The organism is Brevundimonas sp. KH_058 (assembly GCF_057838505.1).
Genome location: NZ_CM174469.1, coordinates 2,393,032 through 2,446,648 on the forward strand (window position 1 = coordinate 2,393,032; position 53,617 = coordinate 2,446,648).

Genomic DNA, 53,617 nt, shown 5'->3' on the forward strand with positions numbered 1-53,617 from the left:
GCCTTCGTCATCGGCGCCAACGACGTCACCAACCCCGCCGCCAAGACCGACCCTGCCAGCGCCATCTACGGCATGCCCATCCTGGACGTTGAAAAGGCCGGCACCGTCCTGTTCATCAAGCGCGGCATGGCGGCGGGCTACGCCGGCGTCGAGAACGAACTTTTCTTCCGCGACAACACCATGATGCTGTTCGCCGACGCCAAGAAGATGGTCGAGGGGATCGTGAAGGGGCTGTAGGGACCATGACCAGCACGCCTAAGACCGGCCCCACCGACGCTTCGGTTGCCGACTTCCTGTCCAGGATCGAAGACCCACGCCGACGGTCGGACGCTCAAGCCGTCGCTGCAATGATGGCGGAGATCACCGGCGAACCGGCCGTCCTGTGGGGACCGTCCATCGTCGGATTCGGCAATACAGGTGGACCGAAGGGCGGCTGGCCCCTCATCAGCTTTTCACCAAGAAAAGCCAATCTGGTCCTGTATGTGTCAGGCGATTTTCCTGAGCGGGCGCAGCTTATCCCCTGCCTCGGCAAGGTGAAGGCCGGCGTCGGCTGCCTCTACATCGCGCGCCTTGAGGATGTCGATCAGACGGTCCTGCGGGACCTTTGCGATCATGCTGTTCGAGCGCTCAAGGCTGGTTCTGACTGAAGTCTCACCAGCCCCCCTATCGCCCAACCTTGACCGGCGCTATCACGCGTCCGTGAACACATTGTCCGGACCCGTCCCCGTCGCCCATCGCCGTTTCGAGGCCTTGGACTCCCTGCGCGGGGTGTGCGCCATCCTGGTGGTGATGTTCCACATGCCGGTGGCAAGTCACTGGCGCGATTGGGGTTTCGTCCAGCATTCCTATCTGTTCGTCGATTATTTCTTCGTGCTGTCGGGCTTCGTCATCGCCCATGCCTATGCGAACCGGCTGAAGTCGGGGCGGGACGCCGGGCGGTTCATGGTGCGGCGGTTCGGGCGGATCTGGCCGCTGCATCTGCTGATGCTGGCGGCCTTCGTCGGGCTGGAGCTGGCGCGGCTGGTGTTCCACTTCGACAGCGCCCCGCCGTTCACGCGGGACCGGTCGATCGAGGCGATCTTCACCAACCTGGCGATGATCCAGGCCTGGCATGTCCATCCCTATCTGACCTGGAACGGGCCGGCCTGGACGCTCAGCGCCGAATGGGCCTGCTATCTGATCTTCGCCGGTCTGGTTCTGATTGCGCCGAAACGGTTTCGCTGGATCGGTCTGGTTCTGGCGATCATCGGGGGCGTACTGGTGGTCAGCTACGCCCGGCGCTGGATGAACACGACCTATGACTTCGCCGTGCCGCGCGCGGTCTATGGCTTCTTCCTGGGCTGTCTGCTGCAGGGGCTGTGGACGCGCATTCCTCGGCTCAAGGGCGGCGCCGCGACGTTGCTGGAGGTCTCGGCCATCGTCGCGGCCTGCGTCTTCATCGGCTATGCCCAGGGGCCGATCACAGTGGCCGTTACACTGGTCTTCGTGGTGCTGGTCTGGGTCTTCGCGGGCGAGGACGGCGCCCTGTCGCGCGTACTGGATCATCCGGCGCTGGTCACCCTGGGGCGGTGGTCGTTCGCTATCTACATGGTCCACATGTTCATCCTGACCGTGATGATGATCGTGGCCAGGAAGCTGGACTGGGTGCCTGTGCGACGCATCGATTTCGGCTCGGTCTGGCTGAACGACCTGTTCGCCGTCGCCATGTTCGGCTTCATCGTGGCGGTCGCGGTCGTCGCGCACCGACTGGTCGAACAGCCGGCGCAGCGGATGATCGACCGCTGGACCAAGCCGAAAGCGGCCTGAGCCTTTAGGCCGCCATCCGCCATTCCGAGGGCATGTCGCCTGCACGGCCTTCGTCCCACAGCATGTCCTCGTCCGAGTAGCGGCTGCTGGCGGCGGCCGAGATGACGTCCACCACCTGTTCCTCCAGCCGATCCCAGATCACGGCGAGGTCGGACGAGCCGTCGGCCTCGCACGGCACGATGATATAGCGGCTGGCGTTGATCGTCTGGGTAGGTTGGAAGCGAGCCATGATGTGATCTCCTGAAGCGACGGCCTCTTGTCGATGATTGGGTTATGGCGCAGTGTTGCGTCAGAAACGGACGTAGGTATAAGGATCGGCGGTGAGACACGACAAGGCGGCGATGGTGATCGAACTGGCGCGGCGTATGGCCGCCAGCGCCGAAGGTCTGTCCATCGACGAAATGGCGCGCGACATGCGGGTGGGCCGCCGCACCGCCGAGCGGATGCGCGACGCGGTGATGATGCTGTTCCCCCAGGTGGACGAGGTCTCGGACCCGCCGTCGAAACGCTGGCGTATCCGTGGCGGCCTGTCGGCCTTCGAACAGGCGCCGACGGCGACCGAAATGCTGGAACTGTCCAAGGCGGCATCGGCCCTGCGGGCCGCCGGCGAACCGGCGCGGGCGACGGCGCTGGAAGGGCTAGAGCGCAAGCTGAAGGCGGCGATGCGGTCCACCACCTTGAACCGGATGGCGCCGGATCTGGAGGCCCTGGTCCGGGCCGAGACCATCGCCGTCCAGGCCGGGCCGCGTCCGTCGGCGGACGAGGCCATGCTGACCGCCATTCGCGGCGCCGTGCTGGCGCAGCAGCCGCTGGGCTTCACCTATTCGCGGCCAGGCGCCGAGCCGCGTCGGCGCAGCGTCGCCCCGTGCGGCGTCATGTTCGGCCGCGCCAACTATCTGGTCGCCGCCGACCGAGAGACCGGCCGTATCCAGACCTTCCGCCTGGATCGGATGAGCCACGTCGCCCCGCAGGAGGGGCTGGCCGTCCCGCCCGCCGATTTCGACCTGGGCATCTTCGCCAGCCAGTCCTTCGGCATCTATCAGGACGAGATCGAGGATGTGGTGCTGCGGATCACGCCCCAGGGCGCGACCGAGGCGAAGAGCTGGCGCTGGCACCCGACACAGAGTTTCGAGGATCAGGCGGACGGCGCGGTCGTCGTGCGGTTCCGGGCCTCGGGCATGCGCGAACTGGCCTGGCATCTGTTCACCTGGGGCGAGCAGGCGCAGATCCTGGCGCCCGAGCGACTGAAGGCCGTCATGGCCGGAGAACTGGCGGCGGCGGGGCGCGCCCTGGAACGGGCCTCAGCCTGACGAAACCGTAAGCTGACGCGGTGCGTTCAGCACCGCTAGGCTTCGCGCCGACCATCCTTCAGGAGATCGCCCTTGCGCGTCCACGCCTTCGCTTCGTCCGCCATCGCAGCCGTTTTCCTGTTGGGCGGCGCCTGTGCGGCCGGCCCGGTCGTTTCGCGACAGGTCGTTCTGGAGGAAAGCGCACCTCAGGTGACCGTGACGCGCGATGGCGACCATCTGAACATCGACTATCGGTTCGGGCGCGACGTGCCGGTCTGGGCCTTCATGGATTCGGCGCTGGAGACGGATTCACGCCAGCCCTGGCGGCCTCGCCAGTGGACGGTGCAGACGCCGGGCATGGTGATGGAGCGACGCGGTCACTACGACATCATCCGCAGCACGAACGGCGGGCCCGTGCCGCGCGAGGTGCGGTTCCGCGTCAGGCCGCAGGCGGTGGACCTGGAGGCGGAGTATCCGACCCTGCTGTTCTCCAACGGCGCGGTCGCCCTGCCGACGCGGCAACTGGACGTCTTCGCCCTGCCGTCGGCCCAGGCGGCGGAGGCGGTGCCGGACGACCTGAACCGGGTGACGCTGGACGGCGGGTCGTCGCGCGTGACGTGGCGCGACGACAGTGGGCCGGTGCTGTTCAATGGCCGTCGGCATGACCAACTGACCACCATGGACGAGCGCAGCTACGTCTTGCTGGGCGAGGCGACCGTGACGCCGGGCGAGGGGCTGTCGACCGTGATCGACCCCAACCTGCCGCCCTGGATTGGCGAGGAGATTCGAGGGTTCGCCCCGCGCGTCGGCCAATATTACCGCGATCGGCTGGGCGCGCCCGGCTCGGGCGGCGACACCCCCATCGTCATGGTGGCCTGGAACGGCCCGACCGAACAGATGACCAGCATGGGCGGCAGCGTCCTGCCCGGCCTGATCGTCATGTCGTTCGAGGGGCGGGGCGTGACCACGGCCCAGCCCGACATCATGGAGCGGTCGCGCTGGTTCATCGGCCATGAGGCGGCGCATTTCTGGCTGGGCCAGACCGTCCGCTATCAGTTCGCCGACGAGGCCTGGATCACCGAGGGCGGGGCCGACCTGATGGCGGTGCGGGCGCTGAAGCGTCTGGACCCCACCTATGACGCCCGCAGCGAGCTTCAGTCCGAGATCGACGACTGTGTGAACCTGGCCAGGAAGCCGGTCGCGCAGGCGGGCGCGCGCGGCGAACACCGCGCCTATTATGCGTGCGGCGCCGTCTTCGCCATGACGGCCGAGGGCGCGCAGAAACAGCGGATGGGCGGCGACTGGCTCGACTTCCTGAAACCCCTGCTGCGTCAGCCGGACGGCGTGCTGAGCCGCGAGGAATGGCTGACGGCTCTGACGCGGACATCGCGCGATCCGTCGCTGCGCGGGGATGTGGAACGGTTGCTGGATCAGGGCGCGGCCGATCCGTCCGCCGTGATCGCGCGCCTGTTCCAACGAACCGGCGTGGCCTTCCGCTTAGACAATGGCCGCATCGTCCTGAGCTGAAACGAAAAATGGCGACCGGAGAAACCGGCCGCCGTCTCACGCTCCGCGCTGGGGGATGGTCAGCGCGGCGTCGTGGCCTCGGTGATCAGGACGCGCGCCTTGGCGACGGCTTCGGCTTCGGTGGTTTCGCCATCCGCGATCTGTTGCGCCAGGTCCATCAGCGGCGTGCCGGTGACCGATCCTGTCTCGCCGATCTCCTGCAGATGGATGCCGTCATGGGCGGCGATGGCGGCGTCCCAGGCGTCGCGCACGGCGGACCAGAAGCCTTGCGTCCTGGTCCAGTAGTCGTCGCCGGCCTGGGGCGAATAGCTGGTCGAGCGATCATAGGTGTTGATGACGTCTTCCTGGACGATGGCGATCGGCTCGCCGCCGGCCTTGCCCGACATCTTCATATTGTCCTGGATGTGGACCCACCCATCCGGCGTCAGGATGTGGCGGTTGGTCCCCAGATAACGGTCGTAGACCGGGTTGCGCACCGCATCGCGACGCGCCAGCGGCCGCCACGTGGCGTTCGAGGTCCAGGCCGACAGGCCGTTGTCATAGGTCCATCGGCCGACGCCGCCGTAGCGGGGCGAATCGTCGGTCTGCCACACCGTTTGTGACCAGGCGCCGGTGCGCTCGGCTTCTGGCACCGCCGTCAGGGTCCACTGGTTCGGCCCGGCATAGGTCAGGACCGTCTGGGGCTGATAGACCCAGTCGTGACGCCAGTGTTTGATGACCATGACCTGGCCCTCATGCTCCATGACCAAGATGTGCTGAAGGCTGATGCGGTCGCCCTTGTCATAGACGACGCGGACGATCTCGCTGCCGCCCGACAGTTTTTCCTCCAGCGGGTCGTAGTCGGCGCGGAAGCTGACGTTTTCGCGCATGTCGAAGTGGACGCGGTACTGGCCGGCCTGGCCCAGGATCGACTGGCGATCCCGTTCCAAGGCGCTGGCGGGCGCAGAGGCCTGTGCGGTCTGGGCGGCGGCGTCCGACGCCTGTGCGGTCGGGGCGGCGGCCGTCAGCAGGGCGGCGGCGATCAATATGGCGCGCATCGGGCGGCTCCTTGAAGCGTGGGAAAATTTCATGGTCGCTTACAGACGCAGGGTCAGCGAGACGCCGAAGTTGCGGCCCGGCTGCGTGTAGGCGTCCTTAATGGCCGACGAATTGGCGACACCTCGCACGTCGCTCCACCAGGCATACTTTTCGTCGAAGACGTTGAAGGCGCCGGCTCGAAGCGTGACGTTGTCGTTCACGTTCCAGTAGCCGGTCAGGTCGACGAGGGTGAAGCTGTCGCCGAGGTAGCAGGTCCTACCGCAGGTGACGCTGCCGGTGTAGTTTCCGGCGTCCTTGGCGTCCGACCAGGTCACGATGGCGGCCCCGCCGAAACGGCCCGCCGGTTCGGCGTAGTTCAGCCCGGCGACCAGCTTGATCGGATCGACGCTGGCCAATAGTCCCTTGGTTCCGTTGGTCGTTTGTTCGCCGTCGGCGAAAGCGGCCGACCCCTGAATGCTGACGCCGTTGTCCCAGCGGATCTCGCCACGCGCTTCCAGGCCCCAGATCTTCACATTGGTCAGATTGACATACTGGAAGACCGCAGGACTGGTCGGCGAGAAGTTGCCGGACACCTGAACCTGTTCGATGAAGTTCTCGTATTCTGAATGGAAGGCTGTCGCCGACAGCGACAGGGTACCGCCCAAGGCCTCGATATTGCGGAAGCGCATTCCGGCTTCCACGCTCTCGCTGGTTTCCGGCTCCAAGTCCGGGTTGGGGATCGAGGTGTAGTTCGCCAAGGAGTTGGCGAAGAAGTTGTTCACCTGCATCGGCGAGGGCGCCTTGAATCCAGCGGCGTAGTTGGCGAACAGGCTGAAGTGATCGTCCGCCTGCCACAACAGGCCCAGCTTGGGCGAGACGTGATCTTCGCTCTGTCCCCGCACCACGCCGGTGTAAAGCGGGTCGTTCTCGGGCGACAAATCATACCAGTCATAGCGGACGGCGGGGATGATGCTGAGACGGCCCAGTTGGATCTCGTCCTGAATATAGGCGCCGGCCAGAGCGTAGTCGGTATTCGGGAAGGCGCGAACGGGGAAGCTTTCCGAGCCGCTGAAGGCCGGCAGGCCGTCGCGAATTCCTTCCTGGCGCGTGTCGGAATAGTCGGCGCCGGCGGTGAGGCGATGGGTGGCGCCGGCGAACTCGACGCTGCGGGTGCCATAGGCGGTCACACCCCAGACCCTGTTGTCGAATGTCACCGTGCGCGACCGGTCGGCATTGGCTCCGGCCAACGTCCGACGCTGTTCGAAGGTGTATTGCCTGTTGGTCGCGTCCTGCCAGTAGCCCGCGATGGAGCCGTGATCGAGACCCATGAAGTCGTCGAAGCGCCAATCCAGGCTGACGCGGTCGCGCTGAGTTTCGTCGGTTGCGTCGATGGCCAGTATGCGAGGCGTCGCCGCCGTCGCGGTCGCCGTGCGGTTCGACAGAGACTGACCTTCCATGTCCAGGTCATAGTGGTCGTAGGCCAGACGCAAAACATGGCCTGGCGCGACATCCCATACCAACTTGCCGAGCACCGCGTTGGAAGCAAAATCCTGAGGATTGGGCAGGGTGCGCCTTGCGAAGGTGAGGCCGGCCTCTTCACCGGTGACCGTTCCTTGGTTCTCGGTCTCTTGGAAGTCGCGACGGGAATAGGACAGCAGGCCCGAGAAAGCGCCTGTGCGGCCGGCGAAGGCCACGCCTTCTGCCCAACCTTCGTCCGACGAGTTGTAGCCCACACGGGCTCGGACGCCGAAGTTGCGATCACCTTGGAGGATGTCGACGGGATCCTTGGTGGTGAAGCTGACTGCACCAGCGATTCCGTCTGAGCCATACAGTGCGGATGCGGGGCCACGCAGGATCTCGACCGACTTGATCAGATCCAGATCGCCGTAGCCGCCACGTCCCACGTTCTGACCGCCGAAGGAGAAGCCGTCAGGCACACGCACGCCGTCCGTTATGATCAGGACGCGGTTTCCGCCCATGCCGCGAATGGTGAACCCGGCGTTGACGTCCCGCCCTGCGCCACCAGTAGCGGAGAACCGCGACGGGGCGGACTGGACGCTGACGCCCGGTTCGAACCGGATCAGGTCTTTGATGTCCGTGGCCAGGGTCGCTTCGATCTGTTCATCGGTGATGACGGTCACGGTGGCGGGCACCGAGTCGGCTCGGCGCTCGGTACGGGTAGCGATGACGGTGACAGGATCGACATTGGTCGCCACGATTTGCGACTCTTCGGCACGCGCGGGCTGGACGATCAGGGCCGAACCGAAGGCGGCTGCGGCGGTGGAGAGGAGGAGAAGGTTACGCATGAATGGCCCCGCTTGATGACTGGCGGGCGTGTTACTGCGAACGACTATCAGAATCAACCGCAATGACTGTGCGGTTTTGAACCCGAACCTTGGCCGTGACGTTGTGGCGTGATGAAAACAGCCCTGTTCCCGATGGTGGCCGCCATCGCCGCCCTGGCCGCCTGCGGCGATCAGCAGGTCAATCCGCCCAACGAGCCTGCCGCGCCACTGCGCACGCCCGATGCGATGCAGCAGGTCGAGGCGAAGGGGCCGTCATCTCTGGCGTCGCGCGGGTCGCGTAGTTTCGTGGGGGTGTGGGCGGCCAATCCACAATGGTGCGCCCAGCCTCAGGGCGAGCGCAGCCCGATCACCCTGACGCCGTTGCGGTTCGACGCCTATGGGCACAACTGCGATATCGCCAGCATCGACGAGACGGGTTCGGGCTATGTCGCGGCCTTGAGATGCGCGACCCAGGGCCAGACCAGGACCGAGCGCGTGCATATGAGCACGACCGGCGACGTGATGAACCTGACCTACATCGACCGGGACATGACGACGGTGAAACTGGCGCGCTGCCCCGGCTCGCCGCGTGCGCCCGATCCCGCCAATCCGCTGGAAAAGATGATGAAGCCGGACGGGGCCGAGACCCCGCCCGTCGCGCCGCCTAGTTGAACAGGAAGTTCATCACGTCGCCGTCCTTGACGACATAGGTCTTGCCTTCGGCGCGAAGCTTGCCGGCTTCGCGCGCCTTGGCTTCACCTCGCAGGGAGACGAAGTCGTCGTAGGCGATGGTTTCGGCGCGGATGAAACCCTTCTCGAAGTCGGTGTGGATCACGCCGGCGGCCTGCGGGCCGGTGGCTCCGACCGGGATGGTCCAGGCGCGGGCTTCCTTGGGGCCGACCGTGAAATAGGTCTGCAGGCCCAGCAGCTTGTAGGCCTCGCGGATCAGGCGGTTCAGGCCGGGTTCTTCCAGACCCAGGGTTTCGAGGAACTCCTTCTGCTCCTCGTCGTCCAGCACGGCGATCTCGGATTCGATCTGGGCCGAGATGACGACCGAGTTGGCGTTGTCCTGGGCGGCGCGCGCCGCGACCTTGTCGGACAGGTCGTTGCCCTTGTCGGCCGAACCTTCCTCGACGTTGGAGACATAGAGGGCAGGCAGGGCGGTCAGCAGTTGCAGCATATGCCAGGCCTTGGCGTCGTCCTTGGACACCTCGGCGGTGCGGGCGGGCTTGCCGGCGTTCAGCTGGGCCAGGGCCAGATCGACCAGCTTCAGGGTCAGGCCGGATTCCTTGTCGCCGCCCTTGGCGCGCTTCTCAAGCTGGGGCCGACGGCGCTCCAGGCTCTCCATGTCGGCCAGCATCAGTTCGGTCTCGATGATCTCCAGATCGGCGATCGGATCGATGCGGTCCTCGACGTGGGTGATGTCGTCATCGACGAAGCAACGGGCCACGAAGGCCACGGCGTCGCAGTCGCGGATATTGGCCAGGAACTGGTTGCCCAGGCCCTCGCCCTTGGACGCGCCGCGCACCAGGCCCGCGATATCCACGAAAGTGATGCGCGAAGGGATGATCTCCTTGGACCCGGCGATCTCGGCCAAGGCGTCCAGACGCGGCTCCGGCACCGCCACGTCGCCGGTGTTCGGCTCGATGGTGCAGAACGGGTAGTTGGCCGCCTGGGCCGCCGCCGTCTTGGTCAGGGCGTTGAACAGGGTGGACTTGCCGACGTTGGGCAGGCCGACGATCGCGACTTTAAGGGCCATGGTATTCCTCGTGAGGCGCGAGCCTTTACCCGGTTCGAACCGGTTTGTCAGGCTCGCGCTTCAACTGGGGTCAATGTGCGCCGTGATCCATGCCCGCCATCTCCGGCTGACGCACCGCCGCCTGCACTGTGACGGCCGGCGCGGAGGCGAACAGAAGCGTCAACGGCACGGTCGCACCCTCCACCAGCTGCGCGGTCAGGCCGATCAGCATCAGGTGGTTGCCGCCCGGCGCCAAGGCCACAGCCTGACCGGCCGGCAGGGGCAGGCCCTGCGTCAGCTCGCCCATCTTCATCATGCCGTCCTGCATCGTCATCTCATGGACCTGCAGCGACCCTGCGGCGGGCGTCGAACCGCCCGTCAGGCGGTCGTTGGTCGTGGCCTTGAGGGTGACGTAGCAGCCGCCGGCCTTGGCGCCGTTCGGCGACGGGCGGCACCAGGCCCCGGTCGCGACGACGGATGCCGCCGCGACGGGACTTGCCGGATCCGCGGCGGGCGCCTTGGCCTGTTCAGGCGGGTTGCAGGCCCCCAGAGACAGGGCGATGGCGGCGAGGGCGAGTTTAATTTTCATGGCGTCGGGTCTTTCACAGGGGCAGATCGAGCAAACACGGCGAACAGGTCTGTTAAAGCTCGCCGCGCGCCGCTTGGCGCGGGCTGAATTTGGGGGCGGGGGCCAGGCGCAGGACTTCGCCCTGATAACGTTCGTCGTCGCCGGCGGCGGCGAAGGGCAGGGCGTCGGCGCAGGCCTGGAGCATCGCATCCAGCCACGGCTGCTCGGCCTTGTGGAAGTCGCCCAGAACGTGGGGCATGACCAGTTCCTTCTCGCCCGGATGGCCGATGCCCATGCGGGCGCGGCGGAAATCGGCGCCCAGGTGGCTGATCAGCGAACGGACGCCGTTCTGGCCGGCCGCGCCGCCGCCGGTCTTCATGCGAAACCGGCCGGGGGCCAGGTCGATCTCGTCGTGGAAGACGATGATCTCGGACGGCTTGATCTTGTAGAAGCGCGCCGCCTCGCCAACGGCCCGACCGCTCTCGTTCATATAGGTCTGGGGCTTCATCAACAGCACCTTGACCGGGCCATCGGCCGTCTCGACCTGGCCCTCGCTGACGATCGACTGGAATTTTGCGCGCTCGGGACCGAAGCGCCAGCGACGCGAAATCTCGTCGGCGGCCATGAAGCCGATGTTGTGGCGGTTCTTCTCGTATTTGCCGCCCGGATTGCCGAGCCCAGCGATGATGATCATTCCGCGCCCAGCCCCAGAACGAAAAGCAGATGAAGGTCGAGCATGGTGCGTTCCGTTTGGTCAAGGCAGCCGATCACCTCGCCGCAACGTGCGAGAGCGATTGGATATATCTTGTCCGCCTGAACAAGGCTTGGCTTTCTCAAGCCATTGCCAGGCGTGGGTTGCAGCAGGAGACGATAGGGAGCGGTCTTTTCCGTGTCGCTGGTCATCAGACAAACCAGGATCGTGCCGGTTTGCACGATATCGGCCTGGACCACGACGGCGGGTCTAGGCTTGCCGTGGTCGCCTGACACCGCGACGGTGATGATGTCGCCGCGATTCAATAGGCTTCCGTCGCATCGTCCTCGGAAAGATCCTGCATCAACATGGCCTCGATGAAGGCGACGGTGGCGCGTTCGCTTTCGCTGTCGCGTATGCGGACCTGATCCGCCATCAGGCGTTCACGAAACCCGGGAGCGTCGGGGTCCAGCGCCCAAACGCGGACCTGCTTAAGGCCGGCGGCCTTCTTGCGCTCACGATAGCGCTTGTACTTGTCCGGCCGCGCCGTGTGCAGGTTCATGCCGAAAAGGTAGCGCGCCACCTGCGACCGCGCAACCTTGGGCAAAGAAAAGCCCCGCCGCGGCGAACCGGGCGGGGCGCAATCTTCTCGAAGAGACGAAGGATCAGTCTTCGGTCTTCTCGACCGGAGCGACTTCGGCTTCGGCGGCGTCAGCGGCTTCGTCGGCGGCTTCCGACAGAGCGGCGGACGAGATTTTGATCGTGGCGATCACGAAGTCGCGGTCGGTGATGGTGGCTTCCGCGCCCTTGGGCAGGTTGATGTCCGACATGCGGATGGTGTCGCCGATCTCGGCTTTGGCCAGGTCGACAACCAGTTCTTCCGGGATCTGGTCGGCGCGGACCAGGATCTCGACGGCGTGACGCACGACTTCCAGCGAACCGCCCTGACGCGAGAACGGGGCTTCGTCGGCGTTCGCGAAGTGGACCGCCACTTCGATCTTGACCGGGGCCTTAGCGTCGACGCGCATCAGGTCGAAGTGCAGGGGACGGTCCGACACGGGGTCGAACTGCACATCCTTGGCGATGACCGGCTGGGTCTCGTCGCCGTACTTCAGGGTCACCAGGTGGCCCAGCAGCTTGCCGGTGTAGAGGGACTTGCGGAAGTCCTTCTCGTTCACCGAAATGGCGACGGGGGCTTGCTCGCCGCCGTACAGGACGCCCGGCACGAAACCAGCGCGACGCGCAGCGCGAGCGCCGCCGGTGCCGACGCCATCGCGGACGTCCACGTTCAGAATGATCTCGGCCATGTGGCTCGCCTCAACAACAACGGAAACGCCGCGCCAACCCTAGGCTCTCGCGGCGGGGGTGATGAACCCTCGAATTCAAGAGCGCGGGCTATTACACGCATCACGCTCAGGGCGCAACCGTCAAAGGTTCCGCTTAAGCCGCTTGCGCCCGGTCCTTCAGCAGCGAAGCGGGCGCTGCGACGATGCCCAGCAGTTCGGCGGCGTTGAAGGGCTTGGCCAGATGGTGGTCGGCGCCTGCCGCGCGCCCAGCCGCGACGTGCTCGGGCATGGCGTTGGCGGTCAGCATGACGATAGGCGTGCGGCCTAGCCCCATCGTCGTCTCGTGCAGGCGAATCTCCTGCGTCGCCGTCAGCCCGTCCATGATCGGCATCTGCATGTCCATCAAGACCAGGTCGAACGCGCCGGCGCGGAAGGCCTCCAGCGCTTGGGCGCCGTTCTCCGCGATCACGATCTGGACCGAGGTCTGGGCGAGAATCAGTTCGATGACGCGGCGGTTGGTCGGATGGTCGTCCGCCACCAGCACCCGCACCGCGCGCTGATCGTCGTCGGCATAGGTCTCCACAGCCAGAGGCTCACGGCTCCTGGGGGCTTCGCATTGTCTCAGCGGCAGGGTCAAGATGAAGGCGGCCCCGCCGCCCGGCTCGCTTTCGCATCCCAGGTCGCCGCCCATCATTTCCGCCAGCTGACGGCAGATGGACAGGCCCAGGCCCGAGCCGCCGAACTTGCGCGTGATGCCGCCGTCGGCCTGTTCGAATCGGCTGAACAACCGGCTGCGGGTTGCGGCGTCGAAGCCGATGCCGCTGTCCTCGACGGTGAAGCGCAGCACCGGACGGCGGTCCTGATCCACGCCACGCTGGACGATCAGCCCGACGAAACCCTGGCTGGTGAACTTCACTGCATTGGAAATCAGATTGGTCAGCACTTGCTTCAGACGCACCGCGTCGCCCAGCACCCACACATCGTCTTCCAGATCGATGTCGACGTGGAAATCCAGATGCTTCTCGCGGGCGTTCTCGGCATAGAGCTGAGCCGCCTCACGCACGACGGTCGCCAGTTCGAACGCGTCCTCGGTCAGCTCCAGCTTGCCCGATTCGACGCGGGCCAGATCCAGGATGTCGCTGAGCAGGGTCTGTAGCGTCTTTCCCGAGGCCTGCATCAGATCCAGCATCTCGCGCTGGTCGGGCGTCAGTTCGGTCTTGGACAGGGCCTGAGACAGGCCGATCACGCCATTCAGGGGCGTGCGGATCTCGTGGCTCATATTGGCCAGGAATTGGCTCTTGGCGACGTTAGCGGCCTCTGCGGCGTCGCGAGCCTCGGCCAGGGCCTGGGCGTCGCGCTTCAGGTCGGTGATGTCGTTGCAGACCGTGACCGTACCGCCCTCCGAGGTGCGGCGGTCCTGGATGCGCAGCCAGCGGCCGCCGGCGATCTGCTGTTCGCTGTTGGACGACAGGTGACGCCGCGCCGCGATCCGCTCATTCAGCCATTCCTCTTCGCGCCCCAGCGCCTCGGCGTATCGGCCTTCGTCGATGCCGATCCGCAAGGCCTCGCGGAAAGACAGACCGACGATGAGATGGGGTTCAAGCTCGGGGTTCACCTCGGCATAGCGAGCGTTCCACAGGACCAGTCGGTCCTTCGAATCATAGAAACCCAGCCCGTCGGGCATGGCGTCGACCGCCTCGCGAATGCGGCGCAGCGCGGTCGAGCGCGACACATAGGCCATGACGCCCAGAGCGCCCGCCACGCCACAAATCAACAGAAGGATGGCGCCCAGCAATACGCGCATGGCTTCGGACGATATGCCCTGATCCATCAAGACCGTGGGGTCTGGCGTAACGATGATCGCCGCCATGCCGACGAAATGAAGCACGATCACGGACATCGACAGGCCGATGGCGGTGACCAGCAGCCGTAAGAGCCCGCCGCGACGATAGAAGAAGGCGGTCGTGCAGCCGATGGTCATCGCCGCGATTATGGAGGCCGCCACCAGGCCCGGATCCCAAATGATATGCGCCGGCCCCTTGATCGCGGCCATGCCGAGATAATGCATGGCGCCGACGCCCGCGACGGCGATCACGGCGGCCAGGACGCGCCAGATCCGACCCCTGCCCATCATCGTTGAGCCGATCGTCAGGCCGATCATCGCGAGGGCGACGCCGAGCGAAGCCAATGTCAGAAACAGGTCGTAGCGCACCGGCACACCGGCGACGAATCCCTGCATTGCCACGAAATGGGTCGCCCAGATCGACAGGGCGCCGACGACGGTCGCCAGAATGGCCGAGCGGCGACGTCGAACAGGATCGCGAGTTCCCTTCCGCTCCATGAAGCGGGTCGAAACGCCTAGACCGACCAGGCAGATCAGGGCTGCGAACACAGTGATCCGCCAGTCGTGATCGCGCGTGATGCAAAAGATGATGCGGTCCACGAGGCCTCCCCTTGGAGACACAGTCGCAGAAAATCCTAAATAAACCGTGCGGCGAAGCTTCTTCAATCGGCAGGCTGTCGGAGCGCCGTCACAGAATCCGTGCAAGGATCGGAAAACGCGTTCCAGAACGAGGTCGCTCCTACTCCATGCCTTACGAAGTCTCGCCATCGCCCGTCGCGCCGGTCTCCACCTCGCGGCTCTGGACGGTGGGCGCCAGTATCGGCATCGCCATCGTGATCTTGCTGATCCTGGCGATCCTGCATCCCGAGCTGGCGAACTGGCTGGTCGGCGGCGCCGTGGTCGTGGCGGCTTCGGCCTGGCTTCTCAACGTATCGGAAACGGCGACGACGGCTCCGGCCGCGAGTGACGGCGGGCCGGTGGAGTCTTCGACGGATCTGGTGAACGGCGATCTGCTGGACCGTGTGTTCGAGGCGCTGGACGATCCCGTGTTGGTTGTCAGCGGGGGCGAACCGGACGACATCGCCGGCCGACGCATCGTCATGGCCAATGGCGCGGCGCGCGACCTGCTGCGTATCCAGCGTCAGGGCGCCTTGCTGGTTCAGGTCATTCGCGAACCTGGCGTGCTGGAGGCGGTGGACGAGGCCCTGTTCGGCGGCACGGCCCGCACTACGGACTATGCGACGGGCGGTCAGAGGGATCGGCGCTGGCGTGCCTGGACGCGGCCTTTGTCCGTCGAGGCGGGAACGCTGCCGGGGGCGGAGCTGGCCCTGCTGATCCTGCGCGACGAGACCGACGCCCGGCGCACGGAAATGATGCGTGTCGATTTTCTCGCCAACGCCAGCCACGAACTGCGCACGCCGCTGGCCTCTCTCAGCGGCTTCATCGAGACGCTGAAGGGCCATGCCCGCGACGACGTCGCCGCGCGGGACCGATTCCTGGACATCATGTCGGCCCAGGCGGATCGAATGGGTCGTCTGGTGGCGGACCTGTTGTCGCTCAGCCGCATCGAACTGAACGAGCATATTCCGCCGTCGGGCCGCGTCGATCTGGACCGCGCCGCCTCCGACGTCGTGGACGCCATCAGCGTGCTGACGCGGGAAAAAGAAATCGTCATCGCCCTGGATCAGGGAGAGGCGAGGGCGTCGATCAGCGGGGATCGCGACGAGATCCTGCAGGTCGTGCAGAACCTGCTCGACAACGCCGTCAAATATTCGTCACGGAGCGGGACGGTCGAGATTTCGGTCCGTTCGGACCTGTCGTTCGACGAAGCCTGGGCGTCGCGCATGCCTGGGGCTACGCGCCTTCCGCTGGTCACCCCGGACCGCGCCTCCGGCATCTCCTATGCCGCTGTAACGGTGCGGGATCACGGGCCCGGCATGGCGCGCGAACACCTGCCACGCCTGACCGAGCGCTTCTATCGGGTCGAAGGCCAGAAGAGCGGCGAGCGGCAGGGGACCGGCCTGGGCCTGGCTATCGTCAAACACATCATCAACCGTCACCAGGGCGGTCTGGTGGTCGAAAGCGCGCCGGGCATGGGCGCGGCCTTCACCGCCTGGTTCCCCCAGCCGGTCGAGCGGCGCTAGAGCCGCGAGGGCCCGTCGCTGTCACCCAACTGTCATCGACCCGTCGTAATCCGCTGACCATTCACAGGCAGTAGTCGCGCCGCGTTGGTCCCGATGTTCAGGACCGTCGCCGATTCGCGCACGGCGCTTCGGACTTCGAATGATCTGGATTTACCTGCTGATCCTCATCGCGCTGAGCGCGGCCGCCTTCCTCGGCGGACGTGAGCTCGCGCGTCGTCGCGCGGTCGGCGCCAAACCCCATTCCCGGCCCGGCCAGCACGGCGCCTATGCGCTGATCTGGGTCGCCGCGCCCGCCCTGCTGGTGCTGATCCTGGCTTCTGTCTTCGCCACGCCGCTTCAGCGTCAGCTGACCGCTGTCGGCACGCCTGACGCGGTCGAATCTCTGGATCACTTCCGCCGCGACGCCTTCTTCGCCGACGCCCACCGCGTCGGTCGTGGCGAGCCTGCCCTGCAAATCTGGGAACGCCCGCTGGCCGAGCATCTGCCGGTCGAGGCGCGCCGCATGGTCCGCATCGAGCGCACCCTGTCCTGGGGCGGCGGCGTCGCCGCCATCCTGGCCGCCATCCTGGGCGGTCTGTTCGCCCTGACCCAGATCAAACCGAATACCCGCGCCCGCAACCGGGTCGAGGGCTGGATTTACGGCGCCCTGTTCGTCTGCTCGGCCATCGCCGTCCTGACGACCCTGGGCATCATCGCCTCCCTGGCCTTCGACAGCTTCCGCTTCTTCCAGAAGGTGCCGATCCTCGACTTCCTGTTCGGCACCCAGTGGAGCCCCCAGATCGCCATCCGCGCCGATCAGGTCGGGTCGTCGGGCGCCTTCGGGGCCGTGCCCCTGTTCGCCGGCACCCTGCTGATCATGGTCATCGCCATGTGCGTGGCCGCGCCGATCGGCCTGCTGTCGGCCATCTATCTGTCGGAATACGCCGGCCGCACGACCCGCGCGGTGATCAAGCCGCTGCTTGAGATTCTCGCCGGCGTGCCGACCGTCGTTTACGGCTTTTTCGCCGCCCTTACGGTGGGGCCGCTGCTGCGGGTCTTCTTCAACGAGATCGGCCTGTTCCTGATCGGCGGGCCTCTGGACGGACTGGGCCAGTATCTGGCGCTGGTGCAGAACCAGATGGCTCTGACGGCCGGCGCCGTGATGGGAATCATGCTGATCCCCTTCGTCTCGTCCCTGTCCGACGACATCCTCAACGCCGTGCCTCAGTCGCTGCGTGACGGCTCGTTCGCCATGGGCGCCACCAAGTCCGAGACGGTGAAGCGGGTGCTGATGCCCGCCGCCCTTCCGGGCATCGCCGGCGCGCTGCTGCTGGCCGTGTCGCGGGCCATCGGCGAGACTATGATCGTGACCATGGCTGCGGGCCTGGCCGCCAACCTGACCTTCAATCCGCTGGACACCGTGACGACCGTCACCGTGCAGATCGTGACCCTGCTGACCGGCGACCAGGAGTTCAACAGCGCCAAGACCCTGTCGGCCTTCGGCCTGGGCCTGACCCTGTTCCTGGTGACCCTGGTGCTGAACATCATCGCCCACCGGATCGTCCAGACCTATCGGGAACAATATGACTGACGCGACCCCCGATCGGATCGACGGTGTCGCCGCCAAGGGGCGGCTGGATCGTCTGCGCGCGGGCCTGAAGCGTCGACACGCCAAGGAAACGCGCTTCAAGTGGTATGGCCGTCTGGCCATCGCCGCCGCCATGCTGTTCCTTGCGGTCCTCTTGGTCCGCATCGTCGAGCAGGGCCACACCGCCTTCTACACCCACACCGTGACCGTGCCGGTCTATATGGACCCGGCCCGCATCGACCGCGCCTACCCGCAAGGCTCCAACTTCGAGCAACTGGCCGCCGAGCAACAACTGGCCCGTATGGGTATCCAGGACGACGCGGCCGGAACCAGGGCCGCGCAGATGAAACGGCTGTTCTCATCGGAACTGAAGTTCGTCGCCGCCGACCTGGTCTCGAAACGCAGCGAAGTCATCGGCGAGACCGTGCCCTTGGCCGTCCCCCTGTCCGACGACGCCGACCTGTATCTGAAGGGCGAAATCTCCAGGGAGACTCCTGAAGATCAGCGCCGCCTGACCGATCAGCAGATCGCCTGGCTGGACCGGATGCAGGCCGAGGGCGTGATCGGCTCGCACTTCAACACCGCCCTGTTCACCAACGGCGACTCGACCCAGCCCGAGCTGGCGGGCGTGCTCGGCGCCGTGGTCGGCTCGGCCCTGATGCTGATGGTCACGGCCCTGATCGCCATTCCGCTGGGTGTGGGCGCCGCCATCTGGCTGGAAGAGTTCGCACCCAAGAACAGGCTGACAGACATCATCGAGGTCAACATCAACAACCTCGCGGCCGTGCCGTCGATCGTCTACGGCCTGCTGGGTCTGGCCTTGTTCATCAACTGGATGCACCTGCCGCGCGCCAGTCCGATCGTCGGCGGTCTGGTCCTGGCCTTGATGGCGCTGCCGACCTTGGTCATCGCCACCCGGTCGGCCCTGAAGGCCGTTCCCCCGTCGATCCGCGAGGCGGCCCTGGCCATGGGCGCGTCCAAGACGCAGACCGTGTTCAGCCACGTCTTGCCGCTGGCCATGCCCGGCGTCATGACCGGCGCCATCATCTCCATGGCCCACGCCCTGGGCGAGACCGCGCCGCTGCTGCTGATCGGCATGGTCAGCTTCGTGCCCGGCGTGCCGGCGGCCATCGACCAGCCGGTCGGGGCGCTGCCTTCGCTGATCTACATCTGGGAGAACGCCTCGGAGCGGGCGTTCCACGAACGCACCGCCGCGGCGATCATCGTCCTGCTGGTCTTCATGATCATCATGAACGCGGCGGCAATCATCCTGAGGCGGCGCTTCGAGCGCCGGTGGTAAGAGAATGAAATTCCGTATTTTCCGCTCCGCCGAAGACCAGACCGGCGCCGGTCCGGTCGACCCGACTGAGACCCCGCGCATGGGCGGCCAGGTCCTGCCCGAGGTCACGCCGTCCAAGGGCCGCGCCGCCGCCGAGCCGCGTCTCGAAGACGCAACGCCCGTGTCGAACGCCACCGTCGTGGACAGCCCGCCTGTCGGCCCGATCAAGATCGCCGCGCGTGACGTGTCGGTCTTCTATGAAGGCAAGCAGGCGCTCTACGACGTCTCGCTGGACATCCCGGACAAGACCGTCACGGCCCTGATCGGCCCGTCGGGTTGCGGCAAGTCGACCTTCCTGCGGACGATGAACCGCATGAACGACACCATCGCCGGGGCCAAGGTCACCGGCCGGATCGCGATGGACGACGAGGACATCAACGACCGCTCCATTGACCCGGTGCTGCTGCGCGCCCGCGTCGGCATGGTGTTCCAGCGTCCGAACCCCTTCCCGAAATCGATCTACGAGAACGTCGCCTACGGGCCCAAGATTCACGGCCTGGTCTCGTCCAAGGCCGAGATGGACGATGTGGTCGAACGCGCCCTGAAGCGCGCCGGTCTCTGGGAAGAGGTCGCCGACCGCCTGCAATCTTCGGCCATGGGCCTGTCGGGCGGTCAGCAACAGCGTCTGGTCATCGCCCGCGCCATCGCCGTGAACCCCGAAGTGATCCTGATGGACGAGCCCTGCTCGGCCCTGGACCCCATCGCCACGGCGCGGATCGAGGAACTGATCGATGAACTGCGCGAGCGGTTCTGCATCGTCATCGTCACCCACTCGATGGCCCAGGCCGCTCGGGTGTCGCAACGCACCGCCTTCTTCCACATGGGCCGCCTGGTCGAGACCGGGGACACGGAAGACATCTTCCAGAATCCGCGCGAACGGCGCACGCTCGACTATATCACGGGACGCTTCGGCTAAATCCGATGAACCAGCACACCGTCAAGGCCTATGGCGACGAACTGAACCAGATCACGGCCGAGGTCGCCCGCATGGGCGGCCTCGCCGAGGCCCAGGTTGCGGACGCCATCGATTCCGTCGCCCGGCGCGACATCGCCCTGGCGCGCGCCGTCGTGGAACGCGACCTCAAGCTCGACGCCCTGCATCGCGACATCGAAAAGAAGGCCATTCGCCTGATTGCCCTGCGTCAGCCGGTCGCCAGCGACCTGCGCCGCACCCTGGGCGCCATGAAGATCGCCACGGATCTGGAGCGCACCGGCGACCTGGCCAAGAACATCGCCAAGCGCGCCCTGATCCTGGCCGAGGGCGAGCCGATGCAGCCCCTGACCCGCTCGATCGAGCGGATGGGCCGGCTGGTCTCGACCCGCCTTCGCGACGTGCTGGACGCCTACACCGCCTCGGAGCTCGATCGCGCCGTCGCCGTCTGGCAGACCGACGACGAGGTGGACGAGCACTACAACGCCCTGTTCCGCGAACTACTGACCTACATGATGGGTGATCCGCGTACGATCGGCGCCTGCACCCATCTGCTGTTCATGGCCAAGAACCTGGAGCGGATCGGCGACCACGCGACCAATATCGCCGAGACCGTCCACTACGAGATCACGGGCGAAGACATCGTGGGCGAACGCCCGCGCGCCCAGCCCACGGCGGAGGATTCCGATCCGACGCCGAACCTTTCGACTCATTGACCTGAGACCGGAGTCCCGACGTGCAGCCCTATATCCTTGTGATGGAAGACGAGGACGCGTTGGCGACCCTTCTTCAGTATAATCTCGAAAAGGAAGGCTACGACGTCGCCGTCGCCGCCGACGGCGAGGAGGGCATGCTCCAGATCGACGAGCGCCTGCCCGACCTGGTCCTGCTGGACTGGATGCTGCCCAAACTGTCGGGCATCGAGGTCTGCCGCCGCATCCGCGGCAAGGCCGAGACGCGCAATCTGCCGATCATCATGCTGACGGCGCGCGGCGAGGAGAGCGACCGCGTGCGCGGCCTGGACACCGGCGCCGACGACTATCTGACCAAGCCGTTCTCGATGGTCGAACTAATCGCGCGCATCCGCGCCGTCCTGCGTCGCATCCGTCCGGGTCTGGCCGACGACCGCCTGAACCACGGCGACATCATCATCGACCGCGTCTCGCACCGGGTGAAGCGCTCGGGCCAGGAAGTGCACCTCGGCCCGACCGAGTTCCGCCTGCTGGACCACTTCATGCAGCACCCCGGCCGGGTGTTCAGCCGCGAACAGCTTCTGGACGCCGTCTGGGGCTCGGACGTCTATGTCGAGGCGCGCACCGTCGACGTCCATGTCGGACGCCTTCGCAAGGCCCTGGCCATCGCCGACGAAAGCGCCAACCCGATCCGCACGGTCCGCTCGGCCGGCTATTCGCTGGACCTGGAAGGCTGATCTGTCAGATTTCGATCTGCTGTCCGCGATAGAGCAGGCGCAGAATACGAACCTCGCCTTTGTCTTCATCAACGACAAAGACCAAGGTCACGCTTTTCTCGAAGCCGATCAGACGCACGCCGGGCAAGATATCGTCCCGGACTTCCGCACGCATTGGATAGTGCGTCAGGCGAAGGCTGAACGACCGAAGTCTTTCCGTGTAACGGTCGGCGGTCTTCCGCCCTGCGTTTTCAGCGATCCAGTCGTAGATGGTGTCGAGGTCGGCAAGGGCGCGCCGCGAAAAGACCAGGCGCCACGGCCTCAACCCGCGGCCTTTCTGGCGAGATAGCGAGCCTCTAGCCCGGCGAAGGCCTCTTCGGCCGGAACGCCCGGCTCGTCGCCTGACTTCCACGCGTCATAGGCGGGCCTGACCTTCTCGCGCACCCAGGTCGCGATGTCCGGGTTCTGGCCGAGCAGGTAGCTCTCCACGCTCTCCACCACATAGGCTTCGGCGGTTTCGGAAAAGCCCGAGGCGACCTTGGCGTCGATCTCGCGCGCGGTCTCCTCGGGCAGTTCTACGGTTATCTTGCGGATGGCGGCCATGGTGCGATCCTCTCACAAAACCACCCAGGCCGCCACCGGCTCAGATCTGTTCGGCGACCACTTCGTCGGGGTCCAGCGCATAGACCGTCGCGCAGTATTCGCAGGTGACGCGGATCTTGCCGTCGTCCTCCAGCATTTCGGCGCGCTCGGCCGGGTCGAACGAGGCCAGGACCGAGGCGATGCGACCACGTGAGCAGCGGCAGACGGCGCTCAAGGCCCGCGCGCCCTCAAGCCGCACCCCGTCTTCGTGGAACAGCCGGAACAGCAGGGTCTCTGGCGAGATGGTCGGATCGACCAGTTCGTCGTCGCCCAATGTGCCGAACAGGGCGCGCGTACGGTCCCACACCTCTTCCGTCGAGCCGCGTGCGTCGTCGCCGGCGATGATCTGGATCATCGCCCCGCCGGCCCGCCATTGCGATCCGGTCTCGGTCTGAACCTGACCGACGGCCAGATGCACCTTGGTCGGCACTTGTTCGGACTGCTGGAAATAGTGTTCGGCCGCCAGCGACAGGCTTTCGCCTTCGATGGGGGTGATGCCCTGGGTGCGTTCGAAGTCCGGGCCGCGGTCCAGCGTCATGATGAAGACGCCCTGGCCCAGCAGCGACCGGGCGCCGGGACGGGCGAACCCGCCCGACGCCTCGGCGACCTCGGCCTCGTCGTAACGGCAATAGCCGCGCAAGGACCCGTCGGTGCCATAGTCGGCGACGACATAGCGCACCGGCCCGTCGCCCTGGGCCTGAACCAGCAGCCGACCTTCGAACTTCAGGCTGGAGCCGATCAGAGCCGCCAGCGCGCAGGCCTCGCCCAGAAGGGCGGCGACCGGCTCGGGATAGGCGTGGGCGGCCAGGATCTTGTCGATCGTCGCGCCCAGGCGGACCAGGCGACCGCGCACGGGCCAGCCCTCGATCTGGAAGGCGGCGGCCAGATCGTCGGAAACGGGGGTGTGAGACGCGTGATCGGTCACGGCGAGGTCCTTTGGCGACGTCATTTCGGGATCGCGGCTATTTAGGCGCCCGCAGGCGTGATGATAAGGGGGCAAGGCGTTCGGGCTGCGGCCGGGTCTTCTGTGCGCGGATTTGTGCAGCTTTGCCGCATGCGACGGAACCGTTTTCGGCCCGGTTCGCTCTTTTCGCACAAGCGGAGCCGCCGTTCCGCCGATCACCCACGCCATCACCACCAAAGAGGTTCTGCCGATGCTCCGCGATATCGATCCGATCGAAGAGATTCGCAAACATCCCGGCATCACGGCAGGCGGCCTTGCCGCCGTCGTTCTGGGCGCGGTCGCGGTCGTCTATCTGACGCAACGCAGCGGGCCGACCCGCTATCAGCGCATCAAGACCCGCATCGACCCGCGCGGATGGGTGGACACGTCAGAACTGCGCGATCGCTTCCATGACGCCGTCGACGCCTTCCGTCACCGGGCCGAGGATGCGGGCGAGCGCGCCGGTGAACTGTCACGCGACGCGCGCCATCGCGCCGCCGACGCCGCCTATGACGCGCGCGACCGGGCCGACGAATGGTTCCGCTCGGCCCGCAAGGACTCCAAGAAGGCGCTGAAGAAGCACGGCAAGACCGCGCGCCGTTACGCCGACGACGCCGGCGCCTATGCCCGCGATCATGCGCGTGAGGGTGGGGCGCTTCTGGCTGTCGCCACCATCGCCGCCGCTGTCGGCGCGGCCGTGCTGGAAAGCCGTCGTCCCGACAGCCGCGTGCGCCGCATCGTCCGCTTCTGATATTTTCTTGCCGCCCGCCGTGTAAAAATCGCGACGGGCGGCAAGGTTTAAGCGCAACTGAGCCCCATCATCAGCACGGCTTGGCTTTGCCGCAGGCGCGAAGGCCGCTAAGACGCCGGCCATGAGCGCGCGCCCCACCCTGATCTTCGACTTCGATTCGACCCTGGTCGATTTCGAGACCCTTGAGGCCTTGGCCGACATCGCCTTGGCGGATGCGCCGGGCGCGGCTGAGACGCGCGCCCAGATCGCCGCCCTGACCGACCAGGCCATGGCCGGAGAACTGGAGTTCGGCGAGGCACTGCGCCGTCGTCTGGCCTTGCTGCCCCTGACGCGCGCCCATGTCACGACGCTGGCGCTGACGGCCCCGGATCATTTGACGGCGTCTGTGCGCCGCAACCTGAACTTCTTCCAGCAGAACAAGGGCAAGGTGATCATCATCTCTGGCGGCTTCCGCGAGGTGATCGCGCCGGTCGCCGAGGAACTGGGCGTCTCGCCCGACCGCATCCTGTGCAACGACCTGGTCTATGATGCCGACGACCGCGTGATCGGCGTGGACGACGCCAATCCCCTGTCGCACGCCAACGGCAAGCCGGCCGCCATCCATGCCCTGAACCTGTCGGGGCGAGTGGTCATGATCGGCGACGGCTGGAACGACGCCGAGGTCAAGATCGCCGGCGCCGCCGACGCCTTCTACGCCTTCACCGAGGTCGTGCGTCGCGCGCCGGTGGTTCAGGTCGCCGACGCCGAGGCCGCGTCACTAGACGAGGTGTTGCACGCCGAGGGTCTGGTCGGCCGCTGGTCCTTCCCGCGCAGCCGCATGAAGATGCTGCTGTTGGAAAACATCCACCCCGCCGCCGTCGAGCGGCTGGAGGAGGCGGGCTATTCGGTCGAGACGGTCAAGGGCGCACTGGACGAGGACGACCTGATCGCCGCCATCAAGGGCGTCCATGTGCTGGGCCTCCGCTCCAAGACCACGGTCAGCCGCCGGGTGCTGGAAGAGGCCGACAAGCTGATGGCCGTCGCCGCCTTCTGCATCGGCACCAACCAGATCGACCTGGACGCCGCCTCCGATCACGGTGTGGCGGTCTTCAACGCGCCCTATTCGAACACGCGCTCGGTCGTCGAATTGGCCATCGGCCTGATGATCGTCCTGATGCGCGACGTGGCGGACAAGTCGGCGGCCATGCACGTCGGCAAGTGGAACAAGTCCGCGACCGGCTCCAAGGAGCTGCGTGGCAAGACCCTGGGCATCGTCGGCTATGGCGCCATCGGCAGCCAGCTGTCAGTGCTGGCCGAGAACCTGGGGATGCGGGTGCTGTTCTACGACCTTTCGGAGCGATTGGCCTTGGGCAACGCCCGGCGGATGCGGTCGCTGGACGCCTTGCTGGGCGAAAGCGACGTGGTCACCCTGCATGTCGATGGTCGCAAGGACAACGCTGACATCTTCGGCGCGGCGCAGTTCGCCCGGATGAAGGAAGGCGCGCTGTTCCTGAACCTGTCGCGCGGTCATGTGGTCGATGTCGGCGCCCTGTCCCAGGCCATGGGGTCGGGCCGGGTCGCGGGGGCCGCCGTGGACGTTTTCCCGGAAGAGCCGCGCACCAACGCCGATCCGTTCGAAAGCCCGCTGCAGGGCCTGCCCAACATGATCCTGACGCCCCACATCGGTGGCTCGACCGAGGAGGCGCAGGAGGCCATCGCCGAGTTCGCGGCCGAGCGGCTGCTGGGCTATCTGAACCGGGGCGACACCACCTTCAGCGTCAACCTGCCGAACGTGCAGTTGGCCGAGGTGTCCGGCACGCACCGCATCCTGCACATCCACAGGAATCAGCCGGGCGTTCTGGCCGAGCTGAACCGGGCGCTGGCGTCGGCGGGCCTGAATATTCTGGGCCAACATCTGAAGACGGACGAGCGCACGGGATACGTCATCACCGACGTGGACCGCGACTATGACCCGGAGGCGCTGCGCGAACTCAAGACGGTGCCGGGCACGCTGAAGTTCCGCACTTTGCAGTAAGCGTTCGATTTTCCTCCGAAGGCTGACGTTGCGGCATCTTGCGCTCTGCGCCAACTGGCGCATCCTCTCTTCCAACGGCCGCGAACCATGACGGCTGCGGGAGGATTCATATGTCACGCTATCTCACCGGCGGCGCCGTCGCCGTTCTGGCGCTCGCCGCCTGCGCCTTTGCAGGCTCGGCCTCGGCCCAGACCTACAACCGTCTCGTCGTGTTCGGCGACAGCCTCAGCGACAACGGCAACCTTTTCCTGATCTCGGGCGGGACCCAGCCGCCGTCGCCGCCCTATGCCCGCCGATTCTCGAACGGACCGACGTTTGTAGAACTGCTGGGCTTCAACGCCGCCAACTTCAACGGCTCGGTGACGGGCAGCATCAACTACGCCTTCGGCGGATCGCGCACCGACGCCTCCGCTGGCGTGCCGTTCGGCATGCTGAACCAGCTGTCGCGCTACACCACCGCAGGCGGCCGGTTCAGCTCGACCGATCTGGTCAGCGTGCTGGGCGGCGCAAACGACATCTTCCAGGGCCTGCCCGCCGCCGGCGCCTCCGCCAGCCCGGTCGCCGCCATCACGCCGGTCGCCACGACCGCCGCGGCCAACATCAACACCCTGGTCAACACCGTTGCGGGCGCCGGCGCGGGGACCATCCTGGTCACCAACCTGCCCAAGCTCAGCCTGACGCCTCAGTTCCGCGGCACGACGGCGGCTCCCCTGGCCGATTTCGCCGTCACCACCTTCAACACCGCCTTGCAGACCGGCCTGACGACCACGGCCGCCGCGCAGCCCGGCAGCAACATCGTCATGATGGACCTGTTCAAGGTGGGCGACACCCTGGCCGCCAATCCGGGCCTGTTCGGCATCACCAACATCACCCAGCCCTGTTTCAACGGGGTGACGGTCTGCTCGAACCCCGACAGCTATTTCTACTTCGACGGCGTCCACCCGACGGCGGCGGGGCATCGGATCATCGCCCAACTGGCGACCGACTACCTCTACTATGGCGACATCGGCGCCCAATCGACGCTGCAGGGCGAGACCACCTATCGCCACCGCGAGGACGCCCTGGACGCGGCCGGCGAGGCTCTGTCGGGCCGCGAGGCCTGGGAAGCCGGCGTCTTGGTCACCACGGCGGCCCTGATCGACAGCGTCGATACGGACGCACGCGGTTCAGTGACAAGTTCCTCCAGCAACGGTTGGGGTGGACGGATCGCGCTGGAGGCCGGACCCTCGGCGAACTGGCGCTTCGGCCTGGCCGGAACCGCGCGCAAGACCGATGTCGAGAGCCAGGCGTTGAACTTCAACGTCGAGACCTTTGGCCTGGACGTCTATGGCGGCTGGCGCTCGGGCGATGTCTTCGTCAACGCCGCGGTCGGCGTGGCGCGCGACAATATCGACGACATCCAACGCACCACCAGCCTGGCCCCCATCGTCCATACCGCCGAGACGCGGGCGCTCAGCACCGGCGCGCGCCTGCAGGGCGGGATGTGGTTCGACATGGGCCGCATCGCCCTGTCGCCCCGCGCGGCCCTGGCCTATGTCTCCAGCGACGTGGACGGCTATTATGAGCAGGGCGTGGCTGCCCAGTATCAATATGGCGACCGCACGGTGAAGGCCTTGACCGGCGAAGTCGCCCTGCGCGCCGAGGCCGAAATGGGCCGGTTCGGCGTCTTCGCAGAAGGCGGCTATCGCGACGCCCTGGACGACAGTTCCGACCCGGTGCGCGTGGGCATCTTCAACAACCCGGCCCAGGTGCAGTCGCGCGAGATCGCCGATCCGTTCGGCGGTCAGTTCCTGGCGTCGGCGGGCGTCGAGGGGGCTGTCGGGCCGGTCAAGGTGACGGTGTCCTATCGCGGCCGCTTCGGCGAACGCGCCGACAGCCACCTGGGCGGCATTCAGCTGACGTTGCCGCTCTAGGCGGCAGGAGCGGGAAGGGGCCTCAGCGCCCCTTCTTGCGCACCCACATGGCGGCGTCGGCCTCGGTCAGCCAGGTCTCTGCGTCGGTATGGCCGTCCCAGGCCCGCACGCCGAACGAACCGCCCAGTTCGGTCTTTTGCCCGTCCCAGACGAAACCTTCGCTCTTCAACGCCTCGGAAAGTTGTCGCGCCTTGGCTCGGCCCTCTTCATAGCCCGCATGCAGCATCAGCAGCGCGAACTCGTCGCCGCCCAGCCGGCCCACGGCGTCCGACTCGCGCAGATTGGCCAGGAACAGCTCCGCCACCGCCACCAGAGCCGCATCGCCGGCGGCATGGCCCAGTCGGTCATTGACGCTCTTGAACCCGTCCATGTCCAGATACAGCAGCACCGCCGGCATTCCGTGACGCTGGCAATAGGCCATGGTGCGATGCAGGGCGGTGACGAAACCGCGCCGGTTCAGGGCGGGCGTCAGCACATCGTGGTCGGCGGCGGCCTCGGCGGCGGCGGCGCGCGTCTTCCACGCTTCCAGCTCGACGCGCAGGCGCTCGATCTCGGCGGTCAGGTCGTGTTCGGCCACGTCGGTCACGGCGCAGGGATGGCTCCGAAGGCGCGACTCAGTCTGCGTCGCGCGGTCGAACGATGGTAGAGCGTGATCCGCCGACATTGAAGGCCGACAATAAGGGCCTGGAGGCGTGAAACCGCCCGCGTGCGGTTGCGGGCGTCACCCGCGTGCTGTAACGGGCGCCTTTCCGCGAGGGGCCTTACAGACATGGCGACTTCCGCACCGCCGGTGGCGATCATCATGGGCAGCCGGTCCGACTGGCCGACCATGAAGCTGGCCGCCGACCGTCTGGACCAGCTGGGCGTCGCCTGGCAGGCCAAGGTCGTCAGCGCACACCGCACGCCCCAGCGCCTGGTCGAGTTCGCCACGGGCGCCAAGGCCGCAGGATACAAGGTGATCATCGCCGGGGCCGGGGGCGCCGCCCATCTGCCGGGCATGGCCGCCTCCATGACCGAACTGCCGGTGCTGGGCGTGCCGGTCCAGTCCAAGGCCCTGAAGGGGATGGATAGCCTGCTGTCGATCGTGCAGATGCCGGCCGGCATTCCGGTCGCCACCCTGGCGATCGGCGAGGCGGGCGCCGCCAACGCCGGCATCCTGGCTGCCCAGATCCTGGCCCTGTCGGACGAAGGGTTGGCGCAACGCCTGGCCGCCTTCCGCACCGCCCAGACCGATTCCATCGCCGAAACCGTCGAGGACTGAGTGCCAGATCTGCCGCTTCCCCCCGGTTCGACCCTCGGCATCATCGGCGGAGGCCAACTGGGCCGGATGCTGAGCCAGGCCGCCTCGCGTCTGGGCTTCGATGTCGTCATCCTGGACCCCGAGGCCGACAGCCCGGCAGGCCGCGTCTCGGCGCATCAGATCGTGGCCGCCTATGATGATCCCGACGCCCTGACGGCCTTGGGTCGGGCAGCCGACGTCGTCACCTTCGAGTTCGAAAACGTCCCCGCCGAGTCCATCGAACGCCTGGCCGAGGCCGGCGCCCTGGTCGCGCCGGGACCGACCGCCTTGCGCGTGTCGCAGGATCGGGTGGACGAGAAGACCTTCCTCAACGCCGTCGGCGCACCGACGGTCGATTTCGTCGTGGTCGATACGCTGGACGATCTGGTCGTCGGCCTGACCACCCTGGGCGTGCCCGCCCTGTTGAAGACCCGCCGCGAAGGCTATGACGGCAAGGGCCAGGTCTGGATCCACGCCATCGAGGATGCGCCCGCCGCCCTGGAAAGCCTGGGCTGCCGTCCGGCCATTCTGGAAGCCAAGGCGACCTTCGTGCGCGAGTTGTCGGTCATCGCCGCCCGCGACTGGGACGGCCATATGGCGGTCTATCCGTTGGGCGAGAACCGGCACGAGGGCGGCGTCTTGCGCACCACCCTGGCCCCGGCCGCCATTGACGGAAAGACCCAGGTCCGCGCGCGCGCCATCGCAGAGGCGATTCTGGACGGGCTGGATTACGTCGGCGTCCTGGGCGTCGAACTGTTCGACCTCGGAGACAACGTCATTTTGGTCAACGAGATCGCCCCGCGCGTCCACAACACCGGCCACTGGACCCAGGACGGCTGCGTCTGCGACCAGTTCGAACAGCATATTCGCGCCGTCGCCGGCTGGCCGCTCGGCCCCACCAATGCCCACGCCCGCATCGAAATGACCAACCTGCTGGGCGACGAGGTCGAAGACTGGCGCAAGCTGTCGGCCAAGTCCGACGAACGCCTGCACCTCTACGGCAAGGCCGAGGCGCGGCCGGGCCGCAAGATGGCGCATGTGAATCGGGTGTTGGGGACGGTCTAACTTCTTCTTTCGTCATCCTCCGGCAAGCCGCGTCTTCGCGGCGCAGACCGGGGGACCCAGCGGCGCCGAAGGCGATGCGTCCGCAACTTGATGTTTGAAGATCGTGCCCGCGACAGGTTCGCGCTCACGCGCGCCGCTGGGTCCCCCGATCTCGCTACGCTCGTCGGAGGATGACGAAAGAAGAGAAAGCTACCCCTGCGCGCCGTATCGCATCCGGCTCAGCGCATCGCTCAACTTGCGGAACGGCGCGTCGAAGTCCTTGCCGGCCTTCCACTTCTCGAACGCCATGACGTTTTCGATCCTGCGCGCGACGAAGGCTTCCGCCGCCTCGCGGCCATCGAACCAGCGCATGGTCAGAGCTGGGATCAGGATGCCCGACAGGATCGTGCGCTTCGAATAGTGATTCCAATCGGTCGCCTCGTCTCCGGCCCAGCGCCACAGATGGTCCGCGCTCTCCCAGGCCAGTTTGAGCCCCAGGTCGGCGTTGATGGGCAAAGCCAGGAAGGCGGCGCAGCGACGCGTGGCCTCCAGGTCGGCGGCGCCGGCCTCCATTCGTTCGGACACGGCGCGGGCGATTCGCTCGCGAATCTTCAGCGACTTGGCGTCGATCTGGCCCAGGGCCGCCAACGCTCGCGCATCGTGACGGCGCGACAGCAGGGCGGCGAGGTCGCGCGCGGCGTTGGGCAGCAGCAGTTCCTCGTCGCCGCGCGACAGGCCGCTCGCCTCGCAGGCCTCGCGCACCAGCCGCGCGTTCCAGCCCAGGGCGGGCGCACGGGCGATGGCGGCGTCCAGCACTGTCTGTTCGGTCCGGTCGGCCCAGTCTGTCGTGTCGATCATGCGGCGATCATACGCCTGTCGTTGCGGCGTTTCGAGCCTTGAAGAATGGTCGCGACGATCTGGACACGAGAAGGCGGCTCGTGTATCAGCGCGCCTTCATCCGAGAGCCTTAACTTTCGGAAGACGATTTTATTTTGTTCGCCCGTCTCCCTCACAGGACGCGGCGGGCGGCCAAAGGAGAGTTCAACCTGGTACAGATTTTCGTTCGCGATAATAACGTCGATCAAGCGCTCAAAGCCCTGAAGAAGAAGATGCAACGCGAAGGCAGCTTCCGTGAAATGAAGCGCCACGTGCATTATGAAAAGCCGTCGGAAAAGCGCGCCCGTCAAAAGGCCGAGGCGATCCGTCGCGCTCGCAAGCTGGCCCGCAAGCGCATGCAGCGCGAGGGCCTGTTGCCCGCGCCGAAGCCGCGCGTTCCCGGCGCTGGCGCCGGTGGCGGCAGCCGGTAAGACTCTGGCGTAAGCCAAAAGATTTGAGGCCGCCTCCGAAAGGAGGCGGCCTTTTTCTTGTCTCCTCCCTGCGAAGCGGGGAGGGGGACCGCGTAGCGGTGGAGGGGCTCTTGAAGTCCCACTGGCGCCTGTGATGCGGTAAGAAGAGCCCCTCCGTCACGGCGCGAAGACGCGCCGCGCCACCTCCCCATCGCTGCGCGATAGGAAGGAGACGGATTGGCCCCCTACGTCCGCCCGGTGATCGCTCTTCCGAAGCTCTTCCAACTCAGCTTCACGTCCGACAACGCGCCTGCGCGGAAGGCCCGCCCGGCGATCCAGACCATCAAGGCGGCGGTCGCGAACATGCCGATCAGGGTCAGGATGATCTCGATCAGCGGCGGATCGCTGGGCGCGCGGGCGCTCATCAGGAAGGGGGTGAAGAAGGGGATCCACGACAGCACCTTGACCACCGGCGCGTCCGGGCTGGTTAGCGCCATCTGCATGACCAGGATCGGCACGACCAGAATCATCATGATCGGCCCCATCAGCGTCTGGGCGTCGCGCGGCGTCTCGCAGAAGGCGCCGATGGCCGCGAACAAGACCGCATACATCAGGTATCCGCCGACCATATAGGCGATGAAGTAGAAGATCAGGCCGTCGTGCAGCAGCACCTCGCCGATCGTTGCCGCCGTCTCGGGGGAGGCCGACAGCAGGCTGAAGGTCCCGATCCCGCCCCACACCCCCATGACGGTCAGGGTCAGCAGCGCCACGCCCAGCACCTTGCCCGTCAGGATTTCGGTTGCCGAGGCCGAGGACAGCAGCACCTCCAGGATCTTGTTCGACTTCTCCTCCATCACGCTGTTCAGCAGGATTGAGGCGCCGGTGATGACCAGCGACCACAGCAGGAACCCGGCGCCCAGGCCGATGAAGGAGGGGATGCGGTCGCGCATCGAGACCTCGCCCCCGCTGGCGGCGTTGGGCGAAAACGCCTTCACCTCGGGCCGAAAGGTCTGAACCTCCTGAGCCACAGCCGGTGCCACACCGGCGGCGGTCAGAAGTTCGGTGCGTCTTGCGTCTCGCAAAGCGGTGCGAACGAAACTGGACACGTCGTTGTCGGTGGCGCGGGCGGTCCAGACCTGGGCGGCGGGCTTGCCGTCGATGCGGTTCAGGAAGACCACGGCGTCCAGACGGCGGTCCTTGGGCGCCGTCTTGTCCAGCGCGGCCTTGATGGCGGCGTCGCGCGCCGGGCCGGTCGCATCGGCGATAGCGGGCGGGGCGGCGACCAGACGGATCTTGGGGCCGCTGATGGAGGCCACGGCGCGCCCGGCGCCGGCCTGACCCTTTTCGGCGGCCTCGCGCAGGCGTTCGTTCTGGCGATCCAGATCGGATTGCAGCGAGGCGCGGACGGCGGCGGCCAGGCCCGTCGCGGCCGGCCCTTCCTCGATCACCGCCACTGCCTTGATTGGCTCGGCCGAACGGATCAGCAGGGGAATGCCGCCGCCCAGAACGGCGAACAGCGGAAACGCCAGCAGCGACAGCCAGAAACCGACGGTCTTGGCATAGGCGACATATTCGCGTCGCGCGATCAGCAGGGTGCGGTTCATCGGACGGCCTCTGCGGGAACGACGGGTTGATCGGGATGGTCGCCGGTCAGGCCGATGAAGGCGTCGTGCAGCGTCGGCTCCTTCAGCGCAAAGCCGCGCACGTCCAGCCCGTTCAGGAAGGCCGTCTTCAACGTCTCCTGGCCGCCTGCGCCGGGCGACAGGGCGATCTTCAGCCGGCGCACGCCGTCTTCGTCAGACAGTGTCTCGACCCCCGCCACCCCGGGCAGGGCGGCGGCGGCATCCGCGCTGATTGCGCCGTCCAGATCAAGGAAACGGGGCGAGGTGGACTTGGCCTGATCCACCGTGCCCTCGAACGCCTTTCGCCCGCGCGCCAGCAGCACGACCTTGTCGCACAGCCGTTCGGCGTGCTGCATCACATGGGTCGAGAACAGAACCGTGGCGCCGTTTGCAGCCAGGTCGCGGATCATGGCTTCCAGACCCTGTTGGTTCATCGGGTCCAGGCCGGAGAAGGGCTCGTCCAGGATCACGAACTCGGGCTGATGCACGACCGAGGCGATCAACTGGACCTTCTGCGCCATCCCCTTGGACAGCTCCTTCATCTTCTTCTTTTGCGCCTCGCCCAAGCCCTGCTGCTCCAGCATGGCCTTCGCGCGCTTCTTGCCCTCGGCGACGGGCAGGCCCTTCAGGGCGCCGAAGAAGCTGATGGCCTCGACGGGGGTCATCTTCTTGTAGAGGCCGCGTTCCTCGGGAAGGAAACCGATCCGGTCGCGCACCTTGCGCCCGTCGTCGGCCCCCAGGATCTCAATCCGCCCCGACGTCGCGGGCTGCAGGCCCAGGATCATCCGCAGGGTCGAGGTCTTGCCCGCCCCGTTCGGCCCCAGGAAGCCGCAGATCGACCCCTTCTCGACCTGAAAGCTCAGATCGCGCACGGCGTCGAAATCGCCGTACCGCTTGCCTACGCCGTCCAGCGTCAACGCCGCCATGTCGCCCCCCGTCCTGTGACGGTCAGCCTAGCAAGCGAGGCGACGCGGAGGCCAGCGGCAATCGTCGGATGTGGGCGGTGTCGCCTTCAGTCTTGGAGACGGATGACTTGGTTGTCTACGCCTTGGATGCTTTGGCGGGGTTGTGCGCTCGAACGCCAACGCACGGTTTGGCTCGTGCCCTCGATGACGATCCGGGCGTTGGGCTTGAGGTTGATCGTGACTTGATTGTCCGTTCCGGCCAACTCAAGCCCGGCGCATTCGCCCGTGAACGTCAGAACGTTGCCCGCTCCGTCAACCTGAACCGACCGGCCTTCGCAGGCGATGGTGCTGGTCTGTCCGACGCCGGAAATTTCGATCTTGTCGGCGTCGCGGCTGGACGTGCCGACTTGGCCTTGGGCGACGGCGGCGAGAATGGCGAGAGCGATGAGCGTCATTTGATCTCACAAGCTGAACTGCAAGAGACGGATGAACGCCCGTCTGGATCGTTCGATCCCTTCAGCGAGCGCGGCATTCCGCGCCCGTCACACCTTGGGTTTGACCGTGACTTCGAAATGGCGATCGACGACCTTGGTCGGGTTCACCTGGGCGCCGTCTCGACGGACTTCGAAATGCAGGTGCGGCCCGGTGGAATAGCCGGTGGAGCCGACCAGGCCGATGCGCTGACCCATCGTCACGGCGTCGCCGTTCGCCACGTCGATGCGGCTGAGGTGGCCGTAAAGCGTGCTCATGCCATTGGGGTGGCGCACCTCGATAAAGTTGCCATAGCCTTCGGGATCATAGCCCGTACGGACGACTTCGCCTTCGGCGGCGGTGAAGACGGTCGTGCCTTTCGGGGCAGCGATGTCGACGCCCTTGTGCGCGCGGGCCCTGGCCTCGATGGCCAGTTTGCGCAGGCCGAAGGGAGAGTTGATCGCATAGCCGCGCACGGGGGCGGAAAAGGCGATCTGGCGCGTGATCGGCCCGGCCTTTTCGACTTCGGCCTTGACCGGCGGGGCGACGGGGATGGCGATCTGGGCGGGCGGCGGGGTGGCGGCTTCACGGGCCGCATTGGGCGCGGCGGCGGCGGCGAAGACGGCCACGGCGGCGAAGGCGGCCGTCTGGCCGGAGTGGATCAAAAGGGTCTTGCACCGCGCCAATGGCGCGTTGGTAAGCAGGCGTCGCATTCGGCGGCGTCTCCAGCGTCTTTACGCTCTGGAATGAAGGCACGCGGCGCCCGACGGCGCACGGCGTTCCGTGGAAAGGCCGGCTTATGCCTATCGGCTGGGGCGACTTTGGGGCTGTGGCGGGGCGGCGGATGGTCGCACGGGGGAACCGCCCGTCGCTAGTCAGGCGATGATGTCGGGCAGGATTTCGTCTTCGATCTTCACGATCTCGTCCTTCAGCGCCAGCTTCTTGCGCTTCAGCCGAGCCAGCATCAGCTGGTCGGGAACGGCGGCCAGGCTCAGGGCGTCGATGGACGCGTCCAGATCGGCGTGCTCCTGCCGCAGCAGTTTGACGCGGGCGTGCAGCGCTGCCTCTTCTTCGCTGATGTCTGGAAGGTCGTCGTTCATCGTGTCATCCCCGGACGCTTATAGCCAAGCCGTCGTCAGGCCGGAAGGGCGTCGGCAAGGCGGATCAGCGCCGGTCGTGGCGTGACGGAGGCCCAGACCCGCGCCGTGGCGATCAGGGCCTCGATGGCCGGCCGGGCCGGACCTGAGGGTTCGGGCGCCAGCGCGTCCAGCGCTTCCAGCAGATGTCTTTCCGCCTCAAGCTCCAGCGCCTTGATGCGGTTTCGAACCGCCTCGCGCGGACCGTCGTCGATGTCGGGGATGGGGGCCTTCAGCGTGCGGCGCACCGAACGCAGGGGCGCGACGACGACGCTGTCCCAGGCGCGGGCGGTGTCGCAGGCGGCCTCAATGGTCTCCGCGTCCGGCTTGCGGCCTGTCGCCGCCACCCAGCCGGACCACAGCAGCACCGCCACGTTCTGCTCATGGCTGTCCTGCAACGCCAGACAGGCCTCGCCCACGCCCGGCGCGCCATAGGCGGCGATCGCCCAATCCCACAGCCGCATTATTTCAGGCCTTCCCAGCGCCTTACCGCGCCCCAGTCCAGGCCGAACAGATCCAGCGTCCTTCCGACCGACTGATCCACCATCTCCAGGATCGAAGCGGGCTTGGCGTAAAAGGCGGGCAGGGGCGGGGCGATGATCGCGCCCATCTCCGTCAGGGCCGTCATGGTCCGCAGGTGGCCCAGGTGGAACGGCGTCTCGCGCACCATCAGCACCAGCGGCCGCCGCTCCTTCAGCGTCACATCAGCCGCGCGCGTCAGCAGGCTGGAGGTCACGCCCGTGACGATCTCGCTCATCGTCTTGACCGAGCAGGGCGCCACGATCATGCCCAGTGTACGGAACGAGCCGGAGGCGATGGTCGCGCCCACATCGGCCAGTTTGTGAACGACGGACGCCTTGGTCGTCAGCTCGTCGGGCGACAGATCCGTTTCCTGCGACAATGTGAGCAGGGCGGCCTTGGTCACCACCAGATGGCTTTCGACGCCCAGGTCGTTCAGCGCATCCAGCATGCGCGCGCCGTAGATCGCTCCGGAAGCCCCTGAAATTCCGACCACCATCCGGGCGGGCGGGTTCCGTATGGCTCCGTTCACATCATCGACCATTTTTGGGGTCAGCCTCCGTGGGGTCCGGCGAGACGGGCTGTCACTGGAAAGTGATTCCACAGCCTGCCAAACCGGGCGCTCACTCTACTGGTCCCTAACCTGAGGAGGCGCAAGCCATGACCATCGAGGCTCGTATTCGCGAACTGGGTAATCGTCATCGTAGTCTGGATGAGACCATCCAGAAGGAGCTTACCCGCCCGTCCACGGATCCGTTGCAGGTCAGGGCGCTGAAGCAGAAGAAGCTTCGGCTGAAGGAAGAAATCACCAGTCTGGAGGCACGTGCGCACTAGCGTCCCACCTCCCGAAAACGACGACGGCCCCGGAGATCGCTCTCCGGGGCCGTTTTCGTTTCGTGAAGCGAGGATCAGTCCTTGGTGCCGAACACCGAGGCTGCGGTCGGTTCTGCGGTCGGACGCTGACGAGCTTCCGGCACGAACTCGGGCTCGGCCTCGACCTGTTCGACGGGTTGGATGGTGCCGCCGCCCTTTTTGAGGTCGTCCTTGGTCTTCTTGTCAGCGGCCTTCTTGACGATTTCGTCCAGGGCCAGCTGGCCGACTAGGCCCAGGGTGACGGGATCGACCGGCTTGATGTTGGCGCTGTTCCAGTGGGTGCGGTTGCGCACGCTCTCGATGGTGGACTTGGTGGTGCCCAGCATCTTGGCGATCTGGGCGTCGGTGACTTCCGGGTGATTGCGCACGAACCAGGCGATGGCGTCAGGGCGGTCCTGGCGACGCGAGACCGGCGTATATTTCGGGGCCGGCTTGGCCGACTTCATCAGTTCGGCGTGACGGCTGACGATGGCCTTCATCCGGTAGTTTTCGTCGCCCTGGGCCTTGTCCAGTTCTTCGCGCGTCAGTTGGCCGCCCGTGACGGGGTCGACGCCACGGATGTCGCGCGCCACGTCGCCGTCGGCGATGCCGCGGACTTCAAGCGGGTGCAGGCCGCAGAAATCGGCGATCTGCTCGAAGCTGAGGGAGGTGTTGTCGACCAGCCAGACCGCAGTGGCCTTCGGCATCAGAATGTCGCTCATGGGGCGTTCGTCCCGGTGTTGTTAAGCCGCCGAATGGGGCTTCGGCTGGCGTTGAATACGACGGCGCCCGGCCTTTCGACCGGGCGCGTAGTGTTTCGATATAGGCCTATTCGCCCGAAAAGAAAACGCCGACCGACAATCCTATACAGCAACGGTTCATCCGCTCCGGCGCAACCTTCGCGGTAATGGAGCTTTTCAGCTTCGGGAGAGGAGAACCATCATGTCCCTGCTATTCGCTGCGGCCCTCGCAGCCGCAATGTCGTCCCCGGTCGAGCCGCAGCAGCAACGCGTTGCGCCGCGAGGCGGCTACGCTCAGAGTTGTACGGAATCCTATGTCAACCAGGGTCGGCTCTACGCCGACTGCCGCGACACGCGCGGCCAGATGCGCGGCACGTCGATCGAACTGGCGCGATGCGGCAATGAAGAGATCAACAACGACAACGGGCTGCTGGTCTGCGGACGCTTCCGTGGCGATTACGAGGGCAATCAGCCCGGTCGTCCCGGTGGCCCCGGGAATGGTGGGCCCGGCAACGGCGGACCCGGCAACGGTGGTCCGGGCTGGGGCGGCGGCAACGGCGGCGGTTGGGGCCGTTCATCCATCACCGTCTATGAGAACTCCAACTTCCGCGGCGCCTCGCGCGAGTTCACCAGCGAAGACCGCAACCTGGGTCGTACCCCGTTCAACGACCGGATCAGCTCGGTCCGCGTCCAGGGCCGTTGGGAAGTCTGCACCGACGCCGAGTTCCGGGGTCGCTGCCGCGTCGTCGAAGGCGACATCCGCAATCTGAGCGGCGGCTTCAACGACAACATCTCATCGCTGCGCCCCGTGCGCGGCGGCGGGCGCTACTAGACGCTCAAGACGATCTTGCCGATGTGCCCGCCGGCTTCCAGCTCGGCGTGTGCATCGGCAGCCTTTTCAAGAGGAAAGACCGCCTGAACCGGCGGTCTGACCGCGCCTGAGGTGACCCAGGGCCAGGCCATCTCCTCGACAGCGGCGGCCAGCCGGGCTTTTTCTTCGGCAGGACGGCTGCGCAGCGTCGATCCCGTCAGCGTCAATCGCTTCAGCATGATCCGCTGTAGGTCCAGCTCGACCTTAGCGCCGGTCAGCGAGGCGATCACGACCCACCGCCCGCCGGCGTTCAGGCTGTTCAGATTCAGGGCGGCGTAGTCGCGCCCCACCATGTCTAGAACCACTTCGGCGCCGCCCGCCGCCTTGATCTGCGCTTCCAGATCGTCGGCCGAGGCGTCCAGGCTGATGTCGGCGCCCAACGCTTTCGCTGCGCTGGCCTTGTCCGCCCCGCGCGAGGTGGCGATCACCTTTGCGCCCGCCGCCTTCGCCATCTGGATCGCGGTAACGCCAATTCCGCTGGTCGCGCCGTGGATCAGCAGGGTCTCGCCGGCCTTCAGCCCGCCGCCCTCGAACACATTGGCGAAGACGGTGAAGACGGTCTCGGGCAGCACCGCCGCCTGGCGGAAATCGAGACCCTCGGGGATCGGCAGGACATGCCGCGCGTCCACCACTGCCTGTTCGGCATAGCCGCCGCCGCCCAGCAGGGCGCAGACCCGATCGCCGACGCGCCAGCGGGTCACGCCTTCGCCGACGCCCGCAATCTCGCCTGCGATCTCAAGGCCCAGCACGTCCGACGCGCCGGGAGGAGGGGGGTATCCGCCGCTACGCTGCAACAGGTCGGGCCGGTTGACGCCCGCCGCCCGCACCCGAATCAGCACCTGTCCCGGCCCGGCGATCGGATCGGGACGTTCGGCGATCTTCAGCGCCTCGGCCGGGCCTGAACCGCCCTCGATCTCGATCACGCGCATCGCACGTCCCTTGCATTCGTCCGTATCCGGGCGTTCAGATAAGGGTCCTGGGCCGCCTTGGCCATGACAGCGCGGAAAGGCGACGACGATGTTCGAGGATATTGAACCCCGCCCGCAACGCGGCGAACCCCTCCGCGCCCTGTCGCGCGAGGACCTGGATGTCTATTCCATCGAACATCTGGAAGACCGCATCGCCGCCTTGAACGACGAGATCGGACGTTCGCGCGGCGCGATCGACACCAAACGATCCAAGAAAAACGCCGCCGACGCCCTTTTCAACTTCGGTTCCTGATCGCGAATGGCACGCTGGCATGGCATGAGCGTTGCATCTTTCGTGCGAACGGTTCCGTCAGGGGCCGATTGCAGGACGGAATCGCATTTCCCTAATGATCAAAGCTCAAATGACCTCCGCTCCGTCCTTCGCTGACCGCAGCCGCACCGTGCGTGATTTCGCCCGGTCGGAGCTGTTCGACCGCACTTTCCGCGAAGGCATGGAACTGGTCGAGGAGACCGCCGCCTATCTGGACGGCGAGGGGCGTCGCGATTCCAAGATGCTGTCGCGCGCCGCCGCCCTGGCCTATGCGGCCGAGAGCATGAAGCTGACGACGCGCCTGATGCAGATCGCCTCGTGGCTGCTGGTCCAGCGGGCCGTGCGCGAGGACGACATGACGCCGGAGACGGCCTGCGAGCCGCGCTATCGCCTGAACGAACGTCGCATCGAGGCCGAGCCCAGCCACGCCGAACTGCCAATCGCCCTGATCGAATATCTGGTGCGCTCCGAAAAGCTGTTCGACCGCACCCTGTATCTGGACCGCCGCATGTATGCGGACGCCCAGGAGACGGCGCCCGAAAACGCCGTTCTCAGCCAGATGGGCCTGCTGGAAGCCGCCTTCCGGGGCTAACCGCCCCCTTACGGTCCGACGTCGTTGGCGTCGGCGCGGCCGTCATCGACCGGCTTGGGCAGGTTGACGCCTATGCCCAGCGCCTGGGCCAGCTTGTCGTCGCGGCCATAGACGTCCTCGCGGAAGGCCACGCGTCCCTGACCGTCCACGAAAGCGGTCCAGTACAGCAGCCGCACCGAAATCTCGCGCCCGGTGGTGACGCGCGTCGTCTCGCGGCTGTCTTGCGCGGCGTCGAACTGGCCCAGCTTGGTCGGGTCGGGCGACAGCAGCAGGCGCGCGAACTCGACCGCATTCTGCACCCGCACGCAGCCGTGGCTGCGCTGGCGCGTGGACAGGTTGAAGGCGGCCTTCGACGGCGTATCGTGCAGGAAGATGGCATAGCTGTCGCGCAGCTCGAACTTCACATAGCCCAGAGCCGAACGCGGGCCGGCGCGCTGGATGACCGTGCCGTCCTTCACATACATGTCGTTGGCGGCCAGATAGCCCGGCCCCTTGGGCAGGATTTCACGGCGCGCGATGCCGGCCGGCACATACCAGGGCGGATTGGCCACGACCGAGGCGAAGGGCTTCTCCAGGCTGGGCGTCTGGTTTTCGGCCGAACCGACCACGACGCGGTTGGAGTGAACCGGCTTGCCGTCCTTCCAATAGACCATGATGGCGGCGGCGGTGTTGACCTCGATCCGCTCGGGCGCGACGTCGCGCTTCAGCCAGCGACGGCGTTCCAGGTTCAGGGCGATCTGGCGCGCACGATCCTCCGCCGAGGCGCCCAGCGAACGCTGGGTGCCCGTGCCGATACGACCGTCGGCGCCCAGGCCGTGGCGGTTCTGGAAGCCCTGCACCGCGCGTTGCAGTTCGGCGTTGTAGGTCAGGCCCTGCGCCTTCAGCCGTGCGCCGTCGGCGGCCGACAGGTCGCCTTCGGCCGTCAGCCGGTCGATCAGGGCGGGGATGCGGCGGTCGCTATTGCCCGGCTCGATCGTGGCGCCCGGGGCGAAGGCGGGCCAGCCGCCCTGCGCCGCCAGACGGCGATAGCGCACGTAGCCGGCCGACAGGTTCTGATAGCCGATGTCGGTGGGCGCCAGGCCGTCGTACCAGTTGGACAGCACATTTCGGCTCAGGGCGTCGCTGAGGCCGCGCGGCAGGTCCACGCGGTTCTTCTGCATCTCCCACAGGTCTTCGACCGTCTCGGGCCGCACCTTGCCCTCGGCCAGGACGCGCGCATAGCCGATGGCCGCCGTGGTGGTGCGCAGGTCGGCGCTGGCCGGATCGGCCGCCAGTCCCACGAAATCGAAATAATCGGCGCCCGACAGGCCGTGGCGATCGGCGCGAGCCGCGGCGGCGTTCAGGGCGCGCATCCGTTCGGCGTTCCAGACCGGCCGCCAGCCGTTCATCTCATAGAAGGCGCGCACGTCCGCCTGCTGCGTCGCGGGCAGGCGCGAAATCTGGTCGTTGAAGCTGTTGTAGAAGGCGGTCGCCTCCGGCCCACGCTGCACGAAGACCTGCTGCGCGCGCGCCGCCGAGCCGAGGGTCATGGCCGCCGTGGCGACGCCCAGACCCAGTTGCCGTCTATTCATATCCAGTCCGCTTCTTCGATCGCTTCGGCCAGCGTGGCCGACGCCCCTGGTACCCGAACGCCGCCACATTATCGGTGTTCCGGCCAAACAAAAAGCGCCGGCCTTGCGACCGACGCCCTTGGTAGGCTGTTTGCTGCGACATGTCGCAGCCAAGACGCGCTTACTTCTTGATGAAGCCGGCGAACTTGTTGTTGAAGCGCGAGACGCGGCCGCCACGGTCCAGCAGGTGGGCGTTGCCGCCGGTCCAGGCCGGGTGGGTCGACGGATCGATGTCCAGGTTCAGCGTGTCGCCTTCCTTACCGTAGGTCGAACGGGTCTGGTAGGAGCTGCCATCGGTCATCACCACGGTGATGAAGTGATAGTCGGGGTGCGTATCCGCTTTCATGGTCGTCGTCCGGTCTCTGCGCGATGACGATGCCGACCGTCGGTGCGCGTGAAATGAGAAACCCGCCCCCACTCCTTTTTAGGGAAAGGGCCGGCGGGAATGAGGGCCGGCGTTTACACCGGGGGGCGTTCCGGGGCAAGAGGCGGGCGAAATGACCGATCACACCGCCGCATCCGCCCACTCCGCCAACCGCGCTTCGGGCGCGGCGACTGTAGAAGGGCGGCCCAGCGCCGGCGCCCTGCTGGCCGACCAGATGGCCGAGGCGGGCGGCAAACGCGCCAAGCGTCGCGACATCCGGCCGCTGGCCCGACTGATTCCCTTTGCGATGCGGCATAAGGGCCATGCCCTGATGGCGGTCTTCTGGCTGCTGCTGTCCACCGCCGCCTCCCTGGGTCTGACGGCCCTGGCGCGCGGGGCCATCGACCATGGGTTCGAGGCCGGCGGCGCCAATCTGAACATCTGGTTCCTGCTGCTGGGCGCCAACGCCCTGTTCCTGGGCCTGGCGACGGCCGCCCGCTACTATTTCGTCACCCGCACGGGTGAGCGCGTCATCGCTGATGTGAGGAAGGGTCTGTTCGGGCGCATCCTGACGCTGGACCCCTCCTTCTACGCTCACATGCGCACGGGCGAGGTGCTGTCGCGCCTGACCACGGACATCGCCCTGGTCGAGACGCTGATGACGACCTCGATCTCCTATGCGCTGCGCAACTTCCTGACCCTGATCGGTGGCGTGGCCCTGCTGTTCTTCGTCAGCCCCAAGCTGACCGGCTTCGTCCTGCTGATCGTGCCCTTCCTGCTGGGTCCGATCTTTATCTTCGGCCGCAAGGTCAGGAAGCTGACCGTCACGTCCCAGGACCGGTTCGCCAACGCCGTCGGCTTCGCCGGCGAGAGCGTGGACGCCATCGAGACGGTGCAGGCCTTCGGTCGTGAACAGAGCGCCATCGCCCGCTTCGGCGCGGCGGTCGAGGACGCCTTCTCCGCCTCGCTGACCCGGATGCGGGCGCGGGCCTGGATGACCGCTCTGATCATCGTCGTCATGTTCGGGGGCGTAACCCTGGTGCTGTGGCTGGGCGCTCAGGACGTGGTCGCCGGCGTCATGTCGCCGGGCGCCCTGCTTCAGTTCGTGCTGCTGTCAGTGTTCGCCGCCGGGGCCGTGGGCGCCCTGGGCGAAAGCTGGGGCGACGTGCAAAAGGCGGCCGGCGCCATGGAGCGGATCGAGGAGCTGATGCGGGCCGTCGCCGGCATCGCGCCCCCGGCCCATGCCACGGCCCTGCCTACGCCCCCGCGCGGCGAGGTGTCGATGTCGGCCGTCGGCTTCTCTTATCCGGGCCGTCCCGACCTGCCGGCCCTGAAGGGGTTCAGCCTGACCGTGCGGCCGGGCGAGACCGTCGCCCTGGTCGGTCCATCGGGCGCGGGCAAGTCCACCGTCTTCCGCCTGCTCCTGCGCTTCTATGATCCGCAGACCGGCATGGTCTCGGTCGATGGCGTCGATGTGCGCCAGGCCGATCCCGTTGCCGTGCGCGACCGCTTTGCCTGGGTGTCCCAGGAAACGCCGCTGTTCTCGGGTTCGGCCTTGGAGAACATCCGTTTCGGTCGCGAAGCGACCACCCTGGAAGAAGCCCGGATCGTCGCCGACAAGGCCCAGGCCCTGGGCTTTATCGACGCCCTGCCTCAAGGCTTCGACACCCCGCTCGGCGAACGCGGCAAGAGCCTGTCCGGCGGCCAGCGCCAGCGTCTGGCCATCGCCCGCGCCCTGGTCCGCGACGCGCCCATCCTGCTGCTGGACGAGGCCACCAGCGCCCTGGACGCCGAAAGCGAACGCCTGGTCCAGGTCGCCCTCGACCAGGCCATGGAGGAACGCACCACCATCGTCATCGCCCACCGCCTGGCCACCGTCCTTCGGGCCGATCGCATCGTCGTCATGGACGATGGCCGCGTGGTTGAAGAAGGCACGCACGACCAACTGGTGGCCAAGGGCGGCCTCTATGCGCGTCTGGCCGAACTGCAGTTCCGGGCAGGTTAGGCCTACGCTTGGGCTAAAGGCCTGCGAGCGCCAGCGCCGGGAAGTCGCTGAAGATCGCATCTACCCCCGCCTCGGCAAAGGCGGCGGCATAGCCCGCCATGTCGCCGTGCTCGGCCAGGCCTTCGCCCCGCCGCCGCTCGGCCGGCAGGAAGGCGTTCTCGGCTCGCAGGGTCCAGATCACGACCTTCAGCCCCGCCGCATGGGCGTCGCCGACCAGGGCGCTGGGCGCGGTCGTGCGGCCCTCCGCGTCGCGCGGCAGGACCAGGGTCATCTCCGGCGCGACCCACGCGGCATAGGCGGCCATGGCCTGCAAACCTTCGGCCGTAATCATCTGGGCATAGGTCATGTCCGGTCGGTCCGCCGGGGATCCTCTGCTGTTGACCAACTGGGCCAGGGGCGTGTCGATCCGCTGGGCCAGACGCTCCAGCGGCCCGACCTCGAAACACTGGATGATTACGGGTGCGTCCGCGCCCTTCAGGTCCAGCCGTTCCAGTTCGGCGACGAAGGCGTCCTCCATCGGCAGGCCGATCCCGGCGAAATAGGTCGGATGCTTCAGCTCCGGCGCTACGGCGATGGTCCGGCCGGTTCGCGCTGAGGCCGCGCGGGCGATGGCGACCACCTCGTCGAAGGTCAGGATCGGCTCCTGTCCGTCGAAGGTCGCGCTGCCGGGGCGGAAGGCGGGCAACCGTTCCTTGGTCCGTAGGGTCTTCAGTTCGGCCAGGGTGAAGTCTTCGGTAAACCAGCCGGTAGTCGGGACGCCGTCGATGGTCTTGGTCGTCTTGCGGTCTGCGAACTCGGGCCGGTCGCCGACGTCGGTCGTGCCGCCGATCTCGTTCTCGTGCCGATCCACGAAGACGCCGTCTCTGGTCAGCACCAGATCCGGCTCGATCACGTCCGCGCCCTGTTCGACCGCCAACTCATAGGCCGCGCGCGTATGCTCCGGCCGCTCGCCGGACGCGCCGCGGTGGGCGATGATCAGGGGCTGGGCCAGGGCGGGCGTTCCGACAAGGAGGGCGAGGGCGGTGACGATGGCGCGGATCATGCCCGATGGATAGGGCAGGGGCGCGACAGCCCCATGACGACCAGACTGAGGTCTTAGCCCTGCAGCACCTTGCGCAGCTGCGGGTGCAGTTCGCTGTTGCTGGCCAAAACGGACACGCCCGTCTTGGGATCGCCGTCGTTCTCGATGGTCGTCACCTTGCCGCCGGCCTCGGTGACGAACAGGATGCCCGCCGCCACGTCCCAGGGTCTCAGGTTGCGCTCATAGAAGGCGTCATAGCGGCCGGCCGCGACCCAGGCGAAATCCAGCGCAGCCGAGCCCAGACGGCGCATGCCGGCGACGCGCTGGCCCACGGCGTGGATGTCCTTGATGGCTTGGGCGTGGCCTGACTTGCCGATGAAGGGCAGGCCGGTGGCGATCAGGCTTTCCGACAGGTCGCGACGACCGGCGACGCGGATGCGGTGATCGTTCAGATAGCAGCCTTTGCCCTTTTCGGCCCAGAACAGCTCGTTCATGACGGGGTTGTAGGTCACGCCGGCGACGATCTCGGACGAGCCGTCGGGCGCGCGGCGCTCCAGCCCCACCGTGATGGCGAAGTGGGGCATGGCGTGCATGAAGTTGGTGGTGCCGTCGATCGGATCGACGATCCAGGTGTGGGACTTGTCGGTCCCCTCCATCATGCCGCGCTCCTCGCCCAGGAAGCCGTAGCCCGGGCGGGCCTTCATCAGCAGTTCGTAGAGGGTGTCCTCGGCCTTCAGGTCGGCGGCCGTGACGAAGTCGCCGGGGCCCTTGCGCGACACCTGCAACTGCGAGACCTCGCCGAAGTCGCGGAGCATGGGGCGGGCGGTCTTGCGCACCGCGTCGAGCATGACTTGGAGCAGGGCGGAAGCGAGGGCCATCGGCGGATCTCCTGGTCCGCATGTCCTGAAAAGGCGCTCTGGCCCGGACATGCGGAGAAGTTCAAGGAAGGAACCGGCCCTGGACCAGGGTCGGCGGTATCGAGTGTCAGTCCGCGCGGCGGACGTATTCGCCGGTCTCGGTATCGACGACGATACGCTCGCCGGCCGACATATAGGGCGGGATCATGATGCGCACGCCGTTGGACGCCAGCGCCGGCTTGTAGGAGGACGAGGCCGTCTGGCCCTTAACAGTCGGCTCGGTCTCGGCGACCTCCAGCACGACCTGATCCGGCAGCGACAGGCCGATCGGACGCTCTTCGTGCATCTCGATGACGACCTTCATGCCTTCTTGCAGATAGGGGATGCGGTCCTCGCCCACCCAGTCCTTTTGCAGCTCGATCTGCTCGTAGGTGCCGTCGTCCATGAAGACCAGGCTGTCGCCGTTGTCGAACAGATAGGAGAAGTCCTTCTGCTCCAGCGTGACGCGCTCGACCTTGTCTTCCGAGCGGAAGCGTTCGTTCAGCTTGTTGCCGGTCTCAAGGTTCTTGGCCTCGACGTTGGCGAAGGCGCCGCCCTTGCCGGGCTTGACGTGGCTGGCTTTCGTGACGACCCACAGGCCGTTGTTCACTTGCAGGACCATGCCGGGCTTGATGGTGTTGCCGTTGATCTTCATGGGGTCACATCGGGAATAGGGTTGCGCTCACGCGCCCATGTCGAGGCGTGGCGAATAGGGCGCGATCCCTAGAGGAAGCCCCGATAAAGGGCAAGCCGGGCCTAATGCAGCGTGCGCTCGCGCGACGCGTCGTCCACCTTGCGATGCAGGAAGTTGCCGAAACGGATGCCCGATCCCGTCGGCGCGGCCATCTTGCCCGCGCCTTCGTTCAGTTTGCGCGCCTCATGGGCGAACGCGGCGGCGAGGCCCGCCGATGACATGGCCGCGATCACCTGACGCGCCATCGATGATGGACGCAGGCCCAGCCAGACGGCGTTGACGGTCTGGGCTGCGACCCACAGGCCCATGGCGGTGGTGCGCTCGCGCTGTGGCGGGGCGTTCCACACCCGAACGGCAGACAACGTCGTCGCCGAGAAAACGGCCGGCAAGATCAGGCTGAAGGCGCCCTGGGGCTTTTCGGTAATCGGCAGGTCCTTGTTGCGGACCTGTTTCAGATTGCGCTTTGGTTTCAGAGCGCCCGAGGCGATGCCATGAGCGAGCAGGGCAAACCCGACCGTCAGGGCGATCCCGGCGACCACGTGACCCGCGCTGCGGCCCTCGCTGTTCAGCAGGTCCATGGCGGCGTCGCGCACGTCGTCGATCGCTTCGTCGATATCGGTCATGGTCCGCTCCAGCTTGGCCCTGAAAGGCTAATGACCGGAGCGGACCGGAGTTCCGTCAGAAGGCAGAGCTTAGTTGCCGGTCGCGGCGCTGTCGGTGACGATCTCTTTCATGGCCGATTGCAGATAGTTCTGCGCGCCCATCAGTTCGATCAGCTTGTGCTGGTTTTCGAGGAAGTCGATGTGCTCCTCGGTATCCGCCAGGATCTTCATCAGCAGATCGCGGCTGACGTAGTCGCGGGTCTCCTCGCACTGGGTCACGGCGGCGGCGGTCGTGGCGCGGCTGTCCAGCTCCAGCTGAAGATCGGCGCCCAGGCATTCGATCGGATCCTCGCCGACCTTCAGCTTGTGCAGGTCCTGAAGGTTCGGCAGGCCATCCAGGAAGAGGATGCGTTTGATCAGCATATCGGCGTGCTTCATTTCGCCGATCGATTCTTCGTAGATCACGTTGCCGAGGTGCGACAGGCCCCAGCTTTCGAACATGCGCGCATGCAGAAAATACTGGTTCACGGCCGTCAGTTCGTTGGTGAGCACTGCGTTCAGCGTGCGCAGGATTGCGGGGTCGCCCTTCATGGCCATGGTCCTTGGTCTCGCCACGGCGCATTCGCCGTCTGTTGAGCGAGGCAATACCACAGTAAAACGCGCGTTGTTTATTTGCGAGTTTTTATCACTACATTGATAGTGCGAGTGATTTTCGGCCGCGAGCGCAGCTGAGGACTATTCTGCTGCGAGTGCGAACGCTTCGCGGCTGTCCTGGATCATCTGGCGCATTTCGCAGACGCATTTGGCGCACTGGGCCTGGCACTGGTTGCGCGCGAAGATGTCGCGCGGACGGCAGGCCCCGGCCTCTATGGCCTGGGCGACATCACGTTGGCGAAGACCGTTACAGTTACAGACGTACACGAGGCGCTACACGTTCCATCGACTGAGAATGGTTCGCTATAGCATGAGTTAAGGCGATTGCAAGTCGTTCGCATGGCTCGAACATTGACGGATCGTCGCGGGGGGAGGCAAGGACGGGCATGGCCAGAACACCCACCGTCCCCGCCCGACCACCTTGCCGGCTGTATCTGATCACGCCGCCCGCGATCGCGGACCTGAGCGCCTTCGCCGAGACCCTGGATCAGGCCCTGGCGGCCGGCGATGTCGCGGCCCTGCAGATCAGGCTGAAGCCTGCGGACGATGCCACGATCCGCGCGGCGGTCGCGGCGCTGGCCCCCATCGCCCGTCGCCATGACGTGGCCGTCCTGTTGAACGACCGACCGGACCTGGCCCGCGAAACAGGGTGCGACGGTGTTCACATCGGTCAGGAGGACGGCTCGCTCACCGAGGCGCGGCGCATCCTGGGGTCGGACGCCATGATCGGCGTCACCTGCCACGACGACCGCGACCTGGCTTGGGACGCGGCCGAGGGCGGGGCGGACTATGTCGCCTTCGGCGCTTTTTATCCCACGGACACAAAAGAGACGGTCTATCGTCCGGATCTGGAAATCCTGACGGTTTGGCAGGACACGGTCGAGACCCCTTGCGTCGCCATCGGCGGCGTCACCGTCGATAATGCCGCTGAGCTGGCGCGTGCAGGCGCGGACTTCGTCGCCGTCAGCAACGGCGTCTGGGGTTACGGAGAAGGCGCAGCCGAAGCGGTCAAGTTGTTCAATCAAAGGTTGAAGTTCTGACTTCAGGGGATATTAGGAACCCTGTGGTCTTTTACCCCGCCTCTATTCGGTCGGGACGGTTCCATGATCATGAGCCGCGCGCTCAACAGCGACGACCCGCCTATCTCGTCTTCGACGACGACGCCGGAGGTTGGCCAGCAGCCGATTGACCTGAACGACGGCCACCACCCCTTCCAGCCTCTTGTGCCTGTGCTGACCGGAGTGGCGGTCGCGATCCTCGTCGCCCTGGCCATCGCCTATGGTCGTTCGGCAGGACTGGTCGCAGGTCTGTGGGGCGCCAGCGGCGTCGCGGTCGCTGTATGGTTGCGGACCAGCCGCGGCCGCAACAGCGACCTGACGTTTGCGGGGGTCCTGACCGTCAGCATCCTGATCGGCGAGATCATCGCCGGCAACAATCCGGCGCTGGCGCTGGCCTTCACCATCGTCAATATGATCGAGATCGTGGCTGCGGTCCTACTGGCGCGGCGGTTCTCGCCGACGCTGAACCTGTCTAGCCTGAACGGCGCCGTCAGCTTCCTGTTCGTCGCCGCCGTCATCGCGCCCATCCCGGCGGCGCTGGCCAGTTTGGTCATCCTGAATCAGATGGGACAGGGGGAGATCTGGCAGGGGTTTCAGACCTGGTGGTTCGGTCATGCGCTTGGCATCGCCGTGCTCGGCTCCATGGGGCTATCGCTGACGCGCACCACGCTCAAAAAACTTCTTCGACCGGCGAAAATGGTCGAGGCCGCCGTCCTGGTGGGGCTCATTCCCGTCTTCTGGTATGTCGCCTTTGCGGGCAGCACTCCCATGGGGTTCATGCTGCTGCCCTTGTTGCTGGCCATTGCCGTGCGGTTGGGCGTGGCGGGCATAGCCTTCACCCTCGTCGTCGTCAGCTTCTTGTTGGTGGGCGGGGCGATGATCGGCCACGGCCCCTATAGTCAAGGATCGCTTCCCGAACAGGTGATGATGGCGCAGATGCTGGTGCTGGTCGGCTATATGCCGGTTCTGCTGGTGGCTTCACTTCTGGAAGAACGCGATTTGCTGGCCGAGCGCGCGCGTCTCGGTCGCGAGCGTGCGGAAAAGGCGTCCGAGGCCAAGTCCCGCCTGCTCGCCAACGTCGCGCACGAGATCAAGAGCCCGGTCGCCGGCATCATCGGCATCGGCGACCTGTGGCGTCAGGGGCAGCTCGGCCCGATCACGCCCCAGCAGGCTGAAATGTCCGAGATGCTGGTCGCGACCGCCCGTCAGGTCGAGACCCTGGCCCATGATCTGCTGGACGTGGCCCGCGCCGAATCCGGGGCCGTCAGGGTGGAACTGCGCCCGACCGACATTCCGGGACTGCTTGAGGATGTGCGTCGCACCTGCCTCTTGCGACCGGATGCCTACAAGGTCGCCATAGAAGTGATGTGCGAAGGCGACGGCCTGATCGCCATCGCCGATTCCCAGCGTCTGGCGCAGGTCGTGACCAATCTGACGATCAACGCCTTGAAATACGGCAGTTCCGGCGGGCGCGTCATTCTTCGTGCGCTGCGCGAGGACGACTGTGTGCGGATCGAGGTCACCGACTTCGGCCCCGGCCTGTCCGTCCAGAAGCAGGCCCAACTGTTCGAACCCTTCAACCGCCTTGGCCTGGAGCGTTCGACGGTCGAGGGTCACGGCGTGGGTCTGGCGCTGGCCAAGCGGCTGGTGGAGTTGCAGGGCGGGTCCATCGGCGTGATCTCGGCGCCGGGCGAAGGCGCCACCTTCTGGGCTCTGTTGCCCAAGGCGTGAGGTCGCGCTTGCGGTCGGAGCGTCGCCGCGCGATTGTCGGGACATGCCCATGATCGCCCTTGCCGCTGCTCTGTTGATTTCAGGACAGGCGACGACGCCGCCTCAACGCTCGTCTTCCGATCTGACGCGCGATCTGAACAGCGCCCCATCGTCGGCCGTGACGCCGCCAGCCTCGTCCAGCGCAAGTTCGACGCCGATTCAGGCCCCGGCCCGCACCACGACCCAGACCTTGCCGCCGATTGGTCAGAGTCCAGCGGCGACGCCTCGCCCGGCGCCGACGACATCTCCGGCGCAACGACCGGCCCAGACGCCCAGCGGGGCGACGACGCAAACCCTGCCTCCCATCGGTCAAAGTCTGGCTGCGACGCCGCGCTCGGCGCCGACGATACCATCGGCGCCACGTTCGACGCAGGCGCCTGGTCGAACGACGATGGCGCCCGCCGCGTCGCAACCGCCCTCTGCTTCAACCGGGACCCCGCGACCGGCGCCGACCACCGCTGCACCGCAAGCCACGACGCCCGCACCCGTCACAGCGACGCCGCCATCCGCAGCGCCTGCGCCTGCCGCGCTCGACGCCGCAGCCATCGCCGCATTGCCGTTCAGGATAGAGTTACCAGCGGGTCTGACCATCACGCCTGCGCGGGCCGGTGCCGACGCCAATATCTATCGCGTTCAGCGCGGCGATCAGACCTTGCTGATGATCTACGCCGGACCGTCATCGCAGTTTCCGATCTATGACGGCGAGATGGTGCGCGCCGGCGGCAGGGCTTCGGTGGTGGTGACGGAGGGCGGGCGACGTCTGGCCATGGAACATCTTTTCCAGCGCGCGACCGCCCCCAAGGAAATCCATGCCTGGATCGCCAGCGTCACCGGCGCCGACCGCGATCTGGCCGAACGGATCGGCCAGTCCATCGACGCCCACTGAGCCGTCAGCCCTCGGACCAGACCGCCATTTCGGTCCCGGCGGGATCGGCGAAGTGGAATCGGCGACCGCCGGGGAAGGCGTAGATCGGCTTCAGGATTTGGCCGCCGGCCGCCTCGACCTTGGCCAGCATGGCTTCCAGGTCATGGGCGTACAGGACGGGCAGGGGCGTCTTGGTCCGTTCGGCCTGGTCGGCGTCGAACCCACCGTCCAGCCCCTGATCGAAGGCCGCATAGGTCGGGCCGTAATCCACGAAGGTCCAGCCGAACGCCTGGCTGTAGAATTCCTTGGTCGCGGCTAAGTCTGCGGCGGGCAGTTCGAGATAGTCCAGCTTTCCGTCTTCACGCACGGTTGATCTCCTCAGTTCGACGCCACCGACCGATCCCTCTTGCACGACGCCCGAACATGCGCAAACCTGCAAACGGTTCGCAGTTGCAGGAGTCGAGCGATGATCGTGATGACGACGGGAATGACGGGCCTCATGGCCTTGATGCGGCAGGACGAGCGGCCGGTCGGCCGACCGTTGAAAGCCGCCGCAAGCCGCACGCCAGCCCTTCAGTCGATGATCGCTACGACGCCCCGACCGCCCCGCTGACGCCTATCCGACCTGGGCGCGGTGCCTCAGGAAGGCGTCGGCCAGGACGCAGGCGGCCATGGCTTCCACCACCGGCACGGCGCGCAGCGCGACACAGGGATCATGGCGTCCCTTGGTGCGCAGGTCCGTCTCCTCGCCGTCGCGCGTAACCGTCTGGCGCAGGGTCAGGATCGACGATGTGGGCTTGAACGCCACCCGCGCCGTCACCGGCTGGCCCGTCGAAATCCCGCCCAGCACGCCGCCCGCCTTGTTCGACAGGAAGACCGGCTGCTTGTTCAGGTCCAGCCGCATCTCGTCGGCGTTCTCTTCGCCCGTCAGTTCGGCCGCCTCGAAGCCGGCGCCGATCTCGACCCCCTTGGCGGCGTTGATCGACATCAGGGCCGCCGCCAGTTCGGAATCCAGCTTGCCATAGATCGGCGCGCCCCAGCCGGCCGGAACGCCGGTGACCTCCAGAGCGACGACGGCGCCGACCGACGACCCGGCCTTGCGAACGCCGTCCAGATAGGCCTCCCAGGCGGGCACGACCTCGGCCGAGGCGGCGAACAGCGGATTGCCGGATACGGCGTCGAAATCGACCTGATCCGGGGCGATCCGGTGGGCCCCGATCTGCACCACGCCCGCACGAATCCTGACGCCTTCGCCCAGCACCTTGCGGGCCACGGCGCCGGCCGCCACGCGGCTGGCGGTCTCGCGCGCCGAGGACCGTCCGCCGCCCCGGTGATCGCGCACGCCGTATTTGGTCTGGTAGGCATAGTCGGCGTGGCCCGGCCGATAGGCGCGGGCGATCTCGCCATAGTCCTTGGACCGCTGGTCCTCGTTCTCGATCAGGATCGAGATCGGCGTGCCGGTGGTGACGGGGCCGTCGCCGTCGTCGAAGACGCCCGACAGGATGCGCGCCGTGTCGCTTTCCTTGCGTTGGGTCACGAAGCGGCTGCCGCCTGGCTTGCGCTGGTCCAACCAAGGCTGGATGTCCGCCTCGGTCAGAGCGATCATCGGCGGGCAACCGTCCACGACGCAACCGATGGCCGGCCCGTGGCTCTCGCCCCAGGTGGTTACGCGAAACAGATGGCCGAAGGTATTGTGCGACATGCGGTGACTTATGCCGCCAGACGCTCCTGCGTCCAGACCCGCGTGAACCGCAGCAACAGGTCTTCCGCCGCCGACGGCACGTCCGACGACGGCGTCAGCGTCACGAACAGATGTCCGG

62 protein-coding genes (2 of these 62 running past the window's edge) are annotated in these 53,617 nt (G+C 66.5%); 27 read left to right on the forward strand and 35 right to left on the reverse strand.

What is annotated here, in order from left to right; genetic code table 11:
* The 3 genes from AC3ISA_RS11700 to AC3ISA_RS11710 all read left to right on the forward strand — a co-directional run.
* On the forward strand, positions 1-237 hold the 3' portion of the coding sequence (locus AC3ISA_RS11700; protein WP_489178020.1) for an NAD(P)(+) transhydrogenase (Re/Si-specific) subunit beta. Its footprint begins 1,185 nt before the window's first position; the window shows 237 of its 1,422 coding nt (coding positions 1,186-1,422); the start codon falls outside the window, past its left edge; its stop codon occupies positions 235-237.
* A 110-nt stretch (positions 238-347) separates the two neighbouring features.
* Complete coding sequence (locus tag AC3ISA_RS11705; protein ID WP_489178021.1) at positions 348-647, forward strand: hypothetical protein; 300 nt, start codon at positions 348-350, stop codon at positions 645-647.
* Positions 648-699: 52 nt separating this feature from the next.
* Complete coding sequence (locus AC3ISA_RS11710; RefSeq protein ID WP_489178022.1) at positions 700-1,806, forward strand: acyltransferase family protein; 1,107 nt, start codon at positions 700-702, stop codon at positions 1,804-1,806.
* A gap of 4 nt (positions 1,807-1,810) precedes the next feature.
* Here the strand turns inward: AC3ISA_RS11710 and AC3ISA_RS11715 are convergent, their stop codons facing one another.
* Positions 1,811-2,035: a hypothetical protein gene (locus AC3ISA_RS11715; protein WP_372693429.1), complete on the reverse strand. Its 225-nt coding sequence runs from the start codon at positions 2,033-2,035 to the stop codon at positions 1,811-1,813.
* Between the two features lie 91 nt (positions 2,036-2,126).
* Between AC3ISA_RS11715 and AC3ISA_RS11720 the strand changes: the two genes are divergently transcribed.
* Positions 2,127-3,116, forward strand: a complete 990-nt coding sequence (locus AC3ISA_RS11720; RefSeq protein WP_489178023.1) for a helix-turn-helix transcriptional regulator — start codon at positions 2,127-2,129, stop codon at positions 3,114-3,116.
* 72 nt (positions 3,117-3,188) lie between these two features.
* The gene (locus tag AC3ISA_RS11725; RefSeq protein ID WP_489178024.1) at positions 3,189-4,622 is read left to right on the forward strand and encodes a hypothetical protein; all 1,434 of its coding nucleotides are present in this window, start codon (positions 3,189-3,191) and stop codon (positions 4,620-4,622) included.
* A 59-nt stretch (positions 4,623-4,681) separates the two neighbouring features.
* On the opposite strand, the gene AC3ISA_RS11730 is transcribed toward AC3ISA_RS11725, so the two are convergent.
* Both AC3ISA_RS11730 and AC3ISA_RS11735 read right to left on the reverse strand, forming a co-directional pair.
* Positions 4,682-5,659 carry a DUF6607 family protein gene (locus tag AC3ISA_RS11730; RefSeq protein ID WP_489178025.1) on the reverse strand — a complete coding sequence of 326 codons (978 nt, stop codon included), beginning with the start codon at positions 5,657-5,659 and terminating at the stop codon, positions 4,682-4,684.
* Positions 5,660-5,698: 39 nt separating this feature from the next.
* A complete protein-coding gene (locus AC3ISA_RS11735; protein ID WP_489178026.1) occupies positions 5,699-7,945 on the reverse strand; it encodes a TonB-dependent hemoglobin/transferrin/lactoferrin family receptor in 2,247 nt (748 codons plus the stop codon).
* 111 nt (positions 7,946-8,056) lie between these two features.
* Between AC3ISA_RS11735 and AC3ISA_RS11740 the strand changes: the two genes are divergently transcribed.
* The gene (locus tag AC3ISA_RS11740; RefSeq protein WP_489178027.1) at positions 8,057-8,596 is read left to right on the forward strand and encodes a hypothetical protein; all 540 of its coding nucleotides are present in this window, start codon (positions 8,057-8,059) and stop codon (positions 8,594-8,596) included.
* Here the strand turns inward: AC3ISA_RS11740 and ychF are convergent.
* The 7 genes from ychF to AC3ISA_RS11775 all read right to left on the reverse strand — a co-directional run bounded on the left by ychF (position 8,589) and on the right by AC3ISA_RS11775 (position 14,650).
* Positions 8,589-9,683: a redox-regulated ATPase YchF gene (gene ychF, locus AC3ISA_RS11745; protein WP_489178028.1), complete on the reverse strand. Its 1,095-nt coding sequence runs from the start codon at positions 9,681-9,683 to the stop codon at positions 8,589-8,591. The genes AC3ISA_RS11740 and ychF overlap by 8 nt on opposite strands.
* A 70-nt stretch (positions 9,684-9,753) precedes the next feature.
* A complete protein-coding gene (locus AC3ISA_RS11750) occupies positions 9,754-10,251 on the reverse strand; it encodes a copper chaperone PCu(A)C (RefSeq protein WP_489178029.1) in 498 nt (165 codons plus the stop codon).
* A gap of 52 nt (positions 10,252-10,303) precedes the next feature.
* Complete coding sequence (gene pth / locus AC3ISA_RS11755; protein ID WP_372693421.1) at positions 10,304-10,924, reverse strand: aminoacyl-tRNA hydrolase; 621 nt, start codon at positions 10,922-10,924, stop codon at positions 10,304-10,306.
* Complete coding sequence (locus AC3ISA_RS11760; protein WP_372693420.1) at positions 10,921-11,247, reverse strand: type II toxin-antitoxin system PemK/MazF family toxin; 327 nt, start codon at positions 11,245-11,247, stop codon at positions 10,921-10,923. The genes pth and AC3ISA_RS11760 overlap by 4 nt, the downstream gene beginning before the upstream one ends.
* Complete coding sequence (locus tag AC3ISA_RS11765; RefSeq protein WP_372693419.1) at positions 11,244-11,504, reverse strand: antitoxin MazE-like protein; 261 nt, start codon at positions 11,502-11,504, stop codon at positions 11,244-11,246. The genes AC3ISA_RS11760 and AC3ISA_RS11765 overlap by 4 nt, the downstream gene beginning before the upstream one ends.
* Before the next feature lie 82 nt (positions 11,505-11,586).
* Positions 11,587-12,228 (reverse strand): 50S ribosomal protein L25/general stress protein Ctc, encoded by a 642-nt coding sequence (locus tag AC3ISA_RS11770; protein WP_372693418.1) that lies wholly within the window; start codon positions 12,226-12,228, stop codon positions 11,587-11,589.
* Positions 12,229-12,361: 133 nt separating this feature from the next.
* Positions 12,362-14,650 carry an ATP-binding protein gene (locus tag AC3ISA_RS11775; RefSeq protein WP_489178030.1) on the reverse strand — a complete coding sequence of 763 codons (2,289 nt, stop codon included), beginning with the start codon at positions 14,648-14,650 and terminating at the stop codon, positions 12,362-12,364.
* A 146-nt stretch (positions 14,651-14,796) separates the two neighbouring features.
* Between AC3ISA_RS11775 and AC3ISA_RS11780 the strand changes: the two genes are divergently transcribed.
* The 6 genes from AC3ISA_RS11780 to phoB all read left to right on the forward strand — a co-directional run bounded on the left by AC3ISA_RS11780 (position 14,797) and on the right by phoB (position 21,460).
* Positions 14,797-16,194 carry an ATP-binding protein gene (locus AC3ISA_RS11780; RefSeq protein WP_489178031.1) on the forward strand — a complete coding sequence of 466 codons (1,398 nt, stop codon included), beginning with the start codon at positions 14,797-14,799 and terminating at the stop codon, positions 16,192-16,194.
* A gap of 139 nt (positions 16,195-16,333) precedes the next feature.
* Complete coding sequence (pstC, locus tag AC3ISA_RS11785) at positions 16,334-17,764, forward strand: phosphate ABC transporter permease subunit PstC (RefSeq protein WP_489178032.1); 1,431 nt, start codon at positions 16,334-16,336, stop codon at positions 17,762-17,764.
* On the forward strand, positions 17,757-19,061 hold the full coding sequence (pstA, locus tag AC3ISA_RS11790; RefSeq protein ID WP_489178033.1) for a phosphate ABC transporter permease PstA: 1,305 nt from the start codon (positions 17,757-17,759) through the stop codon (positions 19,059-19,061). The genes pstC and pstA overlap by 8 nt, the downstream gene beginning before the upstream one ends.
* A gap of 4 nt (positions 19,062-19,065) precedes the next feature.
* A complete protein-coding gene (pstB, locus tag AC3ISA_RS11795) occupies positions 19,066-20,016 on the forward strand; it encodes a phosphate ABC transporter ATP-binding protein PstB (RefSeq protein ID WP_489178034.1) in 951 nt (316 codons plus the stop codon).
* A gap of 5 nt (positions 20,017-20,021) precedes the next feature.
* Complete coding sequence (phoU, locus tag AC3ISA_RS11800; protein ID WP_346496427.1) at positions 20,022-20,747, forward strand: phosphate signaling complex protein PhoU; 726 nt, start codon at positions 20,022-20,024, stop codon at positions 20,745-20,747.
* 20 nt (positions 20,748-20,767) lie between these two features.
* Positions 20,768-21,460, forward strand: a complete 693-nt coding sequence (phoB, locus tag AC3ISA_RS11805) for a phosphate regulon transcriptional regulator PhoB (RefSeq protein ID WP_135195153.1) — start codon at positions 20,768-20,770, stop codon at positions 21,458-21,460.
* Positions 21,461-21,464: 4 nt separating this feature from the next.
* Here phoB and AC3ISA_RS11810 read toward each other — a convergent pair whose 3' ends face one another.
* From AC3ISA_RS11810 to AC3ISA_RS11820, 3 genes are read right to left on the reverse strand one after another with little or no spacing between them, the layout of a single operon-like run.
* Positions 21,465-21,764 (reverse strand): type II toxin-antitoxin system RelE/ParE family toxin, encoded by a 300-nt coding sequence (locus tag AC3ISA_RS11810; protein ID WP_372693412.1) that lies wholly within the window; start codon positions 21,762-21,764, stop codon positions 21,465-21,467.
* Positions 21,761-22,042, reverse strand: coding sequence for a ribbon-helix-helix domain-containing protein (locus AC3ISA_RS11815; protein WP_489178035.1), 282 nt, complete (start codon positions 22,040-22,042; stop codon positions 21,761-21,763). The genes AC3ISA_RS11810 and AC3ISA_RS11815 overlap by 4 nt, the downstream gene beginning before the upstream one ends.
* A gap of 40 nt (positions 22,043-22,082) precedes the next feature.
* On the reverse strand, positions 22,083-23,006 hold the full coding sequence (locus AC3ISA_RS11820) for an Hsp33 family molecular chaperone (protein WP_489178036.1): 924 nt from the start codon (positions 23,004-23,006) through the stop codon (positions 22,083-22,085).
* Between the two features lie 229 nt (positions 23,007-23,235).
* Between AC3ISA_RS11820 and AC3ISA_RS11825 the strand changes: the two genes are divergently transcribed.
* From AC3ISA_RS11825 to AC3ISA_RS11835, 3 genes are all read left to right on the forward strand, one after another.
* A complete protein-coding gene (locus tag AC3ISA_RS11825; protein WP_489178037.1) occupies positions 23,236-23,775 on the forward strand; it encodes a hypothetical protein in 540 nt (179 codons plus the stop codon).
* A gap of 121 nt (positions 23,776-23,896) precedes the next feature.
* The gene (gene serA / locus AC3ISA_RS11830) at positions 23,897-25,789 is read left to right on the forward strand and encodes a phosphoglycerate dehydrogenase (protein ID WP_489178038.1); all 1,893 of its coding nucleotides are present in this window, start codon (positions 23,897-23,899) and stop codon (positions 25,787-25,789) included.
* Between the two features lie 110 nt (positions 25,790-25,899).
* The gene (locus AC3ISA_RS11835) at positions 25,900-27,702 is read left to right on the forward strand and encodes an autotransporter domain-containing protein (protein WP_489178039.1); all 1,803 of its coding nucleotides are present in this window, start codon (positions 25,900-25,902) and stop codon (positions 27,700-27,702) included.
* A 22-nt stretch (positions 27,703-27,724) separates the two neighbouring features.
* Here AC3ISA_RS11835 and AC3ISA_RS11840 read toward each other — a convergent pair whose 3' ends face one another.
* Positions 27,725-28,288, reverse strand: a complete 564-nt coding sequence (locus AC3ISA_RS11840; protein ID WP_489178040.1) for a GGDEF domain-containing protein — start codon at positions 28,286-28,288, stop codon at positions 27,725-27,727.
* Positions 28,289-28,471: 183 nt separating this feature from the next.
* Here AC3ISA_RS11840 and purE point away from each other — a divergent pair, with 183 nt between their 5' ends.
* On the forward strand, positions 28,472-28,963 hold the full coding sequence (gene purE / locus AC3ISA_RS11845) for a 5-(carboxyamino)imidazole ribonucleotide mutase (protein WP_489178041.1): 492 nt from the start codon (positions 28,472-28,474) through the stop codon (positions 28,961-28,963).
* Positions 28,964-30,046, forward strand: a complete 1,083-nt coding sequence (locus tag AC3ISA_RS11850) for a 5-(carboxyamino)imidazole ribonucleotide synthase (protein WP_489178042.1) — start codon at positions 28,964-28,966, stop codon at positions 30,044-30,046.
* A 189-nt stretch (positions 30,047-30,235) separates the two neighbouring features.
* Here AC3ISA_RS11850 and AC3ISA_RS11855 read toward each other — a convergent pair whose 3' ends face one another.
* A complete protein-coding gene (locus AC3ISA_RS11855; protein WP_489178043.1) occupies positions 30,236-30,883 on the reverse strand; it encodes a COQ9 family protein in 648 nt (215 codons plus the stop codon).
* 188 nt (positions 30,884-31,071) lie between these two features.
* Between AC3ISA_RS11855 and rpsU the strand changes: the two genes are divergently transcribed.
* Positions 31,072-31,332, forward strand: coding sequence for a 30S ribosomal protein S21 (rpsU, locus tag AC3ISA_RS11860; protein WP_135195633.1), 261 nt, complete (start codon positions 31,072-31,074; stop codon positions 31,330-31,332).
* A gap of 224 nt (positions 31,333-31,556) precedes the next feature.
* Here rpsU and AC3ISA_RS11865 read toward each other — a convergent pair whose 3' ends face one another.
* From AC3ISA_RS11865 to AC3ISA_RS11895, 7 genes are all read right to left on the reverse strand, one after another.
* Positions 31,557-32,915, reverse strand: a complete 1,359-nt coding sequence (locus AC3ISA_RS11865; RefSeq protein WP_489178044.1) for an ABC transporter permease — start codon at positions 32,913-32,915, stop codon at positions 31,557-31,559.
* Entirely contained in the window at positions 32,912-33,859 is a 948-nt protein-coding gene (locus AC3ISA_RS11870; RefSeq protein ID WP_489178045.1) for an ABC transporter ATP-binding protein, read from the reverse strand. Before AC3ISA_RS11870 ends, AC3ISA_RS11865 begins: the two co-directional genes overlap by 4 nt.
* Before the next feature lie 86 nt (positions 33,860-33,945).
* Positions 33,946-34,293 carry a DUF3060 domain-containing protein gene (locus AC3ISA_RS11875; RefSeq protein ID WP_489178046.1) on the reverse strand — a complete coding sequence of 116 codons (348 nt, stop codon included), beginning with the start codon at positions 34,291-34,293 and terminating at the stop codon, positions 33,946-33,948.
* A gap of 87 nt (positions 34,294-34,380) precedes the next feature.
* Positions 34,381-35,022 (reverse strand): M23 family metallopeptidase, encoded by a 642-nt coding sequence (locus tag AC3ISA_RS11880; protein WP_489178047.1) that lies wholly within the window; start codon positions 35,020-35,022, stop codon positions 34,381-34,383.
* A gap of 162 nt (positions 35,023-35,184) precedes the next feature.
* Complete coding sequence (locus tag AC3ISA_RS11885; RefSeq protein ID WP_159845282.1) at positions 35,185-35,409, reverse strand: YdcH family protein; 225 nt, start codon at positions 35,407-35,409, stop codon at positions 35,185-35,187.
* A gap of 35 nt (positions 35,410-35,444) precedes the next feature.
* Entirely contained in the window at positions 35,445-35,909 is a 465-nt protein-coding gene (locus AC3ISA_RS11890; RefSeq protein WP_489178048.1) for a TIGR02444 family protein, read from the reverse strand.
* Positions 35,909-36,508 carry a UbiX family flavin prenyltransferase gene (locus tag AC3ISA_RS11895; RefSeq protein WP_489178049.1) on the reverse strand — a complete coding sequence of 200 codons (600 nt, stop codon included), beginning with the start codon at positions 36,506-36,508 and terminating at the stop codon, positions 35,909-35,911. The genes AC3ISA_RS11890 and AC3ISA_RS11895 overlap by 1 nt, the downstream gene beginning before the upstream one ends.
* 116 nt (positions 36,509-36,624) lie before the next feature.
* Between AC3ISA_RS11895 and AC3ISA_RS11900 the strand changes: the two genes are divergently transcribed.
* Positions 36,625-36,798 (forward strand): YdcH family protein, encoded by a 174-nt coding sequence (locus AC3ISA_RS11900; RefSeq protein WP_159845273.1) that lies wholly within the window; start codon positions 36,625-36,627, stop codon positions 36,796-36,798.
* Positions 36,799-36,872: 74 nt separating this feature from the next.
* Here the strand turns inward: AC3ISA_RS11900 and AC3ISA_RS11905 are convergent, their stop codons facing one another.
* Complete coding sequence (locus AC3ISA_RS11905) at positions 36,873-37,538, reverse strand: DUF1013 domain-containing protein (RefSeq protein WP_135195170.1); 666 nt, start codon at positions 37,536-37,538, stop codon at positions 36,873-36,875.
* Positions 37,539-37,758: 220 nt separating this feature from the next.
* Between AC3ISA_RS11905 and AC3ISA_RS11910 the strand changes: the two genes are divergently transcribed.
* On the forward strand, positions 37,759-38,388 hold the full coding sequence (locus AC3ISA_RS11910) for a beta/gamma crystallin-related protein (RefSeq protein WP_489178050.1): 630 nt from the start codon (positions 37,759-37,761) through the stop codon (positions 38,386-38,388).
* Here the strand turns inward: AC3ISA_RS11910 and AC3ISA_RS11915 are convergent.
* A complete protein-coding gene (locus AC3ISA_RS11915; protein ID WP_489178051.1) occupies positions 38,385-39,356 on the reverse strand; it encodes an NAD(P)H-quinone oxidoreductase in 972 nt (323 codons plus the stop codon). The genes AC3ISA_RS11910 and AC3ISA_RS11915 overlap by 4 nt on opposite strands.
* Before the next feature lie 88 nt (positions 39,357-39,444).
* Between AC3ISA_RS11915 and AC3ISA_RS11920 the strand changes: the two genes are divergently transcribed.
* A complete protein-coding gene (locus AC3ISA_RS11920; RefSeq protein ID WP_489178052.1) occupies positions 39,445-39,648 on the forward strand; it encodes a DUF1192 domain-containing protein in 204 nt (67 codons plus the stop codon).
* 109 nt (positions 39,649-39,757) lie between these two features.
* Positions 39,758-40,258: a protease adaptor protein RcdA gene (gene rcdA, locus AC3ISA_RS11925; protein WP_372693396.1), complete on the forward strand. Its 501-nt coding sequence runs from the start codon at positions 39,758-39,760 to the stop codon at positions 40,256-40,258.
* Between the two features lie 8 nt (positions 40,259-40,266).
* Here the strand turns inward: rcdA and AC3ISA_RS11930 are convergent, their stop codons facing one another.
* Positions 40,267-41,829, reverse strand: a complete 1,563-nt coding sequence (locus AC3ISA_RS11930) for a L,D-transpeptidase family protein (RefSeq protein ID WP_489178053.1) — start codon at positions 41,827-41,829, stop codon at positions 40,267-40,269.
* Positions 41,830-41,989: 160 nt separating this feature from the next.
* Positions 41,990-42,214: a 50S ribosomal protein L31 gene (rpmE, locus tag AC3ISA_RS11935; RefSeq protein WP_159845257.1), complete on the reverse strand. Its 225-nt coding sequence runs from the start codon at positions 42,212-42,214 to the stop codon at positions 41,990-41,992.
* A gap of 151 nt (positions 42,215-42,365) precedes the next feature.
* Between rpmE and AC3ISA_RS11940 the strand changes: the two genes are divergently transcribed.
* Positions 42,366-44,237 (forward strand): ABC transporter transmembrane domain-containing protein, encoded by a 1,872-nt coding sequence (locus AC3ISA_RS11940; RefSeq protein WP_489178054.1) that lies wholly within the window; start codon positions 42,366-42,368, stop codon positions 44,235-44,237.
* Between the two features lie 13 nt (positions 44,238-44,250).
* Here AC3ISA_RS11940 and AC3ISA_RS11945 read toward each other — a convergent pair whose 3' ends face one another.
* The 6 genes from AC3ISA_RS11945 to AC3ISA_RS11970 form a co-directional block, all read right to left on the reverse strand.
* Entirely contained in the window at positions 44,251-45,279 is a 1,029-nt protein-coding gene (locus tag AC3ISA_RS11945; RefSeq protein ID WP_489178055.1) for a glycerophosphodiester phosphodiesterase family protein, read from the reverse strand.
* Positions 45,280-45,332: 53 nt separating this feature from the next.
* Positions 45,333-46,136 carry an inositol monophosphatase family protein gene (locus AC3ISA_RS11950; RefSeq protein WP_372693392.1) on the reverse strand — a complete coding sequence of 268 codons (804 nt, stop codon included), beginning with the start codon at positions 46,134-46,136 and terminating at the stop codon, positions 45,333-45,335.
* 106 nt (positions 46,137-46,242) lie between these two features.
* Positions 46,243-46,809 (reverse strand): elongation factor P, encoded by a 567-nt coding sequence (gene efp, locus AC3ISA_RS11955; RefSeq protein WP_489178056.1) that lies wholly within the window; start codon positions 46,807-46,809, stop codon positions 46,243-46,245.
* Between the two features lie 101 nt (positions 46,810-46,910).
* The gene (locus AC3ISA_RS11960) at positions 46,911-47,471 is read right to left on the reverse strand and encodes a tryptophan-rich sensory protein (protein WP_489178057.1); all 561 of its coding nucleotides are present in this window, start codon (positions 47,469-47,471) and stop codon (positions 46,911-46,913) included.
* 69 nt (positions 47,472-47,540) lie between these two features.
* On the reverse strand, positions 47,541-48,041 hold the full coding sequence (bfr, locus tag AC3ISA_RS11965) for a bacterioferritin (RefSeq protein WP_135195181.1): 501 nt from the start codon (positions 48,039-48,041) through the stop codon (positions 47,541-47,543).
* A 144-nt stretch (positions 48,042-48,185) separates the two neighbouring features.
* Entirely contained in the window at positions 48,186-48,371 is a 186-nt protein-coding gene (locus AC3ISA_RS11970; protein ID WP_135195182.1) for a (2Fe-2S)-binding protein, read from the reverse strand.
* 119 nt (positions 48,372-48,490) lie between these two features.
* On the opposite strand from AC3ISA_RS11970, the gene thiE reads away from it, so the two are divergent.
* The 3 genes from thiE (at position 48,491) to AC3ISA_RS11985 (ending at position 51,818) form a co-directional block, all read left to right on the forward strand.
* Entirely contained in the window at positions 48,491-49,144 is a 654-nt protein-coding gene (gene thiE / locus AC3ISA_RS11975) for a thiamine phosphate synthase (protein WP_372693389.1), read from the forward strand.
* 63 nt (positions 49,145-49,207) lie between these two features.
* Positions 49,208-50,893, forward strand: coding sequence for a sensor histidine kinase (locus AC3ISA_RS11980; protein WP_372693388.1), 1,686 nt, complete (start codon positions 49,208-49,210; stop codon positions 50,891-50,893).
* 49 nt (positions 50,894-50,942) lie between these two features.
* Positions 50,943-51,818, forward strand: a complete 876-nt coding sequence (locus AC3ISA_RS11985; protein WP_489178058.1) for a hypothetical protein — start codon at positions 50,943-50,945, stop codon at positions 51,816-51,818.
* A gap of 4 nt (positions 51,819-51,822) precedes the next feature.
* Here AC3ISA_RS11985 and AC3ISA_RS11990 read toward each other — a convergent pair whose 3' ends face one another.
* A complete protein-coding gene (locus tag AC3ISA_RS11990; RefSeq protein WP_489178059.1) occupies positions 51,823-52,164 on the reverse strand; it encodes a VOC family protein in 342 nt (113 codons plus the stop codon).
* A gap of 99 nt (positions 52,165-52,263) precedes the next feature.
* Between AC3ISA_RS11990 and AC3ISA_RS11995 the strand changes: the two genes are divergently transcribed.
* Positions 52,264-52,410, forward strand: coding sequence for a hypothetical protein (locus tag AC3ISA_RS11995; RefSeq protein WP_372693385.1), 147 nt, complete (start codon positions 52,264-52,266; stop codon positions 52,408-52,410).
* A 3-nt stretch (positions 52,411-52,413) separates the two neighbouring features.
* Here AC3ISA_RS11995 and aroC read toward each other — a convergent pair whose 3' ends face one another.
* Complete coding sequence (gene aroC / locus AC3ISA_RS12000; protein ID WP_489178060.1) at positions 52,414-53,499, reverse strand: chorismate synthase; 1,086 nt, start codon at positions 53,497-53,499, stop codon at positions 52,414-52,416.
* A gap of 8 nt (positions 53,500-53,507) precedes the next feature.
* Positions 53,508-53,617 carry the final stretch of a DnaJ C-terminal domain-containing protein gene (locus AC3ISA_RS12005; protein WP_489178061.1) on the reverse strand. Its footprint extends 625 nt past the window's final position, so 110 of the gene's 735 nt are visible here — the last part of the coding sequence; the start codon falls outside the window, past its right edge; it ends in the stop codon at positions 53,508-53,510.

Bases quoted from the DNA above. Each gene is read 5' to 3' on its own strand.
- AC3ISA_RS11740 (WP_489178027.1), top strand. From the start codon at position 8,057: ATGAAAACAGCCCTGTTCCCGATGGTGGCCGCCATCGCCGCCCTGGCC.
- aroC (WP_489178060.1), bottom strand. From the start codon at position 53,499: ATGTCGCACAATACCTTCGGCCATCTGTTTCGCGTAACCACCTGGGGC.
- AC3ISA_RS11730 (WP_489178025.1), bottom strand. From the start codon at position 5,659: ATGCGCGCCATATTGATCGCCGCCGCCCTGCTGACGGCCGCCGCCCCG.
- AC3ISA_RS11930 (WP_489178053.1), bottom strand. From the start codon at position 41,829: ATGAATAGACGGCAACTGGGTCTGGGCGTCGCCACGGCGGCCATGACC.
- pstA (WP_489178033.1), top strand. From the start codon at position 17,757: ATGACTGACGCGACCCCCGATCGGATCGACGGTGTCGCCGCCAAGGGG.
- AC3ISA_RS11815 (WP_489178035.1), bottom strand. From the start codon at position 22,042: ATGGCCGCCATCCGCAAGATAACCGTAGAACTGCCCGAGGAGACCGCG.
- AC3ISA_RS11780 (WP_489178031.1), top strand. From the start codon at position 14,797: ATGCCTTACGAAGTCTCGCCATCGCCCGTCGCGCCGGTCTCCACCTCG.
- AC3ISA_RS11945 (WP_489178055.1), bottom strand. From the start codon at position 45,279: ATGATCCGCGCCATCGTCACCGCCCTCGCCCTCCTTGTCGGAACGCCC.
- AC3ISA_RS11960 (WP_489178057.1), bottom strand. From the start codon at position 47,471: ATGACCGATATCGACGAAGCGATCGACGACGTGCGCGACGCCGCCATG.
- AC3ISA_RS11855 (WP_489178043.1), bottom strand. From the start codon at position 30,883: ATGATCGACACGACAGACTGGGCCGACCGGACCGAACAGACAGTGCTG.
- pstC (WP_489178032.1), top strand. From the start codon at position 16,334: ATGATCTGGATTTACCTGCTGATCCTCATCGCGCTGAGCGCGGCCGCC.
- AC3ISA_RS11940 (WP_489178054.1), top strand. From the start codon at position 42,366: ATGACCGATCACACCGCCGCATCCGCCCACTCCGCCAACCGCGCTTCG.
- AC3ISA_RS11905 (WP_135195170.1), bottom strand. From the start codon at position 37,538: ATGAGCGACATTCTGATGCCGAAGGCCACTGCGGTCTGGCTGGTCGAC.
- AC3ISA_RS11865 (WP_489178044.1), bottom strand. From the start codon at position 32,915: ATGAACCGCACCCTGCTGATCGCGCGACGCGAATATGTCGCCTATGCC.
- AC3ISA_RS11915 (WP_489178051.1), bottom strand. From the start codon at position 39,356: ATGCGCGTGATCGAGATCGAGGGCGGTTCAGGCCCGGCCGAGGCGCTG.
- serA (WP_489178038.1), top strand. From the start codon at position 23,897: ATGAGCGCGCGCCCCACCCTGATCTTCGACTTCGATTCGACCCTGGTC.
- AC3ISA_RS11885 (WP_159845282.1), bottom strand. From the start codon at position 35,409: ATGAACGACGACCTTCCAGACATCAGCGAAGAAGAGGCAGCGCTGCAC.
- AC3ISA_RS11750 (WP_489178029.1), bottom strand. From the start codon at position 10,251: ATGAAAATTAAACTCGCCCTCGCCGCCATCGCCCTGTCTCTGGGGGCC.
- ychF (WP_489178028.1), bottom strand. From the start codon at position 9,683: ATGGCCCTTAAAGTCGCGATCGTCGGCCTGCCCAACGTCGGCAAGTCC.
- AC3ISA_RS11875 (WP_489178046.1), bottom strand. From the start codon at position 34,293: ATGACGCTCATCGCTCTCGCCATTCTCGCCGCCGTCGCCCAAGGCCAA.
- AC3ISA_RS11705 (WP_489178021.1), top strand. From the start codon at position 348: ATGATGGCGGAGATCACCGGCGAACCGGCCGTCCTGTGGGGACCGTCC.
- AC3ISA_RS11880 (WP_489178047.1), bottom strand. From the start codon at position 35,022: ATGCGACGCCTGCTTACCAACGCGCCATTGGCGCGGTGCAAGACCCTT.
- AC3ISA_RS11770 (WP_372693418.1), bottom strand. From the start codon at position 12,228: ATGGCCGAGATCATTCTGAACGTGGACGTCCGCGATGGCGTCGGCACC.
- AC3ISA_RS11910 (WP_489178050.1), top strand. From the start codon at position 37,759: ATGTCCCTGCTATTCGCTGCGGCCCTCGCAGCCGCAATGTCGTCCCCG.
- rcdA (WP_372693396.1), top strand. From the start codon at position 39,758: ATGACCTCCGCTCCGTCCTTCGCTGACCGCAGCCGCACCGTGCGTGAT.
- AC3ISA_RS11835 (WP_489178039.1), top strand. From the start codon at position 25,900: ATGTCACGCTATCTCACCGGCGGCGCCGTCGCCGTTCTGGCGCTCGCC.
- AC3ISA_RS11890 (WP_489178048.1), bottom strand. From the start codon at position 35,909: ATGCGGCTGTGGGATTGGGCGATCGCCGCCTATGGCGCGCCGGGCGTG.
- pth (WP_372693421.1), bottom strand. From the start codon at position 10,924: ATGATCATCATCGCTGGGCTCGGCAATCCGGGCGGCAAATACGAGAAG.
- AC3ISA_RS11825 (WP_489178037.1), top strand. From the start codon at position 23,236: ATGCTCCGCGATATCGATCCGATCGAAGAGATTCGCAAACATCCCGGC.
- AC3ISA_RS11895 (WP_489178049.1), bottom strand. From the start codon at position 36,508: ATGGTCGATGATGTGAACGGAGCCATACGGAACCCGCCCGCCCGGATG.
- purE (WP_489178041.1), top strand. From the start codon at position 28,472: ATGGCGACTTCCGCACCGCCGGTGGCGATCATCATGGGCAGCCGGTCC.
- bfr (WP_135195181.1), bottom strand. From the start codon at position 48,041: ATGAAGGGCGACCCCGCAATCCTGCGCACGCTGAACGCAGTGCTCACC.
- AC3ISA_RS11920 (WP_489178052.1), top strand. From the start codon at position 39,445: ATGTTCGAGGATATTGAACCCCGCCCGCAACGCGGCGAACCCCTCCGC.
- AC3ISA_RS11900 (WP_159845273.1), top strand. From the start codon at position 36,625: ATGACCATCGAGGCTCGTATTCGCGAACTGGGTAATCGTCATCGTAGT.
- AC3ISA_RS11995 (WP_372693385.1), top strand. From the start codon at position 52,264: ATGATCGTGATGACGACGGGAATGACGGGCCTCATGGCCTTGATGCGG.
- pstB (WP_489178034.1), top strand. From the start codon at position 19,066: ATGAAATTCCGTATTTTCCGCTCCGCCGAAGACCAGACCGGCGCCGGT.
- rpmE (WP_159845257.1), bottom strand. From the start codon at position 42,214: ATGAAAGCGGATACGCACCCCGACTATCACTTCATCACCGTGGTGATG.
- AC3ISA_RS11870 (WP_489178045.1), bottom strand. From the start codon at position 33,859: ATGGCGGCGTTGACGCTGGACGGCGTAGGCAAGCGGTACGGCGATTTC.
- AC3ISA_RS11950 (WP_372693392.1), bottom strand. From the start codon at position 46,136: ATGGCCCTCGCTTCCGCCCTGCTCCAAGTCATGCTCGACGCGGTGCGC.
- phoU (WP_346496427.1), top strand. From the start codon at position 20,022: ATGAACCAGCACACCGTCAAGGCCTATGGCGACGAACTGAACCAGATC.
- AC3ISA_RS11735 (WP_489178026.1), bottom strand. From the start codon at position 7,945: ATGCGTAACCTTCTCCTCCTCTCCACCGCCGCAGCCGCCTTCGGTTCG.
- efp (WP_489178056.1), bottom strand. From the start codon at position 46,809: ATGAAGATCAACGGCAACACCATCAAGCCCGGCATGGTCCTGCAAGTG.
- AC3ISA_RS11980 (WP_372693388.1), top strand. From the start codon at position 49,208: ATGATCATGAGCCGCGCGCTCAACAGCGACGACCCGCCTATCTCGTCT.
- AC3ISA_RS11985 (WP_489178058.1), top strand. From the start codon at position 50,943: ATGATCGCCCTTGCCGCTGCTCTGTTGATTTCAGGACAGGCGACGACG.
- AC3ISA_RS11715 (WP_372693429.1), bottom strand. From the start codon at position 2,035: ATGGCTCGCTTCCAACCTACCCAGACGATCAACGCCAGCCGCTATATC.
- thiE (WP_372693389.1), top strand. From the start codon at position 48,491: ATGGCCAGAACACCCACCGTCCCCGCCCGACCACCTTGCCGGCTGTAT.